Genomic DNA, 57,671 nt, shown 5'->3' with positions numbered 1-57,671 from the left:
CGCGGCCGCTTCTCGACACCAAGGCGCGCCACATGACCGATGCCTTCACCTTCAACGTGACGACGGCGCACGCACTGACCACCGCGGCGGTACCGCATCTGCTGGCCACGGCCGAGGGCCCGGGGAACAGCGCCGGATCGATCATCAACGTCACCTCGGCGGTCGGGCGTGTTCCCGGTCGCGCATATGCGGCGTACGGCACCGCCAAGGCGGCGCTTGCCCACTACACGCGCCTGGCCGCGATGGACCTCAATCCCCGCATCCGCGTCAATGCCATTGCGCCCGGGGCGATCCTGACCTCCGCGCTGGAGATCGTCGCCGGTGACGACGGGATGCGCACCGCGGTCGAGTCCGCGACGCCGCTGCACCGACTGGGCGACCCGGAGGACATCGCCGCGGCCGCGGTGTACCTCGCCTCACCGGCGGGCTCATACGTGACCGGCAAGATCCTCGAGATCGACGGCGGCATCATCACGCCGAACCTGGACCTGCCGATACCGGATCTGTAGTCGGCTACGCGCGGGTCAGGGGCGCTGATTGCGCGCCGCCTTCTCCACGATGACGGCGATCCGGCGGGTCTTGGTGTCGGGTTTGCGGGCCATCGCGATCTGGGTCAGGGCGAACTTGCGCGCGCTCGGCGGGAAGGCGTCCCAGTGGGCCCGGGCGTCGGGCACGGCGTCGAGTGCCGCGGTGAGTTCCGGATGCTCGATGCCGGCCTCCGCGTCGTCGAGCAACGACCACAGGCCACGCGCCTTGGCATCGTCGATGACGGCCTGTCCCGGCGGTCGTATCCGGCCGGCGTCGAGCAGTTCGGTCACCCGCCTCTTGTTCGACGCGGCCCATGCGGAGTTGCGTCCGCGCCGGGTGAACCACATGCCGCGGCGGTGATCGTCGATCGTGCGGGTGTGGCCGTCGATCCATCCCCAGCACAACGCCTCGCGGACCGATTCGTCGTAATCGAGTGGTTCGCGGCCGGAGTCCTTGCGCCAGAACACCAACCAGACACCGGCCGACGAGGAGTGGTTCGCCGACAGCCAGGTGCCCCACTCCTCGATGGATGCGACGAGCAGGGTGGGGGCGTCGGGATCGGCCACGTGCTCACGCTAACGCCGAATCGACGGCGTCGGTACCCTGGTCGGGTGGACCAATTCCTCCACTACGCGACGGACTACTGGTGGCTGATCTTCCCGGTCGGCGGCGTCGTCGGGGGCTGGGCCGGTCACATCGCGCGGTACAACGAGAAGCGCCGCAAGGACAAGATCGAACTCGCCCGGATCAAGGCCACCGCGACGACCGAACAGATGCGGATCACCCAGGCCGACAAGGCCCAGGTGATCAAGGTGACCCGCCGCCACGACGAGATCAACGAGAAGTGGTTCCAGTACGAACTCGACCTGGCCACCCTCATCGAATACCCGATGCTCATCGACATGCGGGAACCGCTGACCCTGGCGTTCCATCAGGCCAAGGTGCGCGCCGACGACCTGCGTCCGGCGCCGGGGGAGACCCTCGATCCGCAGACCTTCGCCGACTACCGCGACGCCGTGCAGGTGTACGCGGCGTCCTTCGACGCCGCCGAACGCGAGGCTCGTCGTCGTAAGCAGTCCGACTTCTCACCCATCGAGCGCGAAACCCTCGACCGCGCCCGCAAACTCATCGCCGTGGCCGCCGACGCCGCAGCCACCCCGGCCGAACGTCAGGCCGCCTACCGCAAGGCCCGCACCGAACTCGACGGCCTCATCGGCGTTCCGCAACCGGCGGCCGAGCAACTCGAGCGGGGCATCGCCGGGGAATTGGAGCGCGGCCGCGAGTCGTGAGGTGGGAGTTGCGCGCGGGACTCCCACCTGCACGGAATGCATTGTGTGTTTCTGGGAGTTCAGCATGCATGTGGATTCGGATGGCACCGAAACGCCGCGGCGTGCGTCCAATCCTGCATGACACTCTCACCGGCGCCTTACCGCATCACTTTCCCGACCGACCCGCACGGCATCGTGTATCGAAAGACCGCACGCGAGCACGGAATCACCGACAATCAGCTCGCACGTGCGGTGGACCAGGGCCACCTTCGGCGGATCTGGCCGGGCGCGTTCCTCCCGTCCTCGACGGTCCTCGAGCACGAGGCGCTGCACCGGGTCCGCACCATCGCGGCCATGACGTGCAGCACCACCGATCATGTGGCGAGTCATACGTCGGCGGCGGTGTTGCACGGACTGTCCATGCTGATGCCAGATCTGGGTCGCGTGCATCAGCGCACCGGAACGGCCACCGGCGGCCGGGTCGATTCCTCCCGGCATCTGCACAGCGGGGTGCTCGACGAGTCCGACGTCGTCCTCGTCGACGGATTCCCGACGACGTCACTGGAGCTGACCGCCATCGATCTTGCCTGTGGGGTAGGCGAATTCGCGCGAGCGTTGGCGGTGTTCGACTCGGCCCTGCGGTTGGGTGCCGACGCCGAGGCGATGGCCGAATCGTTGGAGCGACGACGAACCGGGGTGGGTCTCGCGCGCTTTGCGCTCGGGCATGCGAACGGACTGTCGGAGAATCCGGGCGAATCCTGGGGCCGCGGGCAGATGATCGTCGAACACCTGCCGCTTCCGATCCTCCAACGTGTCTACCTCGACGAGCGCGGTGAGTTCGTGGCCCGCTGCGACTACGACTGGGAGGGCAAACTCGTCGGCGAGTTCGACGGGAAGGTCAAGTACCAGAAGCTGCTCAAGCCGGGTGAGGACGTGACCGCCGTGGTCGTCAGGGAAAAGCGCCGGGAGGATGCCGTGCGCCGGTTGGGGCCGATGGTGGAACGCTGGGTGTGGACCGATCTCGTCCGCAACGTCATGATCCCGCGGTTGACGCACAACCTGCAGACCGTCGGCATCCTGAAGAAGTGAGATGCGCGCGCAACTCCCACCTGCACGGAATGCATGGTGTGCACATGGGAGTTGAGCATGCAGGTGCCGGAGCCGGCCGCTACTCCGTGTCCAACGCCCCCGCGAACTGGCTGCGGTAGAGCCGGCAATACGCGCCCTGTGCCGCCAGCAGTTCCTCGTGATTGCCCTGTTCGACGATGTGCCCGTCCTCCATCACGATGATGGTGTCGGCGTCGCGGATCGTCGACAGACGGTGCGCGATCACGAAACTCGTCCGGTCGGCCCGCAGGTTCGCCATCGCCTGCTGGATGAGCAGTTCGGTGCGGGTGTCCACCGAACTGGTGGCTTCGTCGAGGATCAGGATGGTCGGCCGCGCCAGGAAGGCCCGGGCGATCGTGATGAGTTGTCGCTCACCGGCACTCACGCCGCCACCCTCGTCGTCGAGGACGGTGTCGTAGCCGTCGGGCAGGATGCGGACGAAGTGGTCGACGTGACTGGTCATCGCGGCCTCGAGGACCTGCTCGCGGGAGGCGGTCGGGTCGCCGTAGGCGATGTTGTCGTAGATGGTGCCGCCGAACAGCCACGAATCCTGCAGCACCATGCCGGTGCGTTCGCGCAGGTCGTCGCGGGTCATGTCACGGGTCTCGACGCCGTCGAGGCGGATCGTTCCGGAATCGACGTCGTAGAACCGCATGATCAGGTTGACCAGCGTCGTCTTGCCCGCACCGGTCGGCCCGACGATCGCCACCATGTGCCCGGGTCGTGCCACCAGCGACAGATCCTCGATCAGCGGCTTGTCGTCGACGTAGCGGAAGGAGACATCGTCGAACTCGATGCGGCCCTTGTCCTCTGCCGGGCTCACCGGATCGCGAGGATCCGGGGTCTGTTCGTCGGCGTCGAGGATCTCGAAGATCCGCTCGGCCGAGGCCACGCCGCTCTGCATCAGATTGATCATCGACCCGATCTGGGTGAGCGGCTGGGTGAACTGCCGTGAGTACTGGATGAAGGCCTGCACCTCACCGAGGCTCAGATTGCCCGACGCCACCCGCAGCCCACCGACCACCGCGATCGCCACGTAGTTGAGGTTGCCGAGGAACATGATCGTCGGCATCACCATGCCGGAGATGAACTGCGCCCGCCAACTCGACTGGTAGAGCTTCTCATTGCGTTCGTCGAAGACCGCTTCCACCTCGGCCTGGCGGCCGAACACCTTGACCAACTCGGCGCCGGTGAACGCCTCCTCGATCTGCGCGTTCAGCTTCCCGGTGGACGACCACTGAGCGATGAAGTGCGGCTTGGATTGTCGCGCGATGATCGCGGTGGCCGCCACCGCGAGGGGCACGGTGATCACCGCGATCGACGCCATCAGCGGCGAGATCCAGATCATCACCACCAGCAGCGCGATCACCGTCAGAATCGAGTTGAGGAACTGCGAGATGGTCTGCTGCAGACTCTGCGACAGATTGTCCAGGTCGTTGGTGACACGGCTGAGCAGATCGCCGCGCGGGCTGGTGTCGTAGTAACGCAACGGAAGTCGGTGCACCTTGTCCTCGACGTCGGCGCGTAACCGCCGGATCGTGGCCACCACAACGATGTTCAGCAGATACGCCGCGACCCAGGACAGGAACGACGACGCGACATAGCAGACGAGGACGATCAGCAGCGTCTGCCCGACGGCGGTGAAATCGACGCCGACGCCGGGCGTCACATCCATCGACGAGATCATGTCGGCGACGGTGTCCTGCCCCCGCTCGCGCAGCCCGTCGATGGCCTGCGCCTTGGTGATCCCCTCGGGGAGTGCCTTGCCGATGACACCGTCGAAGATCAGGTTGGTGGCGTGACCGAGGATGCGCGGTGCGATGGCGAGCAGGATCACCGACCCGACGATCGCGGTCAGCACCGTCACCATCCGCAACGGGTAGGCCATCAGCAGCCGCACCAGACGCTTCATCGACGGGCCGAACGAATGCGCCTTCTGCAGAACGGGTCCGGCCATCATCGGGCCGCGTCCCGGGCCGGGAGCGGCCGTGGGTCCCGAGCCGGGTCCGGGGCGGGTCATGCCGGTTCTCCGATCGACAGCTGCGAGTTCGCGATCTCCGCGTACGTCTCACACGAGGTCAGCAGTTCGTCGTGACGACCGAGCCCGACGACGTGACCGCGATCCAGGACAACGATCTGATCGGCGTCGACGATCGTCGAGATACGTTGGGCGACAATGATCACCGCAGCATCCGCGGTGGCCGGACGCAGTGCCGCACGCAGTTTCGCGTCGGTGGTGAGGTCGAGTGCGGAGAACGAGTCGTCGAACAGGTACACCGCCGGCCGGCGGATGAGGGCCCGCGCGATCGCCAACCGCTGCCGCTGCCCGCCGGATACGGTGGTGCCGCCCTGCGCGATCGCGGTGTCGAGCCCGTCGGGCATGGCCGCGACGAACTCCTCGGCCTGCGCGATCCGCAACGCCGCCCAGATCTCCTCCTCGGTCGCGTCGGGTTTGCCGTGCCGCACGTTGGAGGCGACCGTCCCGGAGAAGAGGTACGGCCGCTGCGGCACGAAACCGATGACCGACCGCAACTCGTCGGGGTCGAGGTCGCGGACGTCGGTGCCGCCGACGCGGACCGCGCCGTCGGTGACGTCGATGAGCCGGGGCACGAGTGCCATCAGGGTGGTCTTGCCCGAGCCGGTGGACCCGACGATGGCGGTGGTGGTGCCGGCGGACACGGCGAAACCGATGTCGCTCAACACGTTCTCGTCGGCACCCGGGTAGCGGAACTCGGCGCCGACGAACTCCACCGACGACGGCGCCGCCGCGAAACCGGTCGCCTCGGCGGGTGGGCGGACCGATGTCTCGGTGTCGAGGACCTCGCAGATGCGTTCGGCGCAGACGGCCGCGCGCGGCGCCATCATCGCCAGGAACGACGCCATCATCACCGACATCATGATCTGCATGGCGTAGCTCATCATCGCGGTCAGGGCGCCGATCTCGGTGCCGCCGTCGACGACGGCGTGCCCGCCGAACCAGATGATCGCCACGATCGTCACATTGGTGATCACCATGACCACCGGGAACATCAACGCCATCATCCGGCCGACCCGCAGGGTGGCGTCGCTGAGCGAGTCATTGGCCACGCCGAAGCGCTGCGTCTCATACCGTTCCCGGACGAAGGCGCGGACCACGCGGATACCGGTGATCTGTTCCCGCAGTACGCGATTGACGGTGTCCAGACGTTCCTGCATGGCGCGGAACCCGGGGATCATCCGCGCGATGATCAGCGCCATCGTGACACCCAGGATCGGCACCGCGATGAGCAGCACCCACGAGAGGCCCGGCGCCACATAGACACCCATCACGATGCCGCCGATGCACATGATCGGGGCCATCACCAGGATGGCGGTGCTCATCACGATCAGCAGTTGCACCTGCTGGACGTCGTTGGTGGTGCGGGTGATCAGCGACGGTGCGCCGAAGGTGCCGATCTCGCGTGCGGAGAACGTGTTGACGCGGTGCAGCAGGTCGTGGCGGATGTCGCGACCGGCGCCGAGGGCGGCGCGGGCACCGTAGTACTGGGCGATGAGCGTGCAGATGATCTGCGCGAACGCGACGGCCAGCATCACCCCGCCGATGCGCAGGATGTAGTCGGTGTCGCCGCGTGAGACACCGTTGTCGATGATGTCGGCGTTGAGGGTCGGCAGGAACAGCATCGCTGCGGTCGCGATGAGTTGCAGCACGATCACCGCGACGATGTTGACCGGGTACCGCGCCAGGTATGTCCGGATCAGTCGCGTCAGCATGGGCAGGTCACCTCACGACGCTAGCAACAGGCCCACCATCTCGGCGAATGGTTTGCCGGGCACTCGTCAGAGCACTCGTCAGAGGCCGCTCAGAGCAACCCGAGTTCACGCGCCGACTTGGTGAGCTGATCGCGGTGTTCGGGGGCGGCGATGGCGATCAGGGCCGCGGCGCGCTGCCGCAGTGACCGGCCGCGCAACTCCGCGATCCCGTACTCGGTGACCACGTTGTCGATGGTGTTCTTGTGGGTGGTCACCACGCTGCCGGGACTCAACTGCGCCGAGATCCGGCTCTTACCCTTCGACGTGGTGGCCCGGGTGACGAGGAATCCCTGTCCGCCCTCGGAGTACTGCGCGCCGCGGGCGAAGTCCACCTGACCGCCCGACCCCGACCAGTAGCGGCCGCCGATCGTCTCGCTGGCCGCCTGCCCCATCAGATCCACCTCGGTGGTCGCGTTGATGGAGACCACATTGGGTTCGTCGCCGATGAGCCGCGGATCGTTGGTCTGATCCACCGGCAGCAGCGCGATGCCGGGGTTGTGGTCGATCCAGTCGTAGAGCTCCCGGGTGCCGAGACAGAAGGTGGCCACATGCTTGGCCCGGTGGTGTCGCTTGCGGGCTCCGGTGACCGCGCCGGACTGCACCAGACGCATCACGCCGTCGGTCAGCACCTCGGTGTGAATGCCCAGATCGCGGTGGCCCGACAACAGCTCGGCGATCTTCTCGGGCACGTTGCCGATACCGAACTGCATGCACGCGCCGTCCGGGATCCGGTCCACGATGTTCTCGGCGATGGCATGATCGCGCGGGTCGTCGCCGGCCGAATGTGCCTCGAAGAGAGGGCGATCCACCGCCGTCCACCCCACGATCTGGCTGATGTGGATGTGGTTCTCGCCGTAGGTGTGCGGCATCTGCTCGTTGGCCTCGAGGAAGAACGGCATCTCACCGATCAGCGCCGCGCAGTACTCGGCGTTGGTGCCCAACGAGAAGTAGCCGTGCTCGTCGGGCATGCTCGCGCTGGTGATCACCAGCTTGGGGCCGGTGAGCGCGCGCATCAGTGTCGGGGTTTCGGAGAAGTGGCTGGCCACCAGGTCGCAGGTGCCGTTCCAGAACGCCTGCCGGGTGGCCGGCGCCAGAAAGTAGTCGACGTGGCGCAGTCGATCGCCGAACTCGCCGCGGATGTAGGCGCGTTCCTCGATCGCACTCATCCGGTGCACCCGGACCCCGGTGAGTTGCTCGTTCCCCGCCTCGATCGCATCGAGCAGGGCGGTCGGTTCGGCCGCGTAGAGCGGGGCGATGAGGTTGGCGCCCGGCGGGATGTGTTCGAGAACCCGCTCGGGCTCCACCGGCATGGCCACGGCTGAGGTGGGGGACATGCGTCGAGTGTGACTCAGGCGTTCGTGAGTGCGACGGCGGCCTCGCCGGTGTAGGTGAGGTAGGTGAACGACTCCTGGAAGTACAGGTTGACGGTGTCGGCGTCGTGCGAGTCGTATCCGATGGACACGTCCTGGCCGATCGTCAGCTCGAAGTCGCCGCCCCGGGTGGACACCACGAAGGCGCCGGAAATGGCCGGGGCCCAGACGATTTCGCCGTCGATTAGCCGTTTGATGTGCTGGCTGATCGGGTAGCCGTGATTGGAGGTCTCGTTGATCAGGTTGTAGACGTCGGCCGACACCGCGATCGAGTAGGGGCCGTCGATCGACGCGAGCTTCAGTGTGGAGAGTGCCTGGCTGAACGCCTCCGGGTAGTCCCGCACATCCTCGGGCAGTGCGATCGGGGTGGCGGTGGCCGACCGGATGCCGCTGATCCCGGCGGCGTCGTACCCCTCGAAGATGGCGCGGTCCTCGGCGAGGGCGAGCTGCCGGGCCGCCTCGACCACCGGATCCCAATCGGAATCCTCGGCACCGCGGTCGACGTCGTCGATGGCCTCGCGGGTCACCGTGAACGGCGCCTTGAGTTCCACCAGCGGCTGCACGTGGCGCTGGAACGCCAGGATGCCGTCGGCGGGCGAATCGATCTTGGAGCGGTGGCCGCGCGTCACCGACGACGCCTCGAGTCCCAGGGGGCCCTTCACGTCGACGATTCGCCGTCCGGCGATGTTGCGCTTGAACGACCGCGTCGCCTCCTCTTCGATGGCCGCCCACGCCGAATCGGAGATGGGGGCGAGTTCGCGATGCAGGTTGTTCATGGTGACTCTCCTGGTTGTCGGATCGGGATGTGGTGGATGTGCCGGTTCAGCGCAACGTGATTCAGCGCAGGGAGCCGATGCCGAGCGAACCGTCGGCTGGGCGGGAGGCGCTCGGCGGGGTGGGTTCAGGGGTTCCGGCGGTGTCGGCGGGGTGGTCGTCCTCGTCGGCGGTCTCGGCCAGTGGCGCGGCGGGCAGGTCGTCGAGGAAATCGGTTGTCGGAGTGAAGAATTGCGATCCGGTGACCGCGGTGGTGAAGTCCAGCAGGCGGTCGTAGTTGCCCGGCGGATCACCGATGAACATCTTGCGCAGCATCTCCTCGGTCACGTCGGGGCCCGCGGAGTAGGCGATGTAGTAGGTGCCCGCCTCGCCCGCACCCGACACGTCCCCGTACGGCATGTTGTCGCGGACGATGTCGATCTCCTCGCCGTCGGCGTTCTCCACGACGTTGAGCGCGATGTGCGAGTTGCTCGGCTTGACGTCGTCCGACATCTCGATGTTGTCCGACTTGGTGCGGCCGATCGCGTCTTCCTGATCGGCCACCGAAAGCGCATTCCACGCGGCGAAGTCGGTGACATACCGCTGGATGGCCACATAACTGCCGCCGGCGAAACCGGGGTCCTCGTCGCCGACGGTGATCGCGTCGATCGCGGCCTGCCCGACGGGATTCTCTGTGCCGTCGACGAATCCGATGAGATCGCGCAGATCGAAGTACCGGAAGCCGTGCACCTCGTCGACGACTGTCACCGCGTCACCGAGCGCCGTCATCGCCAGCCGGCCCAACTCGTAACACAGGTCCATCTGATCGGCCTTGATGTGCAGCAGCAGGTCCGCGGGTGTCGCCGGTGCGGTGTGCACCTCGCCCTCGTAGACGACGAAGGGGCGCAGTGAGCGTGGCCGCGGGCCGGCGAAGAGTCGGTCCCACGCGTCGGACCCGATCGAGACGATCCCGGCGAGTGCCTGTTCGGGCGCCCGCGACGACACCGAGTTGATCCGCGAGCCGAGTTCGCCGAGGAAATCCCGGACCGTGCTCTCGCCGCCCTCGTTGATCGTCATGACGAGGAACAAGGCTTGTTTGGTCTTGCGGGTCAGGATCGTCTGCGGCACAGGCACGTAATTCAGCCTATCGGAGTGGTACGGGTCGCGTGGTCACTCAGGGCACCCTGTGAAAGTTGAGGCCAGGCAATCCTTTTCGGGGCGTACATCGGTGGTTCATCCCCGGGCCACCGCGCGTCCGGCGGCCCGGCCGGAGAAGATGCAGCCACCGAGGAAGGTTCCCTCCAGTGCGTTGTAGCCGTGCACCCCGCCGCCACCGAAACCGGCGACCTCACCGGCCGCATAGAGGCCCTCGAAGACGGTGCCGTCCGGGCGCATCACCGCCGAATCGAGATTGGTCTCCAGTCCGCCGAGGGTCTTGCGGGTGAGGATGTTCAGGCGCACCGCGATCAGCGGGCCGTGATCCGGGTCGAGCAACTTGTGCGGCTTGGCCACGCGGGCGACCTTGTCACCGAGATATTGACGGGCGTTGGTGATGGCCATCAGCTGTGCGTCCTTGGAGAACTTGTTGTCGACGTCGGCGTCGCGGGCGGAGATGATGCGCTCGATCTTCTGCAGATCGAGATCCGGACCGCGTGTGATCGTGTTCATCTTCGCGACCAGCGCGGCGAGGTTGTCGGCCACCACGAAGTCCTCGCCGTGCTCGACGAACGCCGCCACCGGAGCGGGTGCGCCCCTGGCGAGGCGGCTCTTGGCGGCGAACTTCAGGTCCTTGTTGGTCAGATCCGGATTCTGCTCCGATCCCGAGAGCATGAACTCCTTCTCGATGATCGACTGCGTGAGGATGAACCAGGAGTAGTCGTATCCGGTCGACAGGATGGCCTTCATCGTCGAATTGGTGTCGAAACCGGGGAAGTTGGGCGGCGCCAGGCGATCACCGTTGGCGTCGAGCCACAACGACGAGGGGCCGGGGATGATGCGGATCGCGTGATCGGGCCAGATCGGGTCCCAGTTGATGATGCCCTCGGTGTAATGCCACATGCGATCGCGGTTGACCAGGCTGGCACCGGCCGACTCGCTGATCGCCAGCATCCGGCCGTCGACGTGCGCGGGCACCCCCGAGATCATGAACCGCGGGGCCGGACCGAGCCGCTCGACGGGCCAGTTCTCGCGGATCAGGTCGTGGTTGTGGCCGATGCCGCCGGAGGTGACGATGACGGCGTCGCCGCGCACCTCGAAATCGCCGATCACCTCGCGGCTCGACGCCTTCCCGCGTTCGAGGTCGGTCGGCTCCAGGACGGCCCCGCGCACGCCGACCGCCACGCCGTCGTCGACGACGATCTCGTCGACGCGGTGCCGGAAACGGAATTCGACGAGCCCACGACGTTCGGCCTGGAGCACCGGTTCGGCAAAGATGCGGACGACCTCCGGGCCGGTACCCCAGGTGAGGTGGAAACGCGGTACGGAATTGCCGTGACCGTCGGCAAAGCCACCGCCTCGCTCGGCCCAGCCCACCACCGGTGCCCGCAGTCCGAGGTCGTGTAGGTACTGGCGCTTCTCGGTGGCCGCGAACTCCACGTAGGCGCGCGCCCACTGCCGCGGCCAGTAGTCCTCGTCGTCGCGGTCGAAACCGGCCGATCCCATCCAGTCCTGCAGCGCCAACTCCGCCGAGTCGTGGACACCGAGGCGTCGTTGTTCCGGGGTGTCGACCAGGAACAACCCGCCCAGTGACCAAAACGCCTGGCCACCGAGGTTGTTGCGGTTCTCCTGATCGATGAGGATCACCCGGCGCCCGGCCTGGGTGAGTTCATAGGTGGCGACGAGTCCGGCCAATCCGGCCCCCACGACGACTGCATCGGCCTGCTGCTCGGTCACTGGATCTCCTTTGGAAGGGTCGATCATGACCTTATCGGGGTGCCCGGAACCGGTGTGACCAAGTCGACGCGAAACCGTGATAGCTGCAGGTGACGCCGGTCACCCGGGTGCGGCAGGATCGGAGAAAGCACGCGGAGTTCACTTTCCTGCCTTTGCCGCTGTGTTATCGAGCCGTTACTATCGGCCGCGACGGGGTTCGTCCCGGGCGGCACGCCGCCGTACCCCCGCACCATGCCCATATCAACGCGCCCGCTCGGGTCACGATCGTAAGGAAAATCGAATCTCATGCTGACTCGCGCCCGTAAGCGCCTGGTGGCCGCAATGGTGGCGGTCGCCGCCATCGGCGGTGTCACCACGGTCGCCGCGCCGGCCGCACACGCAGCCAACGGCTGCAGTGTCGAGCGGGTGTACTCCCCGGCCATGCACCGCAGTGTGCCGGTGTGCATCGTCTCTGCCGGCGGTAGCAACAAGCCCACCCTGTACCTGCTCGACGGTCTGCGCGCCCCGAACAACAACAGCGGCTGGCTGATCAACACCAACGTCGCGCGCTGGATGGCCGGCAAGGGCACCAACGTCGCCATCCCGTTCGGCGGCGGCGGCAGCTTCTACACCGACTGGCAGTCCCCGGACCCCAAGCTGGGCGTCAACAAGTGGGAGACCTTCCTCACCCGTGAGCTGCCCGCCTACATGGCCAAGAACCACGGCAGTGACAACCGTCGCAACGGCATCGCCGGTCTGTCGATGTCGGGCACCTCGGCGCTGAACCTCGCGTCGCGGCACCCCGGCTTCTACGACGCGGTCGCGTCCTACTCGGGCTACCCGACCGTCACGATGCCCGGCTTCACCCAGGGCATCCAGGCCTCGGTCGCCGACATGGGCGGCAACCCCAACAACATGTGGGGCGTTTACCCGGCCGGCGAATGGTTCCAGAACGATCCGTTCCTGTCGGCGGGCAACCTGTCCGGCAAGCATGTCTACGTCTCCGCCGGAACCGGCATGGGCAGCAAGTACGACTCGTCCATCACCCCGGGCAGCGCCAACTTCAACCCGGTGCACTTCGCCCAGATGGTGCCGCTCGAGGTCGCCGCGTCGACCAGCAGCCAGATCTACATCGCCCGGCTGCGCACCCTGCCGATCCACCTGACCACCCGGATCACCCCGGACGGCGATCACTGGTGGACCTACTGGGACGACACCTTCAAGCAGTCCTGGGCCACCACGTTCGCTCCCGCGTTCTTCTGATCCGCGGATAGGAACCAGAGAACCCACACAGTTCACGACGAGGGCCGGTGATCATCACGATCACCGGCCCTCGTCGTTGTCTGTGACTGTCGTTGTGTGTGACTGTCGTTGTGTGACTGTCGTGTGGGTTGGTTCCGCTTTCGGCGTGTGCCGGCGGTGGGTACCGGCGTCACCTCGCCAGTGTCTGCGTGCGTTGAGCTCCTCACCGGCTCGATCGGCGGAGGGGGGTCGCCTCGATCGGCGGGTGCCCTATCCTGCCGACCGGTTGCGGGGCGCTACCTCGACTGATCCCCGTCCACCGGCCGGAAGTCCTCGTCACCGTCGATCTTGGGGGCCGGGCCCTCCACGCGCGGAATCCGTTGCGTCGGACTGTCCCACAGGTAGGCATTGGCCTCGTCCTCGTCGGACCATTCGTCCACCGGCTCGGCCGGACTACGGTGCCGCGCCCGCTGTGAGGCGATGACGGCGGTCGGCGCCGCCGCTGCTGCCTCGGCATGCGATCCGCGCGGCCGGTCGACGACCGTGGGTTCCTCGGAGCCGGTGTACTCCGGGGCATCTTCGGTGGTGTCGGGTCGATCGACGATCTCGGTGTCGGAGTCGGTGTTCTCGAGATCATCGTCGAGGTCGTTGTCATCGTCGCCACCATCGCGGCGACGCGCCCGCCGACCACGCAGGAACAGCAACACCGCGGCGAGCAGCAGTACGGCACCGACGACGCCGAGGATCAGCGGCAGCCAGAAACCGCCCAGCCGGATCTCGTCCTTGTAGCCTGCGGCCTTGGTGGCCTGTTCGGAGACCGTCGCGTCGGTGAACTCGAACGTGGTCTTCAGCGCGTCGAGCCGGAACTCGCGGACCGCGGCCGGCGTCGCCTCGTCATCCTGGTAAGGCGAACGGAAGTATTGGTGCTGGTCTTCGCGGCCGTCGACGATCGTGCCGGTCTGCGGCTCCACCCACAGATCCCGGGTCACCGTGGCATACCGGTGCATGGAGACCTGCTGCGTCGGGCGGACCCCGCGTCCGCTGATGCCCCACCATCGGGCGGGCATCGTCAGCATCGTGCCCAGGGCCGCCTCGTTCTGCGGGTTGGGCAGTGAGGACAGATCCTTCTCGGGCACCTGCGTCTGGAAGTGATAGGTCTCGACGCCGTCGATGGTCTCCACCCCGACGAACTTGGCCTCGGTGTCCTGCCTGCTGTTCAGGTCGTAGTACAGGTACGCACGTTTCTTGGTGTTGAACGGGAACTTGTACTGGAAGCCCTGCCGGTTGGTCAGCTGCACCGACACGTCCTTGGGGTCGACGCCTTCCGGTGCCGCCTCGACCTGCACGGAGCTCACGGTTCCGTTGGGTACCGAGGTCTTGCGGTTCACCGAGACCTTGTCGATGCTGGCGGTCAGCAGGCCGTCGTCGCATTCGAGTTCGCCACCGGACGCCGGGGCCGGTGGCACATTCTCGTCGCCGTTCGCGTCACGGGTGCGGTCGATCCGCACGGTCTGGGCGGCCTGAATGGTGGCCTGACGGCGATCCGACGGATCGACAATGACCGACCGGCGTTGCTGGGTGAGATGCGCCTGCAGGGTCCGCGCCCGCGACTCGTTGACCGAACAACGGTCGAAAATCACCGCGGGGAAACGGTCACCGGGGGAGCCGTCCGCGCTCACCGAGGTGGCGTTGGTGGTGATGTCGAGGTCGAGCGGGACAACCTTCAGTTGCGGCACCAACCACAGCGGAACGGCGATCGCCGCCGTGATACAGGCCACGCCGAGGAATGCCAGCACGGCCGGCAACACTCGCTTCATCAATCGACTCCCTGGGTCGGCGCCGTCGAGCGGGATCGGGATTCGCTCGGGTTTCGTGTCACCACCCTAATGGCGCAGGCCGGTGGACCCACCCAGGACGGGTCAGCGAGTGTGCGCGCCCTCGGCGCGCCGGTCCCGTTCGGCCTCTCTCATGATCCCGGCCATGTACCCGTAGATCTCGCGGTCGCTCATCGCCTTCCACCGCGGTGCGAGCAGCTTCATGTACTTCTCCACATACAGCAGTTGCTTGCCGACGAGGACCAGTTCACGTGGTAGCCGCGCGTCGTGGGCCCGGGCGACCGCGGCGAGTTGCCGGCCCAGATCGGTGTAGCTCATCGCCCCCAGATCGGTCCCCGACAGGGGTGCGGCGACCTTCTCGATGTCGACGCCGCCCTGCGCGGTGGACCCGGGATTGCGGACCGCGCCGAGCAGGAAGATCCCACGCCCGGCGGATTCGTAGTCACCGCGGACGATGAGATCGACGACGAGCTGACGCAGGATGCGGCGGGTCCGTGGGGTGAACCGGCCGACGATCCCGAAATCGAGCAGCACCAGATGACCCGCGTCGTCGACGAGCACATTGCCGGCGTGCAGGTCGCCGTGGAACAGCCCGCCGTGGAAGGCCGATTCCAGCAGGGACAGCAGCAGGGTGCGGCACAGCGCGACGCCGTCGTGACCGGCCTCGCGGACTGCTTTCGCGTCGTCGATGCGGATCGCGTAGATGCGCTCCATGGTGAGCACCCGGGCCGTGGTGAACTCGTCGTGGACGTGGGGGACGCGGACCCGATCGCCGAACGGTCCCGGTTTCAGGCACTCGTACCACTCCCGCATGGTGGTGGCCTCGTTGCGGAAGTCCAGCTCGGCGGCGAGCCCGTCGGCGAAGTCCTCGACGACGTGGCGGGCGCTGAGCATGCGCCCGTATTCGGAGAGTTCGGCCAGGCCGGCGAGCCGGTCGAGGATCGCCACGTCGGGGGCGAGTCGGTCGCCGATCCCGGGCCGCTGGATCTTCACCACCACCTCGGTGCCGTCGGCCAGGGTGGCGGTGTGGACCTGCGCGATCGACGCCGACGCGATCGGCACGGGATCGAAGGTGGCGAAGACGTCCTCCGGTGCGCGGCCGAACTCCTCGACGAAGAGGCGGCGGATGTCGTCGGGGTCGGAAGGGGGCACACGGTCCAGGAGTGACTCGAACTCGCCTGCCAGGGTCTCGGTGAAGACGCCGGGGCTCGATGCGATGAGCTGGCCCAGCTTCACATAGGTGGGCCCGAGGTGTTCGAACGTCGTCCGCACCTCGTGTGCGGCGCGGGCGGCGTTGGGTGGCCGCAGGTGCAGTGCATCGACCGCGGTGCCGACGGCGAAGCGGATGACGCCCGCGGTCGCGTGCGCCGCGGTGGAGCCGAACCGGTAGGCCTCGGTCAATGGTGACACCGGTCCAAGGCCGGTGACGTCCGGGCTGTTGATCTGAGAAGTGTTCATATCGGTGGGTGCCGCCGTCGTCATCGGGGATTATCCCGCGTGGGCCGCGGGGCGTGAGCGGTCACCGCGGGCCAGTGTACCGAGAGACCCCGGTCACCTCGGGGACGCGTAGAGTAGTGCGTGGCAGAGGTTTTCGACTGGGAATCGAAAACGCCCCCGGATGGTTGAGTCCGGCAGACGCCCGACGATCGGGCACCCGAGAAAGGCGAGTCCGATGGCCGCTGCACTTGCGCCCGTGCCCGCGCACGCCGACCTGGTGATCGTCGGCGCCGGCATCGCGGGGATCACCGCCGCACTGACCGCGCACGCCGCCGGACTGCGGGTGACGGTGCTGCACAAGGGGCAGGCCTGGAACCCCGATCGCGCCGAACAGGCGACCTCGACCTTCTACGCCCAGGGCGGGATCGCCGTGGTGATGCCCACCAACCCCGACGATTCGGTGGACCTCCACGTTGCCGACACCATCGCCGCGGGGGCGGGCCTGACCGATCCGGCGGCGACCCGGCCCATCGTCGATGCGGGCTGGGCCGCGGTGACCGAACTGATGGCGTGGGGCACCCGATTCGACCGCGACCCGCGTGGCGCCCTGGCCCGCACCCGAGAGGGCGGGCACAGCGTGCGCCGCATCCTGCACGCCGGCGGCGACGCCACCGGGGCCGCGATCCAACGGGCTCTCGGCGCCGCGCTGACCGGCGCGGCACGTGCCGGGACGATCGAGATCGTCGACGATGCCGTCGTCACGCGGGTGCTCACCGACCGCGAGGGACGGGCCACCGGCGTCACCTATCTGCGTCGCGGGGCATCACACGCGGTGGCGGCCCCGACGGTGCTGCTCGCCACCGGCGGTGCCGGCCACCTGTATCCGGCGACGACCAATCCGGCCGGCGCGACCGGCGACGGGATCGCGTTGGCGCTGCGGGCGGGCGCACACGTCGCCGACCTCGAGTTCATCCAGTTTCACCCGACGATGCTCTACACCCCCGGCGAACGTGGCCGTCGAACGCTCATCACCGAGGCCATCCGTGGCGAGGGCGGCCGGCTCGTCGACGTCGACGGCCGGTCGGTCACCGCGGGCGTGCATCCGCAGGGTGACCTCGCGCCGCGTGACGTCGTCGCGAACGCCGCGATCGCCGCGATCGATCGGACCGGACACCCGTGCGTCTACCTCGACATCAGCGGAATCGCCGACGTCGAGCGCCGATTCCCGACGGTGACCGCGGGGGTCGCGGCGGCCGGGTTGTCGGTGCGGTCGGGTCGCATCCCGGTGGTCCCGGGCGCGCATTACCAGTGTGGCGGCGTGGTCACCGACATCCACACCCGCACCGCGGTCCCCGGACTGCTCGCCGCCGGTGAGGTGGCCCGCACCGGGCTGCACGGCGCCAACCGTCTCGCGTCGAACAGCCTGCTCGAGGGCGTCGTGATGGGCATCCGCGCCGCCGGGGTGGCGACGACGGCACGCGGGGAGCGCCGATCGCCGACCGTCGACGCCGCTGCCGCGCCCGACAGCGCCGTCATGAGCGCACCGGTGCTCGATCGCGCCGTGCTGCAGGATGCGATGGGTCGGCATGTGGCGCTCCAACGCGACGCGTCTGGGCTCACCGAGGTCGCCACGCTGCTCGCGGGCGCCCGTCCGGTGCCGCTCGACTCCGTGCGGGCGGCCGAGGACGCCGCGTTGACGATGACCGCGCGGGCCGTGGTCGCCGCTGCCGCCGCCCGCACCGAATCGCGCGGCTGCCACGTGCGGTCGGATCATCCGGAGACCGCGGCCACCGCGCGGTCACGCGTCTTTCGGCTCGTGGGCGATCAGGTGACCGAGCTGAGCCCCGTGGAGATGAGGCCTGGGGAGATGCGCACCGGGGAGGCCGTCCCCCTTTCGGGGTAGCCGCATCGAGGGTCCTTTCGTACACTGACCCGCGGGGTTGTGTGTGACGCTGTCATGGGCGGGAACTCCATCGTTGGACTGCGCGGCACGGCCGGGCGAATGGAGGCTCGATGGACGGCGAAGGTTGCTGGTCGACGGTGGTCAGTTCGACCGCGGAACGGCGCGCGTTGGGACTCCCCGATTCGGCGGGCTGGATGTTGCAGTGCCGCTTGGGGATCGGGCACCGGGGCAACCACGCCACCGATGGTGGTGCGCATCCGCGAGCCGACCGCCGGTACTGGCTGGAGTGGAACGACTTCGATCCGCACGCGCAATCGCTCATCGAACGCAATCCGTGCCCGGTGACCTCCCCGGAGAACGCGCCGTGTCTGTACTTCCACGGCCATCCCGGCCCCCACGGTTTCGTCCGGTCCAACGGGCACGCCCCCACGGCGCTGACGGGGATCGCGGCCGCCGGGGCACAAGGTCCGTTCGGCGGGCATCACCATGCGTCGCCCGGCTTCCCGCCGTCGCCTGCCGAGCCGGTTCACAGCGGTCCGTCCACCGGTGACCTGCCGGTCATGGCCGCCGGGCACAGTGGTGCACACCGGATGCCTGATCACCTGGTGTCCGGCCCGGCCGATGTGTCCGAGCCGATGGTGTCCGGGCCGACGGGTTCGTCGGAGATCGACGGACTGGGTGCCTACCGCGGCGGCCGCCGGTCCACCGACTCCGCCCCACCCGACGGTCTGCCGCCCTATCAGGGACGTCGTCACGGATTCGACGAGGATCCGGTCGTGGTGACGGCCGGTGCGGCATCGCCGATCGGAGCGCCCGACGTCCAGGGCGCGGACATCCCGAGCACCGACATCCCGAGCCCCGACATCCCGAGCACCGACATCCCGAGCACCGGCATCCCGGGCACGGATTCGGCCGGGCCGTCGCTGGACGCCGTCAGTGACGCGTTGAGCGATGTCGCCGCCGCGCTGTCCCGCCTGGCCGACGCGTTGCGTCGGAGCTGACCAACAACCCGGCACCATCCCCGGCTCGACCCCGCCCGATGCGGTGGCGCCCGACACTGTCGCGTCACCTACCCTAGGGGGGTACCGTTCCATGGCCGCCTGAGGTATACCTGTAGGGGGTATAGAACGGAGTTGTCATGGATCACGCCGAACACGGGTACATCGAGCGCAAGGACGATTACCTGCGTCGCCTGCGCCGGATCGAGGGCCAAGCGCGGGGGCTGCAGCGGATGGTCGAGGAAGAGCAGTACTGCATCGACATCCTCACGCAGGTCTCGGCGATGACGAAGGCCCTGCAGGCGGTCAGTCTCGGATTGCTCGAGGAGCACATGAACCACTGTGTGCTGCAGGCCGCCCAAGAGGGCGAGGAGCAGGGCAGGGCCAAGCTCGACGAGGCCGTCCAGGCGATCAGCCGGCTCGTCCGATCCTGACACATCCATCACGTCGACAAAAAAGGAGAGTTCGATGACGAATGAGACTTACACCGTGACCGGTATGACCTGCGGGCACTGCGCGGCATCGGTGCGCGAGGAGATCGAGGAGATCGCCGGTGTCACCGGTGTCGAGGTCGCGGTCGATTCCGGCCGCGTCGAGGTGACCAGCGAGGCGCCGCTCGATCGTGCCGACGTAGAGCGGGCCGTCACCGAGGCCGGCTACCAACTGGTGTGAACGGCTGGGCCGCGAACACGGCCGCGCGCATCACCGCCTTCGCGGTGGCGCTCGCGGTGGTCTTCTCCATCGCCTTCGCGGTGGGACACGCCTGGGCACCCACCGCCGGCGCCGATCACCACACCGACATGCAGCACTGAAGAGAACACGGATCAGCACGGAGGTCACTGATGGCCGCGATCGAACGGGAGCGCGTCGACTTCGACATCTCGGGTATGACGTGTGCGTCGTGTGCCAACCGCATCGAGCGCAAGCTCAACAAGCTCGACGGCGTGCAGGCCAGCGTGAACTTCGCGACCGAACGTGCACACGTCGACCATCCGGCCGAGATCGCGTCCGCCGAGTTGATCGACGTCATCCGGGCGGCGGGTTACGACGCCGCGCCGGTGGTGGATCGCCCGGCCGCGGGTGAGCCGGGAGCGTCGAGGGACTCCCACGACGCCCGTGACGCCGAGTTCGCCGCGCTGCGTTCGCGGGTGATCATCTGTGCGGCGCTGTCGATTCCGGTGGTGGCACTCGCGATGGTGCCGGCCTGGCAGTTCACCTACTGGCAGTGGCTGTCGTTGACGCTGGCCGCGCCGGTCGTCGTCTGGGGTGCGTGGCCCTTTCACCGGGCCGCGTGGCGCAACCTGCGTCACGGCACCACCACGATGGACACGCTGGTGTCGATGGGCACCCTCGCCGCATTTGGATGGTCGCTCTACGCCCTGTTCTTCGGCACCGCGGGCGAGCCGGGGATGACGCACGGCTTCGACCTCATCCCGCAACGCTCCGACGGGGCGTCGAACATCTATCTCGAGGCCGCCGCCGGCGTCACCACTTTCCTGCTCCTCGGGCGATACCTGGAGAACCGCGCCAAGCGCACCGCCGGTGACGCCCTGCGGGCCCTGATGGAGTTGGGGGCGAAGGACGCCGTGGTGCTCCGCGACGGCGTCGAGACGCGGGTTCCGATCGAACAACTCGCCGTCGGCGACGAGTTCGTCGTGCGCCCCGGGGAGAAGATCGCCACCGATGGTGTTGTGGTCGAAGGGGTGTCGGCGGTCGATGCCTCGATGGTGACCGGCGAGTCGGTGCCGGTGGAGGTGGCGCCTGGCGACGAGGTGACCGGCGCCACCCTCAACGCCGGTGGGCGACTGCTGGTGCGTGCCACACGCGTCGGCGCCGACACCGCGCTCGCGCAGATCACCACCATGGTCGCCGACGCACAGGCCGGCAAGGCCGCGGCGCAACGGCTGGCCGATCGTATCTCCGCCTGGTTCGTCCCCGTCGTCATCACCATTGCCGTTGCCGCACTCGGATTCTGGATGGGATCGGCGATCGCCACCGGAACGCCGATCACCTTCGCCGTCACCGCGGCCGTCTCGGTCCTCATCATCGCCTGCCCCTGTGCACTCGGCCTGGCCACGCCGACCGCGCTGATGGTGGGCACCGGCCGCGGCGCTCAACTGGGCATCCTGCTGAAGGGCCCGGAGGTGCTGGAGAACACCCGCCGCGTCGACACCATCGTCCTGGACAAGACCGGCACGGTCACCACCGGGGTGATGCGATTCGACTCGATCGCGGTATCCGACGGCGCCGACGCCGACCACGTCCTGGCGGTCGCCGCGGCCGTGGAGGCCGCATCGGAGCATCCGATCGCCGCGGCCATCGTCGATGCTGCGCAGGGGCTTTCGGTGAACGGCCGACCGGTCGAGAAGGTCGTCGATTTCGCCGCCGTCAAGGGGGCCGGGGTCACCGGCATCGTCGGCGACGAGAAGGTGCGGGTGTGCAGCCCGCGCGAGTTCGGAGCCGGACTGCCGGCGCCGCTGGCCGCGGCCGTCGATTCGGCACACGAGCGGGGCGCGACCGCGGTGATCGTCTCGATCGACGGACGCGGTGAGTCCGGACTCGGCGTGATCGTGGTGGCCGACGAAGTGAAACCGACCTCCGCGCAAGCCATCTCGGAGTTGACGGCGATGGGTCTCACTCCCATCCTGTTGACCGGCGACAATCCGGGGGCGGCCCGACATGCGGCCGAGCAGGTCGGTATCGATGAGGTGCACGCCGAGGTTCGCCCCGAGGAGAAGGTCTCGGTCATCGGAGAGCTTCAGCGGCAAGGACATTCGGTCGCCATGGCCGGTGACGGCATCAACGACGCCGCCGCGCTCGCCCGGGCCGACCTCGGGCTCTCGATGGGCACGGGTACCGACGTGGCGATCGCCGCCGCCGACCTCACCATCGTCGACGGTGATCTGCGCAAGGTCGTCGACGCCATCCGGCTGTCGCGTCGGACCCTGCGCACGATCCACGAAAATCTCTTCTGGGCCTTCGGATACAACGTGGCCGCCATCCCGATCGCCGCGGCCGGGTTGCTGAATCCGATGATCGCCGGCGCGGCGATGGCGTTCTCGTCGGTGTTCGTCGTCGCCAACAGCCTGCGGTTGCGGCGGTTTCGCTCGGCGGTGAGCTGACTCAGCCGCGCGCCGCCGCGTGCCGTCCGGCGCGTCGGCCGAAGTACGACCCCTCGCCGAGCTGCGTACCGCTGGCATAGCCCTTGCTGTCCTGCGCGATGTTCGCCGCACACGCGCCCGCCGCATACAGGCCGGCGATCGGTGCGCCGTCGGCGTCGAGCACCTCACCGTCGACCGACGTCGCCATGCCGCCCATGGTGAACCCGGCGTACATGGCCTTGCCCAGACTCATGTCGAAGACCGCCCACGGTCCCTTGTCCTGTGCGGCAAGGAATTCCGGTGACTTGTGGAAGTCGGGGTCCTCGCCGCGTGCGGCGTGGTTGTTGTAACGCTCGAGGGTGGCGGCGAGCCTCCCGGTCGGGATGCCGAGCGCCGCCTCCATCTCCTCGACGGTCTCGTAGCCGTCGAGCAGTGGTACCAGCGGCATCCGCGGCCGCTTCATGTGTGCCTCGTCGACGATGAGGTAGGCCGTCGAATCCGGTTGTTCCAGAACGAAAGCCGATGTCCGGGAGTGATAGGAGTCCTCGGCGACGAAGCGCTCGCCGTTCTTGTTCACCGCGATACCGGTGAGCAGGATCGACGGCGGGTACACCGGTGCGGTACAGAAGGCCTGATCCATGTGTTTGAGCACCGCACCCGCGGAGACACCCATGCGCAGGCCGAGGCCGTCGTCGTAGGTGTTGCCCAACACGAAGGGCTTCTCGGCCAGCCACGGCACGTTCTCCGCGACCATCTCGGAGTTCATCACGAACCCACCCGCCGCGAGGACGACGTTGCGCGCCCGGATGAACCCTTCTGCACCGTCGAGGCCGCGCCAGCGCACGCCGGCCACCTGCCCGTCGGCGTCGACGACCAACGCCCGAGCCCCGACCTCGTAGCGCACCTCGACGCCGAGTTCGGCGAGACGCTTCACCAGCAACTCCACCACCATCGCCGCGCCGCCGGTGTCACCGGGGACCGGCACCTTGTGCCCGCGCGGAGCGGGCCTGGCGATCGTGTTGAACGGCCACACCTTCTCGTTGCCGGTGTACATCAGCCCCTGGGTCTCGGGCTGGACGACCGCCTTCTCCGGGTAATAGCTGCGTTCGAAGGTGAATCCGAGGTCCTCGAGCCACGTGAAATGGTCGACGCTGTCGACGCAATACGCGTGGATCTTCTCGGGTTCCGGATCCCGGGAGACCGCGGTGATGTAGCGCTCCATCTCCTCGGCCGAGTCCTCATGTCCGGTGGCCTGCTGGACCGCGGTGCCGCCGCCGAGATAGAAGTGCCCACCGGCCAGCGCCGTCGTCCCGCCGGCCTGCGCGGCACGTTCGAGTACGAGGACCCGCGCTCCGTGGGCCGCGGCCTCGGCCGCGGCACATCCGCCGGCGATGCCGAGACCGATCACCACCACGTCGACGTCGTCGCTGAACTCGTCGATCGACCCCACCGCGATTGTCTCGGGGATCGCTGTGTCACCTGCCATGCGCATCAGGTTAACCCACAAACTAGAACACGTTCTAGTGCTTCCATGATTTGCTCTCCGGGCCGGCCCATCGACTGTCCGACCGACCTGACATGCGTCGGGACGCACGCCGCGGCAGGTTTTCGAGGTATCAAGGAGTGTGGCCCGTCCAACCCGCACCGATCTCGATGACGACGCGAATGCGTCGGCACACACCCACCCGGGATTGACTCCGCCGCTGGGTGCGCTCTCCGGCGTCATCGCCGTCGGCGCGGCGCTGGGCGTGGGCGAACTCGTCGCCGCCCTCGTCTCGCCGGACTCCTCCCCGTACTTCGCGGTCGGCTCCTGGGTCGTCGACCACACGCCGCAGGCCGTGCGCGAATGGGCGATCGCCACCTTCGGCACCTCCGACAAACTCGTGTTGTTCGTCGTGATGGGGGCGGTCATCGCGATCATCGCCGCCGGCAGCGGTGCCGCCGAACGTCGACGCCCGCCGATCGGTTCGGTGATCATCATCGTCTTCGCGGTTCTCGGAGCCGTCGCGGCGCTCGGTCGGGCCGGGGCCACCGGGTCGTACATGCTGCCGTCGATCCTGGGTGGCGCAGTCGGCGTGGTGGTGCTCCGCGTGCTGATCGGAATGCTCGACCGTGATTCCGACACAGCGGATTCCGACACAGCGGATTCCGATGCAGCGGAGCCCGATTCCGCTCGGCGCGCGCCGGTGTCACGACGTTTCCTGCTGACCGCCGGGGGCATCGCGGCCGCCGCCGTCGCCGTCGGAGCACTCGGCCGCACCATGCTCGCGGGCGCGTCGCGCACCATCGCCGATCGCAAGGCGATCCTGCTCCCGACACCCGCCGACCCGGCCCCACCGGTACCGCCCGACGCCGACCTCGGGGTGCAGGGGGCCAACCGCTTCGTCACGAACAACGTCGACTTCTACCGCATCGACACCGCGCTGCAGGTGCCCCATCTGACCACGGCGGACTGGCACTTGCGGGTGCACGGGATGGTCGACGAGGAGATCACCCTGTCCTGGGACGAGTTGCTGGCGATGCCGATGACCGAACGGCTGGTCACCCTGACCTGCGTGTCCAACGAGGTGGGCGGCGACCTGATCGGCAATGCGCGGTGGCTCGGCGTCCGGATGACCGACATCCTCGACCGCGTCGGCGTCCAACCGGGCTCGAATATGTTGCTGTCCACCAGTTCCGACGGCTGGACCTGTGGAACCCCGGTGTCGGCGATCACCGACAACCGGGATGCGTTGCTGGCCATCGGCATGAACGGTGAGCCCCTGCCGGTCGAGCACGGTTTCCCGGTGCGACAGGTGATTCCCGGTCTCTACGGCTACGTTTCGGCCACCAAGTGGGTGGTGGACTGGGAGTTCACCACATTCTCGAAGGCGCAGGCGTATTGGACGACGCGCGGATGGTCGGCCACCGGTCCGATCAAGATCGCCTCCCGCATCGACCGCCCGTCCGCGGCGGAGGTGTCGGCCGGTGACGTCGTCATCGCCGGGACGGCGTGGGCGCAGCACGTGGGCATCGCGCAGGTCCAGGTCCGCGTCGACGACGGCCCCTGGCAGGAGGCGACTCTGGCCGCCGACTACAGCGACGACACCTGGCGACTCTGGAAGTACACCTGGTCGGCGACGTCGGGAACCCACCAGATCTCCTGCCGTGCGATCGGCAAGGACGGCAAGGTCCAGACCTCGGAGAACGCCGACCCGATTCCCGACGGCGCCACCGGCCTGGACAGCCGTAGCTACACGGTCACCTGATCGTCGCTTGTTGCTTGCTTGCTTGCTGCGGCGTCGTACACTGTGCCGGTCGGTTTCGGGGCCGTCGGTGTGGTGATCGGCCGGGAGGCGGCCGGTCGGGTTGGCGCAGAGGAGATTTGGTGCGGGGAGATTTGGTGGGGTTCCGACGTATGATGGTCCTGACCGTCGTCGCCGTCACGATGTTCTGGGCACCGGGCGTCGACCCGGGTGTGGCACGGGCGCTCCAGATCGGACCGATCGTCTTTCCCGATGTCAACCCGCCCGCGACCATCGATCAGGCCCGTCCGACGGTGATCGCGACCCCCTCCTGGGCGCCGCCACTGTCGGCCGGCGACGCGGTGGTCCTGATCCCGGGAACCGCCGACTACGACGGAACCGATCAGACCCAACGGACCCTGGGCATCGGACTGTTCGGCGGGGTCGTCGGCACCGGGGACGACGTCCGCGTCGATGAGACCCAGACCCCGGCCATCTCGGTCGTCTCCTATCCGGCGGCCTTCGGGATCGATCCGTGGGGCATCCCGATCTACCTCGCGGGCAGCGACACCTTCACCCACTCGGTGCAGGTCGGCACGGTCAACGGCGTCGCCGCGGCCGAGGCGGTCCACGCGGGTAATCCGGACGCCACCATCGTCATCAACGGTTACTCGCAGAGTGCCCCGATCGCCATGAACGTCGCATATCTGTTGCATCGCAAGAACACCGAGGGTGACGGCGACATCCCCGATGATCAGATCGTCGTCATCGTCGGCGCTGATTCCCGCTTCCCGCACACCGGGGTCGAGAACATCGTGCCCAGCTTCCTGCCCGGGATGTACACCAACGGTGACCGCGATGTGGACGCCACCGGCGACATCAAGGTCTACTCCTACTGCGTGCGTGGCGACGCGACCTGCGGAGTCGGCAACCCATTGGTCAACCCGATCTCTACGTTCTTCTACCTGATTCCGGGGTTCTACGTCCACGCCTTCCTCGAGTACCGCATCAACGAGTACTCGATCGCCCGCGAGTGGGAGGACGGCAACACCCATTACATCGTCTACGACGGCGGCAACCCCTGGGGAATGATGTTGCGGGACCTGGGCATTGCCGTGCCCACCGAATTCGACGATGTTCTCGGCGCGCTCATTCCGGTGCCGATGCCGGGCCAGCAGTCGACCCTCGCGGATCTTCGGCTGCCGTTGCCGGACGACGTCCGGCAACGCCTGTCGGCCTACAACGTCCCGACGCCGCGTGAGCTGCAACAACTCGTCGCCGATCGGCTCGGCATCGACGTTCCCGTCCACGACCCGGACACCTGCGACATCAGCCCGTCGGCCTGCCGGGCGGACTACGCGCCGAATCCGCAAGCAACCGCGGACGCGGTCGGCATCATCGAGAGTGGTCCGCCCACCACATCATCGACCGCCACGGTCGCCACAACCGAAGTGGCGCAGAGCGATTCCGCCGCATCCCGGATCGCCGCCACCGCATCGGATCCGGCCACCGGCGCCATCACCGCACCGACCACCGTCGCCGCACCGACCACCGCTGCCGCGCCGACCACTGCCGCCGCGCCGACCACTGCCGCCGCGCCGACTACTGCCGCCGCACCGACCACCGCCCCGGACGCGGACGACCCGGTTCCGGATTCCGGCACGCAGGTGGCGAGCGCGACCGCGGCCGGTTAGCATCGCACCGCCGGGACACTCCACCCGGAAGGCCCGCGCACCACGTGTCGCGGACGGCATCTCATCGGTAGGGGAGTCCGAGTGCGTCGACTGACCATGACTGCGGTCACCGCCTGCGCGGCCGCCCTGGTTCTGACATCGGCACCCGACACGGGCGCGGCCGCCGCGGCCCCACTCGGAGCCGGGTTGTTTCCGACGTCCTGGTACGAGGCGCCCGTCATCCGGGAGCGGCCGTCCTGGTTGCCCGCCGACCTGAGTCGGGATGCGACGGTCATCCTGGTACCCGGAACCTCCGACTTCACCGAGGTCACCGGCGACGACATCGTCGGCGGGAGCTCCGCGGTCGGTGGCGATCAGTACGAACGCACGGTGAGCATCGGGTTCTACGACCCGAACGATCCGCAGGTCCGCTTCGTCGACTACCCGCAGGCCTTCGGCTTCGTCGTCGGCGATACCACGCTCAACCTGGTCGGCACCGGCACCTACAACGACTCCGTGGATGCGGGCACCGTCGCCGGTCTCGCCGCCGCCGAAGCCGCCTGGGCGGCGCAGGGGAAGACCGGGACGATCATCCTCAACGGTTACTCGCAGAGCGTGCCCGTCGCGATGAACGTCGCCTACCTCCTGCATCAGAAGTCACTCGCCGGCGACCCGGACGCCATCCCCGACGCCGACGTCGTCGTCATCAACGGCGCCGACACCCGATTCCCCAACACCGGCATCGAAAGCGTTTTCCCGAGCATCATCGACGGCGTCTACACCAACGGTCCCCGCGACGAGTCGGCCACCGGGGACATCCGGGTGATCTCCTATTGCGTTCGCGGGGATGCGGTGTGCGGCTTGGGAAATCCGCTCGCGCATCCCTTCGCCACGCTCTTCTACCTGGGGCCGGGCGCCACCATCCACGGCCAGAAGGGCGATCTGGTCAACCAGTACGACGTCATCTCGCAGACCCAGGTCGGTGCCACCACCTATGTCGTCCTCGACGGCGGGAACCCGTGGGGGATCTTCTTGCGCAGCATGGGCATACCGGTGCCGACCGCCTTCGACGACGCCCTCGACGAGCTGGTCCCGGTGCCGATGCCGGGGGAGAGGTCCACCGTCAACGGTGTCGACATCCCCACGCCGCGTGAACTGCAGGTACAGATCGCTGCGAAACTCGGCCTGCCGGTCCCGGTGACCGATCCGGACGCGATGGCCGCCGCAGGGCAGACGTGGAAGGCGCCCCCGCTCACCACCACACCGCGCACCACCACACCGATCACCACCTCGGCGAACACCACCGGCCGGGCCGCAACAACCACCACCACGCCGGTCACAACAACCGACCGTCAGAGTCTGGGTGATGTGCTCTCGGGACTTGCGACCATCGCGGTCGGCTCGACGACGGTGACCGGGTCATCCGCTCCGGCGCCTGCTCCGAGCAGCACCGGTGACGACGCCCCCGCTTCGACATCCGCCACGTCGGCCGTGACCTCCGCCACTCCGGCATCGTGACCTGCGTCATGTGACCAGTACGGCCCGCGTCAAGCAAAAGTGACCAACCCAACGTGGTGATCCTCATCGACTGAGGTCATGTTATGTTCGTCGCACGTTTTTTCCCGATGCGGTGATGTGATCCGTCGCCGCACACGATAAGCATCACCGCGGCACGGCCGATCCGCGAACCGACCGGGCCGAGTCGTCGTCGCCGGTGTGAAACCGACTGATTGGTGCGCCGCCCCGTGCGGCGGCACCGACGAGGCGAAAGACAGCAAAACAATGAGTGTGGGTGTCGTGCGCGAAACGGCCCCGGGAGAGCGTCGGGTGGCGCTTGTCCCGAAGGTGGTCGCGTCACTGGTGGGCAAGAAGGTCCCCGTCATCGTCGAGGAGGGCGCCGGGCTGGGCGCCTTGATTCCCGATGCAGCATACGTCGAAGCCGGCGCGACGATCGGCGATCCGTATTCCGCCGACGTGGTGTTGCGGGTGTCGCCGCCCTCGGATGAGGAGATCGGCAAACTGCGCAGCGGACAGAAGCTGATCGGCTTCCTCGCCCCGCGCAATGCCGACAACAAGATCGGTGCGCTCAAGGACGCCGGGATCGAGGCGTACGCCGTCGAGGCCATCCCGCGTATCTCGCGTGCCCAGGTGATGGACGCGCTGAGCTCGCAGGCCAACGTCTCCGGCTACAAGTCGGTCGTCGTGGCCGCCGACCTGTCGACGCGATTCTTCCCGATGCTGACCACGGCCGCCGGCACGGTGAAGCCGGCGACGGTGCTGGTGCTCGGTGTCGGCGTGGCCGGCCTGCAGGCGCTGGCCACCGCCAAGCGTCTCGGCGGGCGCACCACCGGATACGACGTGCGACCCGAGGTCGCCGAGCAGGTCCGCTCCGTCGGTGCGCAGTGGCTCGACCTCGGCATCGACGCCGCCGGTGAGGGCGGATACGCCCGCGAACTCACCGACGAGGAACGTGCCAAGCAGCAGCAGGCGCTCGAGGACGCGATCAAGGGTTTCGACGTGGTCATCACCACCGCGCTGGTGCCCGGTCGTCCCGCACCGCGTCTGGTGACCGCCGCCGCGGTGGAGGGGATGAAGCCGGGCAGCGTGGTCGTCGACCTCGCCGGCGAGACCGGTGGCAACTGCGAGTTGACCGAGCCGGGTCAGACCGTCGTCAAACACGACGTCACGATCACCTCGCCGCTGAACCTGCCGGCCACCATGCCCGAGCACGCCAGCGAGTTGTATGCCAAGAACCTGTTCGCCCTCATCGATCTGATGCTCGATGAGAACGGCGCGCTCACACCCGATTTCACCGACGAGGTCATCTCCGCGTCGTGTGTCACCAAGGAGGCGGCGGCCTGATGTACACCGAACTTCTGGCGAACATCGCCATTCTGGTCCTGGCCGGCTTCGTCGGCTTCGCGGTCATCTCGAAGGTCCCCAACACCCTGCACACCCCACTCATGTCGGGTACCAACGCGATTCACGGCATCGTCGTGCTCGGCGCGCTGGTGGTGCTGGGCTCGCTGCCCGCCGACGCCAACTGGGGTGTGCGCATCATCGCCTTCGTCGCGTTGGTCTTCGGAACCCTCAACGTGGTCGGCGGCTTCGCCGTGACCGACCGCATGCTGGGAATGTTCAAGGGTAAGAAGGAGTCCGCCAAGTGAGCGCCGCAATTCTCGCCGCCGAGTCCGGACAGGTCTCCGAGGCACTCGGCTACGGCGTCACCGCCCTCTACATCGTCGCCTTCTCGCTGTTCATCTACGGCCTGATGGGACTGACCGGACCCAAGACCGCGGTGCGCGGCAACTGGATCGCCGCGGTCGGCATGGGGATCGCCATCGTCGCGACGCTGATCGGCGTCTACAACAACGCCGGTGACGCGGGCGTCCCGTCGATCAACTGGATTCTCATCGTCGTCGGCCTGGCTGTCGGTGTGGCGCTGGGCATTCCGCCGGCGCTGAAGACCAAGATGACGGCCATGCCGCAGCTGGTCGCACTGTTCAACGGTGTCGGTGGTGGCACCGTCGCGTTGATCGCGTGGGCCGAGTACATCGAGTCCGACGGCTTCACCGCCCTGCACGAGACCCCCGATGTGCATGTCATCGTCGGTTCGCTGTTCGCCGCGATCATCGGTTCGGTGTCGTTCTGGGGTTCGCTCGTCGCCTTCGCGAAGCTGCAGGAACTGCTCAACAAGAATCTCGAGAAGAAACTCGTCGCCGCCGCGAAGGGTTTCCAGTTCGCCAACATCATCCTGGCCATCGCGGCGATCGCGATCGCGATCTACATCGGGGTGTCGGCGGACTCCACCTCGGCGACCCCGTGGTTCTGGATCGTCGCGCTGCTCGTCGTGGCCGGTGTGATGGGGCTGTTCGTGGTGTTCCCGATCGGTGGCGCCGACATGCCGGTGGTCATCTCGCTGCTCAACGCGCTCACCGGATTGTCGGCTGCGGCAGCCGGTCTGGCGCTGAACAACCAGGCGATGATCGTCGCGGGCATGATCGTGGGTGCCTCCGGGTCGATCCTGACCAACCTGATGGCCAAGGCGATGAACAGGTCCATCCCGGCGATCGTGTTCGGCTCGTTCGGTGGCGGCGACGAAGGTGGCGCCGGAGTTGCCGGCGCGGCCGGCGGCACCGTCAAGGCCACCTCGGCCGCCGACGCCGCGATCCAGATGTCCTATGCCAACCAGGTGGTCGTGGTGCCCGGATACGGCCTGGCCGTCGCCCAGGCGCAGCACACGGTCAAGGAGATGGCGTCGCTGCTCGAGGCCAAGGGCGTCGAGGTCAAGTACGCCATCCATCCGGTCGCCGGTCGTATGCCCGGACACATGAATGTGCTTCTCGCCGAAGCGGATGTGCCGTACGACGCGATGAAGGAGATGGACGACATCAACGGCGAGTTCAGCCGCACCGACGTCGCCATCGTCATCGGCGCCAACGACGTCACCAACCCGGCCGCCCGCAACGATCCGGGGTCGCCCATCCACGGCATGCCGATCCTCAACGTCGATCAGGCGCGGTCGGTGATCGTCCTCAAGCGCGGAATGTCCTCCGGCTACGCCGGTATCGAGAATCCGCTGTTCTACCTCGACCAGACGTCGATGCTCTTCGGCGACGCGAAGAAGTCCGTCGAGTCGATCATCGGGGAACTCAAGGCGCTCTGACACGTTCGTCCTGACAGGCGGCAGGGGAAGTGATCTTCCCCTGCCGCCTGTCTGTGTGTGCTGGAGAGCATTGTTATCGAGCCGAAACGTCGCTGAGGTGGTGGGACGCGACGGCCACACCTACTGTTACTGAAGTGACTGGTGTGACTCAGGTGAGACGGCGGTATCGGCGGCTGGCGATCAGTGCCGTCGCCGTCGCATCGCTGGGTGGCGTCGTCGTGGCCACGCAGCCGACCGATGACGGTGGCCTGCGACCGGTCGCGGTCAGCGTCGACCCGTCGTCGCTGTACAACTCCGCGCAACAACGATTCGCCGCGGGAGATGTCGCCGGCGGCCTGACGGAGTTGCGGCAGGTACTCACCCTCTCGCCCGGCGACGGCCAATCCCTGGCGCTGCAGGCCATCTGGGCCGACCAGATCGACGACGCGGACACCGGACGCACCGCCCTGGACCGGCTGACCGTGGTCAACCCGCTGCTGGTGGCGACGGCGCGGCGGGTCATCGCCGGTGTCACCGATGCCGCGGCGATCGTCCCGAGCACCGAACCCACTGCCACGTCCGGGAATCCGGCGATCGTGATCCTCGGTTTCGGGCTCAGTCCGCAAGGGACGATGGCGCCGGAGTTGATCAAACGACTCGCCGCCGGAAAGTTGCAGGCGCAAGCCGATCCGACGGCTCCGATCGTGGTCACCGGCGGCAAGCCGCAGAACGGTGTCACCGAGGCCGCCGCCATGCGTACCTGGTTGGTGGACAACGGGATCGACGCCTCCCGCATCGTGACCGAGGACCGGTCGGTCTCGACGATGTCCAATGCGCAGAACAGTGCCACCATTCTGGCTGCGCGCGGCATCAACTCGGTCGTCCTCGTGACGTCACCGAATCACATCCGTCGTGCCGCAGCGGATTTCGCCGCGGCCGGGCTCGCCGTCGCCGGTGCCGTCACCACCCCGACGGACCTGAAGAAGTATGCGACGCCGCTGAGCAAGGACAAGCAGACCGGTATCCGGGTGGAGGCCACCCGCACCGCCGGGCTGCCGGCATCGCGGCAACCCCTGCTGCCGTCGGATCAACTGCCCGATGTCGGGCCGGGCCTGATCGGCGACATCGGCGGCAAGATCCTTGAACAACTGGGAATCTCGGGTTCGGCCGGGTGAGCTGAGGCCGAGTGAGCTGACTGCGGTGACGCCGGTGTCGTGACGCGGCCCACGTCACCACCGGCCGCGCGGCGATTCTCACCCCGCGGACTTCGGCGCCGAAACCTCGATGTCACGAGAAATCGGTACCTTCGGGCATATGGGATCAACTGGGGGAATCCGACAACAACATTCGCATACGACCATACGAGACGTGGTCCGCTACGACTTACCGGCATCGCTGGTGGTTTTCCTTGTGGCACTGCCACTTTCGATAGGCATCGCCATCGCTTCCGGTGCGCCGGTGATGGGCGGATTGATCGCCGCGGTCATCGGCGGCATCGTCGCGGGACTGATCGGCGGAAGTCCCCTGCAGGTATCGGGTCCGGCGGCCGGACTCACGGTGGTGGTCGCCGAACTCGTCGCCAACTTCGGCTGGAAGGTCACCTGCGCGATCACGGTGTGCGCGGGCATCCTGCAGATCATCTTCGGGCTCAGCAGGATTGCCGGCGCCGCGCTGGCGATCGCGCCGGTCGTCGTGCACGCCATGCTGGCCGGCATCGGCATCACCATTGCGTTGCAACAGATTCACGTACTGTTCGGCGGTTCGTCATCGAGTTCGGCCGTCACCAACCTGACCGAACTACCCGATCGGATCACGCACGCACAGTGGTCGGCGGCCTTCATCGGCTTCCTCGTCATCGCCCTGCTGGTCGGATGGAAGTACCTGCCGGCGCCGATACGGAAGGTGCCCGGGCCGCTCGGCGCGATCGTGATCGCCACCGTCGTCGCCGCTGTCGCAGGCCTGGACATCCAGCGGATCACGTTGGACGGCAACTTCTTCGAATCCATCAGCCTGCCGGAACTGCCCACTGACAACTGGTCGGGGTTCGTGCTCGGAGCACTGACCGTCGCCTTGATCGCCAGCGTCGAATCGTTGCTGTCGGCGGTCGCCGTCGACAAGATGCATGACGGGGTGCGCAGCGACTTCAACCGCGAACTCCTCGGGCAGGGCAGCGCGAACATGCTCTCCGGCGCACTCGGCGGCCTGCCGGTGACCGGGGTGATCGTGCGCAGCACGACCAACGTCAACACCGGTGCCCGAACCCGGTGGTCCGCTGTGCTGCACGGTGTCTGGGTGTTCGTGTTCGCGGTCTTCCTCACCGCATTGGTGGAGCAGATCCCCACCGCAGCGCTCGCCGGCCTGCTCGTCGTCATCGGCATGCAGCTGGTGAAGCTCGCGCACATGAAGACCGCACTGCGCACCGGTGACCTGTGGGTGTACGGCGTCACCGTGGTGTCGGTCGTGTTCCTGAACCTGCTCGAGGGTGTCGCCATCGGGCTCGCACTCGCGGTGGCACTGGTCTTGTGGCGGGTGATCCGTGCCGACATCCACGTCGACGAGATGCCCGACGACACCCATGTCATCCGGATTCGCGGCTCACTGAGTTTCCTGTCGCTGCCGAGGGTCAACAGTGTGCTGCGCCGCATCCCCGACGATGTGCCGGTGACCGTCGAACTCGACACCGACTTCCTCGACCACGCCGCATCGGAGATGCTGGAGGACTGGATTCGGGTGCGTCGCAGTGGGGGTGCGACGGTTCAGATCCTCGAACGCGGACGGGCCCGGCTGGCCGATGCGGCGCAGGCACCACCGAAGCGGCACACCGGTGGCGTGATGGGGCTGACCCCGTGGCGGAGCCGAGCAACGTGGTCCGATTCGCAGGTCGCCGACGTCCCGCCGGCGTTGCGGTCCATCATGGCCGGGGTCACCGAGTATCACCGCGACCACGCCGAGGTGATGCGCGCACACCTGGCCGACGTCGTCGACTACCAACGACCCGATGCCTTCTTCCTGACCTGTGCCGACTCACGGATCATGCCGAACATCATCACCTCGAGTGGCCCCGGCGATCTCTTCACCGTCCGCAACGTCGGCAACCTCGTGCCGTCGTGCGGCTCCGATGAATCCACCGAGGCGGCACTGCAATTCGCGGTCTCCGAGGTCGGTGTGACGTCGGTGGTGGTGTGTGGTCATTCCTCCTGCGGGGCGATGCGAGCCCTCGCGGCGTCGGAGACCGGCAGCAACCCGGACTCCGCGCTGCACCGCTGGTTGGGGCGTGCGTTCCCGAGTCTCGCCGCGCAACGACTCGGGCATCCGGCCGGCCGGGCGGCTGCCGCCCTCGGATTCGACGACGTCGACCAACTCGCGGTGGTCAACGTCGCCAAGCAGGTCGAGACACTGACGAGGCACCCGGTCGTCGGTCGCGCAGCGGCGGAGTCCACCCTGCGAATCGTCGGTCTGTACTACGACATTCGCACCGCACGGGTCTACGAGGTCACCCAGACCGGCATTCACCCCGCCGGAATCGGACACCACGTGAAGCCGATGGCCGACGAAGCCCAACCCGCGTTGGGATAGCCGGCGGATACGGCTCGGCCGGCGGCGGGCAACCCCCGCTGGCCGAGCCACCCCTTCCGTTGGTCGAGCCGCCTCGTGCGAGCTTGCGAGCCCGTGGCGTGTCGAGACCTCGGCAACCCGACGATGAAATCGGGCCACCGACAATCGAACCCACCTCTCGCCGGTCGAGCCCGGTCGAGCCGGTGAGGAGCGCAAGCGACGAGCCGTGTCGAGACCTCGGCAACCCGACAGCGAAACCGGGCCACCACCAACCGAACCCACCTCCCGCCGGTCGAGCCGTGTCGAGACCTCGGCAACCCGACAGCGAAATCGGGCCACCGCCAACTGAACCCACCTCCCGCCGGTCGAGCCGGTGAGGAGCGCAAACGACGAGCCGTGTCGAGACCTCGGCAACTCGACAGCGAAACCATCCCACCGCAAACTGAACCCACCTCCCGCCGGTCGAGCCGGTGAGGAGCGCAAGTGACGAGCCGTGTCGAGACCTCGGCAACCCGACAGCGAAACCATCCCACCGCCAACCGAACCCAAGTCCCGCCGGTCGAGCCGGTCCTCCCTTTCCGTTGGTGGAGCCACCCTCTTTCCGTCGGTCGAGCCGCCTCGTGCGAGCTTGCGAGCCCGTGGCGTGTCCGTCGGGCCGAGCTTGTCGAGGTCGAGACCACCTCTGTGGGCCGAAAGATGGACGCAAGCACCAGCTTCCACTCACCAAAGTGACCTCGATACGACTCGTCGCCAGGGCTCCTCGTCTACTCGGCCAGCGGTGGGCAACCGATTCCGCGCCGATCAGTTCTGTCGGACCCCCTCGCTACACTTGACTCAGTTCAGTTGATCCGACCGAGCAGAGGGGGTGATCATCATGGCCACCAACATAATTGCCGGCAGCAAGGCGCCGGAACTGTCGATGACCGCCGACGACGCCGCCATGATCGATCACCTCCCCACCGAAGCGGCCACCGCACTCGCCCGCTCCCTGCAACGCCAGGAACGACAAGTGATCGCACGGAAAGTGTTGTCCGCGGCGCGGCTCGGTCAGACCGTCTTCCTCGACATGCTGACCTCAGGCCACGAGATCAACTGCCACACCGACGACGGCGCCGACAAAGCCGCCACCAGCAAGATATCGACTGCCCTCGGGGTCTCGGTCGCCAAGGCCAAAGCGTGGATGATGCTGAGTTCGGTGCTGTCGACGCTCCCCGCGGTGACCGCCGCGTTCCTCGACGGTGACCAGTCCCTGGAACGTATCCGTATCATCGCCGACGAGATCGTCGTCCTGTGTGACCAGGATGTGCGCGCGTTCGCAGAACAGCGTGCGCTGGTGATCGCCGAACGTAATCAGGCCGATCCGACCCTGCGGGATCAGGTCGCCGAGATGGTGATCGCGCTGGATCCCGACGGCGCGGCGGACCGTCGAGAAGACGCGGCCGAACGCGACCAGAACGTTCGAGTCCGGCGAGACAATAACGGGCACTGCAACATCTCCGTCTACGCGCCCGGCGAGATGGGCGCGCACTTGGCGGCACGCATCGCGAAGATGATCAACGCCCGCATCTGCACTCGTGACCCGCGTCGCCGCGGTCAGCAGCGGGTCGCGGCATTCGCCGAAATTCAGGGCCTGCCGGGCGCGCATCTGTCGTGTGAGTGCGGACTCGACGACTGCCCGCGCGCGGTTCCGTTGCCGGAGGAACCCGCCGATCTCGATCCTGCCGGCGATCTACCGCATGATGTTGATGCTGATCGTGATGCGCAACTGGACTTCTCCGAGAGCGACACCATTGACAACGCCGATGCAGGCGCCGAGGGCGAGGATGAATCGGCAGACTCGGACGACGACACCGACGCGCAGCTGCTTCTGGATCTGGCCATCGATCCGGTCGGGCAGCGCGAAGCCCGGCTGGCGGGCTTCGGGGTGATCGATGATTCCCATGCCGCTCACCTGATTCGGTTGGGGCTGGTCGAGGTCTTGGAGTTCCCCGGGCTGGAGATCCCGCGCACCGCCGGCATCGTGACCTCGTTGGATCGGGTACCCGCAGCCTGGCGCCGCCCCGACATCCCGTTCCCCGCAACGCCGATTGACCCGAGCGGGCACGGCGGCTACCTCACCCCACCGAAGGGTGCGTTGACGTATCGGATACCGGCGTGGTTGCGGGAGAAGATCATCGAGTTGGATGGCACCTGCCGGTACCCCCATTGCGGTCGGCCGGCCAGTGAATGCCAGATCGATCACGTGGTGAAGTTTGTGCACCGCGATCCGAAGACCGGTGGTTGGACCGTGGAGTTCAACCTGATGCCGTTGTGCATCGCGTGCCATCAGCGAAAACATATGGGGTTGTTGATCCCCACCATGCTCACCGATCGGGCTGTGGTGTGGCGAGACCCGGTCACCGGGGAGACTATCACCACGTATCCGCGGTAAGAGGCCGGCTTCGGCCTGCCTCCGGGTGGTGCTGCGCTGCAACCGCTTTCCAGCTCCATGTTGCGAGGTCTCGAGGCCCGTCGCCCAGGGGCTCCTCGCTCCTCGACCGGCGGATGGGTGGCGTGACCTCGTGTCCGGGGAAACCATCACCACGAATCCGCGGTAAGAGGCTGGCTTCGGCCTGCTGTCGGGTGGTGCTGTGCTGTGATCGGGTTCCAGCGTCGTGTTGCGTGGTCTCGAGGCTCGTCGCCCAGGGGCTCCTCGCTCCTCGACCGGCGGATGGGTGGCGTGACCTCGTGTCCGGGGAAACCATCACCACGAATCCGCGGTAGGCGGCTGGCTTCGGCCTGCTGTCGGGTGGTGCTGTGCTGTGATCGGGTTCCAGCGTCGTGTTGCGTGGTCTCGAGGCTCGTCGCCCAGGGGCTCCTCGCTCCTCGACCGGCGAATGGGCGGCGGCGGCTCGACCGGGGGTGGGCGGCTCGACCGGCGGGATGCGGCGGCTCCGACGGCGCGCCGACAGCTCGGTGGGTTCATTCGGGTGAACGGACGCCGATCGGGCGTCGGTGCGGCCACCCCCTAGGATAGCCCGCATGACCATTCGGGGTGGCTATGACGTGGACCTGCGCTCCCTGATCGATGTGTTGGGGACCAATCTCTACTCGAATCCGGGGGTGTACGTCCGCGAACTGCTGCAGAACGCGATCGATGCGCAGACGGTGGCCGGGACGTCGACCAGCGCCATCGACATCGACGTCGACGGTGACACCTTCACACTGACGGACCGGGGAACCGGGATGTCGCCGGACGTCATCGGTGACCTGCTCGGCACCATCGGTCGCAGCTCCAAACGCGACGAACTCGGCTTCTCCACCGAGGACACCATCGGCCATTTCGGCGTCGGCATGCTCAGTGCGTTCCTCGTCGCCGACGAGGTGACCGTCGATTCGCTGGCGCCCGGTCACCCATCGGTGCGGTGGACGGGCTCGATGACCGGGTCGTTCGAGGTCGATGCCGGACACCGGACCGAACCGGGGACCACGATCACCCTTCGCGTTCGGCGAGGCTCGGAGAAGTGGGTGAGTGCCGATGCCGTGCGGTCCCTCGCCACCGAGTACGCGGGTCTGCACCTCACGCCGATCCGGGTCAACGGTGAGCCACTCACTCTGCCGGCCAACCCCTTTGACCCCGGCACGAACGCCGGTGACCTCGCTGCGCGTCGAATCGCGTTCTGCCAGGAAGAATTCGGGTTCACGCCACTGGAGATGTTCGAGGTGGAGGTCGGGCAGGCCGGGTTACGCGGCGTGGCATTCGTCCGGCCGGGATCATCGGGCGTGTCCCATCGGGCCGGCCATCGATGCTATGTGAAGGGGCTGGCCGTCGGCGACGTGCCCGACCTGCTGCCCGACTGGGCCTACTTCGTCCGACTGGTCGTCGACGGATCCGGGCTCGCATTGACCGCATCCCGTGAAGGCCTGGTCAAGGACGAGCTGTTCAGCGAGGTGCAGGACAGCCTGGCGACCCAGGTCCAGGAGTGGTTGATCGGCCTGGGCACCAACACCTCTGTGCGCGAACGCTTCCTGTCGGTCCACGAGATGGGCATCAAGGCGATCGCCACCGGCACACCGGAACTGCTGCGGTTCGTCGACCACCACTGCCTGTTCGAGACCAACTTCGGCCCGATGGCTCCGTCGGCCTTCCGAGCCAGGTTCACCACGATGCGGTACACGGCGAGCGTCGACGACTTCCGGGTGCTCGGCGACATCCTCGCCCACCGCGGCGTCGGACTCATCAATGCCGGACACGCATTCGAGTCGGGTGTCCTGCGAGAGTTGGTGCGCGCCAACCCGGATCTGTCCTGCGAGGTGATCGGCCAGGAATATCTGCTCGATACGATCGCCACCCCGACACCCGACGTCCGCGACGAGTATGCCCGCCTTCTCGACGCCGCCCGCACCGCCCTCATCCGCTTCGGCTGCCGCGTCGAGCTGGGCTCCTTCGAGCCGGAAACCCTTGCCTCGCTGCTCATCACCGACGACTCGGCGCAACTGGCGAACGATCGCGCGCAGATGCTCGCCGAGGTCGACGGCGAACCCGACGCCTGGCTCTCGGCGTTGTCCTCCCTGGAGGACGACGCGCCCGCCGTCGACACCCGGCCGGCACTGGTGCTCAACACCGGCAACCCACTGATCAAGCGCCTCAACCACATTGCGGACACCACGGTGCAGGGTGCGGTCCTGCGAACCCTGTACGGGCAGGCCGCCATCCGCACCCGACGACCGGTTCGCGGTTCGGTGGCCGCCGAGGTCGACGATGCCCTGACCACCCTCGCCGAACTCGCCACCCGAACGGAGAAGTCATGACCCTCGACGCCGCCGACGATCTGAACCAGTTCCGCAACGACCTCTGGTACGCCCGCTACGGTGACCCCCGGTTCGGATACGAGGACTTCACCCCCTTTCCCTCACTGATCGCCCGCGCCGACGCGATCGGCGATCCGTACTGGAAGTTCTACGCACGCCTGGAGGCGGTTGCCTCGGCGCAGTGGTCGGGCCGGCTGACCGATGTCCTCACCCTGTCCGCCTGGCTACTTCGTGAGATCGACACGAAAGGCCCTGCACTGGAACTGGATTCCGACGACATCGCCACCCTGCACATCCGCCTGACCGGACTCGTCGAGCAGATCGACGAACTGCCGCAGATGAGTGTGGAGCAGATCCATGCGCTCACCGACGACTGGGCTCGGCGCGCCACCGCCGACGGGCACGAGGCGGCGTCGGTGGTGCGTCTGGCGCAGGCGAGAATGGCCATGTACCAAGGAGATCCGGATCGCGCCGTCGAGATGCTGGCCGATGCGCAGTATCTCGCCGCACCGGAGAACACCTGCGAGGCAGGGAGCCGGGCGGAGATCGCCGAACTGTACGCCCGGATGGGTCGTGACGAGATGGCCATCGCCCTCATCGAGGCCGATCTCGTCGACGACGGTGATCGTTGCAACTTCTTTCCCGCCGAGACCTACGCACCGCTCATCCTTCCCTACGCTCGGCAGGGCCGCCGGGACGACGTGATCCGGGCGGCCCGCGCGATCGACGAGGTCTACGGTCGCCTGCCGCATCCACCCGCCACCGTCGCCGACGCGATCGTCGGGTTGCTGCTCGTCGACGAACTCGCCGCGGCACACGAGCTGGCGGTGCGCCGCATCGACGACCTGGTGAATCCGTACAGCCCGATGGAGGAACTGCGCAAGGCGGCAGCGCTCGCGCCCACCTTCGCCTCGGTCGCCGCAGTCGACCCGGATACCACGGTGCCGCAACGACTGTCGCTGTCAGAGCCGCCGCAGATGCGGCCAGTGGCCGAACTCGCCGACGAACTCGCGGGGCGGGCCCGCGCAGTGGCCGCCCGGTTCGACGCCCGCAACCACAGCACCGTCGTCTCCGAGCAGACCGAGGAAGTGCTGGCGATCCGGGCGACGGGACATCCCGCGGCCGATGTCGTCCCGGTCTCCCGGCGCGACGCGCGTGGCCTGTTGTCGGGGATGTTCGCGTTCCGCAACTCCTCCATGCGCCGCGCCGAGGAATGTGCCCGGCGGTTGCGGGACCGTCTCGACGAACTCGATCCCGCCGATGCGGTGCGGGCCGAGAACCACTTTGCCTGGGAGGAGCGCGGGAATCCCGAGACGGCGATCACCGCACTGCGGGCGGCGGCCGATCGTGCTGTCGCGGTGGGCCGACCGCATTGGGCGGTGCAGTCGCGTCTTCTCGCCGATGCGTTGGCCATCGATTCGGGGTCGGCGCCGCGCGACGTCCTCGACGACTTCGGTGGCCCCGATCCGAGTTGGGAACCGCAGCGGCAGGCCAACATCTGGAATGTGGCCGCCATGGTCTACGCGAATCACGGCGATGCCGACCGGGCGATGGACGCCGTCGATCGAGCCCTGAACGCGCTCGGGGACCCGGACGAGGCGAAGGCACTGACCGACGAGGACGACTCGCCGGTGAGCGATGCATGGACGATACGCTCGGGTTTGTTGCGGGCGCGCGCGAATCTGCGCAACGCCGCCGGGCAGGATGCCGGTGCCGACAGCGATGCCGCGGTCGTCGCCGCGCGTCGCGCGCTGGCCACGGCCGTCACGCCGGATCAACGACTCGAAGCCGGCACCGACCTCGTCGAGGTGCTTCGGTCGGCCACGGCCGGACAGGCGCAGACCGACCTCCAGGGTGCGTTGCCGCTGCTCGACGAGGCGTTGGAACACTCGCGCTATGTGCAGCGCGCCGAAGTGCTGATGTACCGGTTTCAGATCCGCACGGCCGTCGGCGATCTCGACGGCGCCATCGACGACGCCGAGCACGCGCGCGCCGTACTCACCGTGGAAGGCCTCGCCCACCCGGCCGACACGGTGGCCGTCGATCTCGCGGGCACCATGCTCGACCGCGGCGACGATCCGCGGTCGGTACTCGACATCGCGCTGCCGGCCACCGAACGGCTGCTCTCACATGATGACCTGGACTCTGCGGACCGCGGGCGTCGTGTCATCGCCACGGCCCAAGCGCGCGCCGGGCTGCACACCGACGCGGTCGCCACGATCTCCGCGGTCATCGATGCGCTGGCCGACGACACCGCCGCCGCGATCCGGGCCTCCATGCTGCGATTCCGTGCCGACGAGAACAACCTCGCCGACCTCGACGACGCGGCGGGAGCCGATTACACCGCCGCGGCAGCGCTTTTCGAGGAGGCCGAGGAACCACTCGACGCCGTCGACGCCCTGCGCGGTGCGGGGGCCGCGGCCTTCTACACCGGTGATCACGCCACCGCCGAAGCGCGATTGGCCCAGGCCGGACACCTGCTGGCCACACTGCCCGAAGACGTCGACACCGTCGCCCTGCGCGTGCGGGTCGACCTGGTGATCGCTGATGTTCGCAAGTTCTCCGACCCCGAGGGTGCGCGCATCCTCCTCGACGGGGCGAAGGACATCGCGCGGGCCAACGACTGGGTTCCGGTCCTGGTCACCGCGGCCCGGATCGGGGCGCGACTCGAACACGAACTGGGCAACACCGCGCAGGCCCTGGCACACCTCGACGATGCCCTCGTGCATGCGCCCGACGATGAGAACCTACTCGGGTTCCGCGAGTACATCGTGGAGTCCCAGAACGGCGAGTAGCGCCGAACGGGTCAGAACATCACCGCACGGAAGTGGGTGATCAGCCGATCGCCGTCGATCATGTGGAACGCGATTCCCGGCGGCTGACCGCGGTTGATGATCTCGGTGCCCTCGAACGGCAGATTCAGCGTGGAGGCCACCCCCGGAGCGATGCACAGTGGGCGCCCGGCGAATTGGGTCACGCAAGCCGAATGGGCGTGACCGCAGACGAATCCGACGATGTTCGGATAGCGGACCACGAGTTCGGCGAGACGTTCCTCGCCGGTCTGACGGATGGTGTCCATGAACGTCATGCCGATCGTCACCGGCGGGTGATGAAACGCCACCAGCACCCGGGTGTCGGCGGGTGCCGCCTCGATCTGGGCCGCCATCCAGACCAGGGTGTCGTCGTCGAGGTAACCGTCATTGCGGCCCGGGATGGAACTGTCGACCGACAACAGCAGCACGTCGTCGATGAGCAGTGACGAGTTGATGGCGGTTGTCGCCCGGTGTCCGACGAGTTCGGCGCTGAAGTTGCCGCGCTCGTCGTGGTTGCCCGCGGTGATGAGCATCGGCAGGGGAGAGTCCAGCACCCGGTAGGCCTCGACGTACTCGCTGGGACTGCCTTCGTCGGCGACGTCGCCGGTCACCAGCAGGGCATCGAGTCCGTCGGTGCGTGCGTTGATGTACCTCAGGGCCGACTCGATACGGGCGCGGTTGAACCGCGTCCCATTGAAGTGAAGGTCGCTGATGTGGGCGACAACGAACACACGAGCTCCTTGGTCCTCGACTCACATGAGGCTAACGGTATGACCTGGTGCGGGCACGCCGAGGGTCGGACGACACCAACGGTGTGATACGGACAACCAGCCAACATTGACAGTGGTGTGGCTCACTGTCAGAGTTGGCCGATGGTCCGACGACGACGCGCGAGCGACACCTTCGCCGGCCGGACCGCGATCGTCACCGGCGGCGGGTCCGGGATCGGCGCGGCCTTCACGACCGCCCTCGCGACCGCCGGCGTCGACGTCGCGTGCACCGACGTCGACCTCGCCGCCGCGCAACGCGTTGCCGAGGCCTGCGCCGCGCTACCCGGCACCGTCGGCGCCGCACACCTCGACGTGACCGACGCGGCGGCGGTCCGCGGGATCGTCGACTCGGTGGTCGAGGGCCACGGTCACCTCGATCTGATGTTCAACAACGCCGGAATCGCCCTCGGTGGCAACACCGAGATGCTGACGCCGCAGCAGTGGGACACCGTCGTCGACGTCAACATCCGCGGGGTCATCCACGGCGTCGCGCCGGCCTATCCGCACATGATCCGGCAGGGATCGGGTCACATCGTCAACACCGCGTCGATGGCCGGGCTGACCGCCGCCGGATTGTTGACCAGCTATGTGATGAGCAAGCATGCGGTGGTGGGGTTGTCGCTGGCGCTGCGCTCGGAGGCGGCCGCACACGGCGTCGGGGTCCTGGCGGTGTGTCCGGCCGCGGTGGAGACACCGATGCTCGACGCCGACGGCGTCGGTGGCTTCGATGGCCGCACGTATTATCTTTCCGGACAAGGGATCTCGACGCCCTATCCGGCAGCGCGGCTCGCCGCGGAGACACTCGATGCCATCGCCCGCAATCGCCCACTGCTGGTGGTGCCCGTCCAGGCGCGGATGGCGTGGCGGTTCTCCCGGCTCGCACCGGGCCTGATGCAGACGATGGCCGCGAGGTTCGTTGCCGGACAACGGAAACGGCAGGGTCTGTAGAGGGTCGGGAAGGTTCGACCACCGCAGTGGCGGGCATGATGGCGACACTTCTGCAGTATTTGTCGCTATCGTGGAAGCATGGCGACACTTGAGCCGGTCACCTACGAGACGCTGCAATGGAATCCTCGGCTCGACGAGGGGTACCGGCGCAGCTCACGCAGGGCCGGCCCCTACTCGGCTGCCGTTGTCCCGGACATCGCCGACCTGGACATCCTCGTGCCCGCCGATGTTCGCGCCGACATGGAGCATGCCGGGCATGAGGTCGCGCGATTCGATGCCGAACTCGGCGGTGAGATCGCGCCATTCGCCGCGGTGTTGTTGCGATCGGAGTCGGCCGCCAGTTCGCGCATCGAGAATCTGACGGCGTCGGCTCGATCGATTGCCGAGGCCGAGTTGCCCGGTGGGCGGGCCAAGGCGAACGCCGAGTCCATCGTGGCGAACACCGCAGCAATGATGGCAGCGGTCGCGTTGTCGGATTCCCTTGATGCCGAAGCGATTCTGTCGATGCACGCCGCGCTGATGCGCAACGAGCCGCGCCATACACCGGGGAGGTGGCGGACCGAGCAGGTCTGGATCGGAGGTGGGAACAGTCCGATGTCGGCGACGTTCGTACCGCCCGACCATTCGCGGGTGCCGGCGGCCATCGACGACCTTCTCGCATTCATCCGGCGCGATGATCCGCCGGTTCTCGCCCACATTGCGGTCGCGCATGCGCACTTCGAGACCATCCATCCCTTCACCGACGGAAACGGCCGGACCGGACGCGCCCTGGTGCAAGCGATGCTGCGTCACAGGGACCTCACTCGTCGGGTCACCGTGCCGGTGTCCGCCGGGCTGCTCGCCGACACCGATGGGTACTTTGCCGCCCTGACCGCATTTCGGCATGGTGACCTCGTGCCGATCGTGCAACGGTTCACCGACGCGAGTGTCCGCGCCGTCGGCAACGGTCGGCAGTTGGTGACGGAGTTACGCGACATCCGCGAGCGCTGGGGTGAGAGCATCACGGCACGCAAGGATGCGGCCGTGTGGCGGGTTGCCGACCTGCTGGTTCGTCGTCCCGTCATCAATGGTGTCGTGCTGCGCGATGAACTCGGTATCTCGACGGACCATCCGCGACGTCACGTGGGACCGCTGCTCGATGCCGGGATCGTCGTCGAGTTCACCGACCGGTCCAGGAATCGCGCGTGGCGCGCGCCGGAGGTCCTCGATGCCCTGGACGCCTTCGCCGAGCGGGCCGGCCGGCGCGGCTGAACCGATCACCCCAGTGTGCGTTCCAGGAGTTTCTCCAGCTCGACGAAGTGATGCTCGGCCGCATCGTGGTTGTACATGGGAGTGTCGGCCATCGTGTATCCGTGCGGCGCACCGGGATACACGGATGTGTGATGGGTGACGCCCACGGACGAGAGTGCATGCTCGAGCTTGGCGATCGCCTCGGGATCCATGGACCGGTCGTGGTCGGCGTGGATCGCGAGGATCTCGGCGGCGACGGTGTCCAGATGCAGATGCGGACTGTCCGGATCGTCGGTGACCAGCCGCCCGGTGTGGAACATGCCGACCGCGGCCACGTCATCGGGCCGGGTCGCCGCGGCCAGCAGGGCCAGGCGCCCGCCCATGCAATAGCCCGTCACCGCAACGGGTCCCGCCGCCACATCCGGAAGTTCTTGCAGCGCACCCAGATACGCCTCGATGTCGCGCGCGGCGAGATCCGGTGTCAGGCCATGCACCCGCGGCATCGCCTCGGCCATGAACGCGGCACGTGCGTCGGCATCCGACAACGGCTCCGACGGGGAGGTCTGCTCGGCGGTGCCGCTGCGGTAGAAGACGTTGGGTACCAACACGACATATCCCCAGGAGGCGATGCGGTCGGCCATCGCCTGGGTCTGCGGGCGCAACCCGATGGCGTCGATGAAGAACAACACGCCCGGCCGGGTGGGCCCGTTCGGCGCGGAATCCGCGTGTGCCACATAGGCTTCGGCGGTGCCGTCGGGCATGGTCAGGGTGATCATCTCGCCGGTGTTCGCGGACATCGTTGTCTCCTTCGAAAGGTGATGTGGCCCGAGGATGTTCACAGGTCACCGGGAAGTTTGTCGCGCCGGATGCCGCGCCAGCTGGGATGGCGGAGGTGGCCGGTGCTGGTCCAGTCCATGAACCGCACCTCGCCGACGATCTTCGGGAGCACCCACACCGCGTTCGCCGCGACCGGACGGTCGATCTTGTCCAGAAATGGTGAGCGGCTGATGGTCAGCGGCTCGAGTTCCTCGGCAAGAGAGGTCAATTGGGCTTCGGTGAACCCGGTGCCGACCCGGCCGACGTACCGGAGGCCGGTCTCCTCGGGCAGGCCGAGCAGCAGCGAACCGATCGTGTGTGAACGGTTGCCGCGTCCCGGTCGCCAACCGCCGATGACGACCTCGATGTCGCTCCAGTTCTTGTGCTTGAGCCACGACGACGATCGCTTGCCCTGCTGATACACCGACGAACGGCGTTTGGCCACAACGCCTTCCATCTGGTGCTCGCGGCTGTACTCGGCGGCCACCGCACCCGGACCCGGCAACAGCGGTGGCACCTCGACGTAGCGCGAATGCCGGAAGGCGGGTGCGAGTTCCTCGAGGAGTTCACGCCGCTGCGACCACGGCTTGCGCAGCAACGACGTCCCGTTCAGATACAGCACGTCGAACAGATACAGCTTGAGGGTGTAGTCCTCATCGGTGGCGTTGCGTCCGGCGAGGAGGGTGAAGTTGGTGCGGCCCGAGGAGTCCAGCGCCACCACCTCGCCGTCGAGTACCGCGTCGATGAGGCCGAGATCATCGGTGATGGAAGCGAGTTCGGGAAAATCCTTGGTCATGTCGAGACCCGAACGGGAGGTCAGGCGGAACTCGCCACCGATCGAGCGGACCAGCAGCCGGTACCCGTCCCACTTGCCCTCGAAGGCCCACTTCTCGTCGTCGAGGCCGTCGATCGGTTCGTCGGTGGCCAGCATCGGTCGCGGATCACGCAGGCTGTCCGGGAGGATCGGGCGCGGTTCGTCGCTCATCAGGTGGGCGAGCCAGTTCTTCTCGCCGGTGCGGATCAGCGCGTAGCGGCCCTGGATGCGATCGCCCTTGAGTCGCACGATGATCTCGTCGGCGCGCCACTTCTCGGTCTCGAAGGTGCCCCGATCCCAGATCTCGACATGCCCGCCGCCGTACTCGCCGGTCGGGATGTCACCGGCGAAATCGGCGTAGTCCAGCGGGTGATCCTCGGTCTGCACGGCGAGCCGATTCTGGTCGGAATCGGTCGGCAGATTCTTCGGCACCGCCCAACTGACCAGCACGCCATCGTGTTCGAGGCGGAAGTCGTAGTGCAGCCGGCGGGCGTGATGCTCCTGGATCACGAAGATCGGTTCCGCCGCGGCGGTGTCGGTCGACTGGGCACGACGCCGGGTGGTGTTCTCGTCACCGAAGGGTTCGGGGGTGGCCGACGAGTCACGCTTGCGCCGGTAATCGCGCAGGTTGATGACCTGGCCGGAACGCGGTGTGCCGCGGCCCGGGTCGCCGCCCGCGTCGGCATCCGCGTCGCCGTCATCGTCGTCATCCGCCTCATCGACGACGGTGGTGTCGGGATCGTCATAGGGGTCGTCGAGTCCGTCGAGGAGGTCGCCGTCCTCCTCGACGCGCTCGAGGACATCGGTGTAGAGCAACTGGGTGATGTCGCGGTCGCCGAGTTCGGCCCAGGTGCGAGGCGTGGCCACCCACGGTTGTTCGCGGCCCCGCAAGGAGTACGGCGACAGTGTGGTCTTGGATGCGCTGTTCTGGCTCCAGTCGATGAAGATCTTGTTGTCGCGCTTGGCCTTCGACATCGACGCGGTGATCGCGTCGGGATGCTCCCATTCCAGCGTCGACGCGACCCGGTGGGCGACCTTGCGCGCCGAATCCGGCGACACCGGCGTGTTGAACCGGCCGTACACGTGAATTCCCTTGCCGCCGCTGGTCACCGGATAGCAGGCGATCCCGACGTCGTCGAGCATCTCACGGACGGCGCCGGCCACCTCGGCGACCTCGCGCAGCGGTACACCGGGTCCGGGGTCGAGATCGAAGACGACCCGATTGGCCTTGCACGCATCCGGGGCGTCGGCGGGTCCGTGCTCGGGAAGCCGCCACTGCGGTGTGTGCAGTTCGAGGGCGGCCATCTGGGCCAGCCACACCAGGGTGGCGGGGGAGTCGGCGATGACGTATTCGATGATCCGGCTGCTGTGTTCGACGCCGTGCCGACTCACCCAGTCGGGCACCCCCTCGGGCACGGTCTTCTCGAAGAAAGGTGTCGAATCCACGCCGTTGGGCCAGCGTTTCCGGGTGATCAGACGTCGTGCGAGATGCGGCAGCATGACGTGCGCGATGCGTGCGTAATAGTCGATGACATCGAACTTGCGGGTCCCGGTCTGCGGGTAGAGGACCTTGGACAGATTGGTCACCGTGATCGTGCGACCGTCCACCTCGAGGCTCTGTCCACCCACCATGAATCAAGCGTGCCACGTCGATCTGTTACGCGCGGCAGGCCGCGGATGCCGTCGGGGGATGGCACAATGGCGACCATGCGCTCGATATGGAAGGGCGATCTGAGCTTTGGCCTGGTGAACGTGCCCGTCAAGGTGTACTCCGCCACGGAGAGTCACGACCGCAAGTCCTATCAGGTCGACTCGTCCGACGGCACCCGCATCCGCTATCGGCGGGTGCGTGAGGGCACCGACACCGAGGTGGAGTTCTCCGACATCGCCAACGCCTACGAGTCGTCGGCGGGGGACACGGTGATTCTCACCAAGGACGACCTGTCGTCGCTGCCGGTGCAGAAGAGCCCGGAGATCTCGATCCTGGAGTTCGTCCCTGTCGATCAGGTCGATCCGATCTACTTCGACAAGCCCTATTACCTCGAGCCGTCCTCGAAATCCCCGAAGGCGTATGTGCTGCTCGCGAAGGCGCTGGCCGAGACCGAGCGCCTGGCGATCGCGTCGTTCACGTTGCGCAACCGGACGCGGATGGCGGCGCTGCGCGTGATCGAGCCCGGTGTGATGACCCTGCAGACGCTGCTGTGGCCCGACGAGGTCCGCACTCCCGACTTCGGTTTCCTCGGCGAGGACATCGAGATCCGGGATCAGGAACTGCAGATGGCGTCGTCGCTGATCGACTCGATGGCCCAGGACTACGACCCGAGCGAGTTCTCCGACACCTACCAGGAGGAGTTGAGCAAGCTCATCGACGCCAAGGCCGGCGGTGAGCAGGCCTTCCCCGAGTCCGACGACGACTCCGAGACCGACGAGGACTCCGAGGTCGCCGACCTTCTCGCGGCGCTGCGGGCGTCGGTGAAGGACCGGTCGGCCGATACCGACGGGGACGAGGCGCCCGCGAAGAAGGCCCCGGCCAAGAAGGCCGCCGCGAAGAAGGCGCCCGCCAAGAAAACCCCGGCGAAGAAGACCGCGGCCAAGAAGGCGCCCGCCAAGAAGGCCTCCCGGCGGGCGAGCTGACCGGCGCGAGGGTGTGCCGCGGTGGTGGTGCCGCGGAGGTTGCGCCGGCCCGGCGCCCGGAAATCGACTGTCCTGATCCGAACGTGTGAGGCAAGCTCGTGAGGTGAGTTCCTCGGTGTCCACCTCGTCGCTGCCCCGGGTGCTGCGCCCGTTCTCCGGTGCCCAGTACCGGCGGCTGGTGTTCGGGTTGATGCTGGCGTTGTTCTCCGACGGCGTGTGGACCGTGACGGTGGTGTGGCAGGTCATCGAGATCGGCGGCGGCCCCGGGCAGGTGTCGTTGGCGTCGGGCCTGGCGGCCACCGGCATGGTGATCTCGACGCTGTTCGGAGGCGTACTCGCCGACCGCGTCTCCCAGCGGTCGATCATCGTCGGCCTCGAGATCGTCAAGATGATCGCGTTCGGCATGGTGGCGATCTGCGCACTCACCGGGGTGCTGACGTTGCCGATCGTGGTGATCGCCGCGATTCTCGGTGGCATCACCACCGGCATGTACTACCCGGCGTACTCGGCGCTGTTGCCGGCGATCGTCGAACCCGCACAGCTGCAGGCGGCCAACGGAATCGAGGGAATCGCGCGGCCGGTGCTGTTTCAGGCGGTGGGCCCGATGGTCGCCGGTGCGGTGATCTCGGTGGCCGCCCCGGCGCAGGCGTCCATCATCGCCGCGATCGCGAGTGTCGGTGCGGCACTGTGCTATCTGCTGATGCGGCCGGTCGCCGTCCGTCGCGACCCGGCCACCCTGCGTGGTCCGGTGGTCCGTTCGGTGCTCACCGACCTGGCCGAGGGATTCGTGTACATGTGGCGCACGCCGTGGCTGTGGGCGACGCTGTTCTTCGCGACCGTGCTGGTGCTGGCCACGATGGGACCGATCGAGGTGCTCATCCCGTTTGCCTTGCGCGAGCGGGTGAATGGTGGGGCCGGCGATCACTCGCTGGTGCTCGCGGCATTCGGTGTCGGGGCCGCTGCGAGTTCGTTCGTGTTCGCGTCGATTCCGATGCCGCGCCGATATCTCACTCTGATGTTCGGCATCTGGAGTCTGTCGTCGGTGCCGCTGGTGCTGATGGGTGTGGCCGAACACACCTGGGTGTTCATCGTCGCCGGATTCCTCACCGGCATCCTGTACGACGGCCCGATGGTGTTGTGGGGCACGCTGTTACAACGTCGGGTGCCGCCGGCGCTGCTGGGCCGGGTGGCCAGCCTCGACTTCTTCGTCTCGGTGGTGCTGATGCCGGTGTCGATGGCGCTGGTCGCTCCGGTCAGTCACGCGATCGGCGTGACCACCACCTTCGTGCTGTGCGGACTCATCCCGGTCCCCGTCGCCGTCGGGTTCTATCTGGCCGCCCGGCTCTGGCGTGACGAGGTGGCTCATCCGCTCACCGACGAGGCGCAGGCGGTTGCGGCGGCGGTGGTGCATGACGAGATGACCGGTGCGGCGTTCGTCGAGCCGAATACCGTCGAGCCCGATGCTGTTGTGTCACAGGAGGATCGGGACGACCCGCCCGCCGCGCCCTGAGTTTCTGCGGCACCCCGGGTCAGTCGTCGGTGAGGTGCTCGGCGGCGGATCGGGTGATCTCCTCGGTCAGTGCCGACAGCAACGGCGAGGCGAGTTTCCAGTACTGCCAGAAGAGCGGGACCTCGACGCGCCGGTCGGTGATGGTCACCAGCCTGCCGTGATCGAGGGCGTCGGCGATCTGGACGCGCGGTGTCAGGCCCCATCCCATCCCGAATTCGATGGCGCGGTGGTACTCGGTGGATGCCGGGATGTAGATCGCGGGCGGATCGCTCGGTATCCGGGTGAGCAGACGCAACGCCTCGCGTTGCAGGTTGTCGCGTCGGTCGTAGTGCACCATCGGGGCCCGCGCCAACGCGGCATCGGTGGGGCCCTGCGGCATCCAGCGGGCGAGGAAATCGGGTGTGGCGACCGGGATGTAGCGCATCGAGCCGAGCGTTTGGGTGTGGCAGCCGCGGATGCGATCGGGGAGTGAGGTGATGGCGCCGAGCACCTCACCGCTGCGCAGGTAGTCGGAGTTGCGGCTCTCGTCGTCGCGGATCACCTCCACCGCACCCGGATTCGAGTGATGAAAACGCGCCAGCGCCGGCAGCAGCCAGGTGGCCAGCGAATCGGCATTGGCCGCGATCGGCAGATGGATCAACTGCGGTGCGGCGGCCGGATCGTCGGGCGGGTGGTCGCCGGAGGTCGAACCGACCAGCTCCAGCTCCGCCTCGGTGCGCAGCAACTCCCACTGTCGGGCCAGCCGGATCACGACCTCGCCGTCGCGGGTGGCCTGCACCGGCTTCGTCCGTCTCAGCAGGACACGTCCGACGCCGTGCTCCATCGCCTTGATGCGCTGACTGACCGCCGACGGTGTGATGTGCAGAGACCGGGCGGCGGCCTCGAAGGTTCCCTCACGCAGCACCGCCGACAGCGTCTCCAGTCCGTCCGGATCCAACTCCACATAAGTGATTCTAATGATTCCTGAAAAAGATTCGCTGTACGTGGGTTCGGTGCGCTCGTAGCGTCGAGGACATGAGCGCATTCTGGATGCCGGCCCTGGCCGGATTACTGACCGGAGCGGGTCTGATCATCGCGATCGGCCCGCAGAACGTCTTCGTGTTGCGGCAGGGGGTGCGCCGGGCCCACGTGGCCCAGGTGGTGGCGGTGTGCGCGGTGTCCGACGTCGTGCTGATCACCGCGGGCGTCGCCGGACTGGGTGCCCTGGTCAGCGCGCATCCGGCGCTGATCACCGTGGCCACACTGCTCGGCGGCGCCTACGTGATCGTGCTCGGACTGATGGCCGCCAAGCGCAGCCTGCGCAGCGGCACCGGGATGGCCACCGATACCGGCGAGGCGGCGACCACGTCGCGCTGGATGGCCATCGGCACCGCCCTGGCGCTCACCTGGCTCAACCCGCACGTCTACCTCGACACCGTGCTGACCATGGGCGCGATCGCCAACGGACATGGAAACGGCAAGTGGGCCTTTGCGATCGGCGCCTGCGTGGCGAGCATCCTGTGGTTCACCATCCTCGGTGGGGGAAGCCGGCGGATGGCTCCCCTGTTCGCGAAACCGCGCGCGTGGCGCATCCTCGACGCCGTCGTCGCCGTCATCATGATCGGTATGGGTGCCGCGTTGATCGCGTCGGTGTGACACGTGGCCTGATGCCCTCATATCTGTCGATCCCGTGGTGTGATCGGTGCACACACCACACCGAGGCAGGAGGTCGACGATGACCGTAGGCGCCGGACGCGAACGTCAGAACGAGATCTACACCGCGGGCATCCACAACCGCCGGCCGGCGGTGCCGACGGACTTCGCCGAACTCGAACGCCGGGCGCGCAAGGTCATGTCGGAACGGGCGTGGGCGTATATCGCGGGCGGTGCCGGCGAGGGTCGGACGATGACCGCCAACCGCAGTGCCCTCGATCGGTGGGCGATCGTGCCGCGGGTGCTGCGTGATGTGTCGCAGCGCAGCCTGGAGGTCGACCTCTTCGGCGCCCGGTTGCCGGCGCCGATCCTGTTCGCGCCGGTGGGTGCGGGTGGGCTCGCGCTGCGGGATGCCGACGTCCACATCGGGCATGCCGCCGCCGAACTCGGTGTGCCCTATATCTTCTCGAACCAGGGCAGCGCCCCGATGGAGACGGTGGCCGCGGAGATGGACCGGGTGCGGCCCGGGGCGCCCCGGTGGTTCCAGTTGTATTGGTCGACCGACGACGACCTCGTCGACTCGCTGCTCGCACGTGCGCAGCGGTGCGGTGCGCAGGCGGTGGCCGTCACTCTCGACACCACGATGCTCGGGTGGCGGCCTCAGGATCTCAATCTCGGTTCGCTGCCCTTCGCCCGGGCCGAGGGGATCGCGCAGTACACCTCCGATCCGCGCTTCGCCGAGATCGTCGCCGACCGCGCGGCCGGGCCGTCGGAGAAACCCGAGATCTCCCTCGGTGCTCTCAAGACCCTGTTCTCCATCGCGCGGAACACGCCGGGATCGTTGCTGCGCAACATCATCGCGCCGGAGCCCCGCGTCGGGGTGCAGACCTTCCTGGACATCTACTCGCGGCCGTCGCTGAGCTGGACCGAGATCGCATCGCTGCGGGAGCGGACGTCGCTGCCGATCGTCCTCAAGGGCGTCCTGCATCCCGACGACGCGCGGATGGCCGTCGACGCCGGCATCGACGGCATCATCGTCTCCAATCACGGAGGTCGTCAGATCGACGGTGAGATCAGTTCCATCGATGCGCTCGCCGACATCGCACCCGCCGTCGACGGGCGGTGCACTGTTCTCGTCGATTCCGGGATCTACACCGGCGCAGACGTTTTCAAGGCACTAGCGCTCGGTGCCGACGCCGTCTGCATCGGACGCCCGCACATGTACGGACTGGCGATCGCCGGTGCCGCCGGAGCGCGGGACGCGGTGGCCAACATCATCGCCGAACTCGACCTCACCCTCGGACTGTCCGGGCACACCAGCGTCGCGGAGCTCGATTCCGGTGTGCTGAAACGACTGTGAGGCCCGCCGGTCGGGTGACCGGGGGGCCTCACAGTGCTGAGGTGGCTTGGGTGATGCTCAGACCAGCGGCCGCTTGGTGCGGATGCGCCATTTGACGTCGGTGAGCAGCAGATTGAACGGGAAGGCGCGCAACCACTTCGGGAAGTGCGCGATCATCGCCCGGGCGATCTTGTTGTGAACGTCGAAGAAACGCTGCTGCCACGGCTTGAACTCGACACCCATCGCCCGGCGGAATCCCTCGTCGAGGAAGCCGATGGCGAAGATCTCCGAATGCCATCCGAACAGCCGCGACATCGTCGAACCGGCGAAGCCCATCCGGGCGATCTGCATCAGGTGTTCGCGGATCACCGGGTCGATCTCGAGCGAGTCGATCATCCCGTTCCAGTAGACGTCGAAGTCCGCACGGGTGGCCGGCCACATCTCGCGGGGCATCTGCAGGGTGGTGCCCATGACGGCACCGGCCTGGTAGGCCTCCTCGGTGATGGCCGCGGGATCGCCGAAGATGCGCTGGACGTCCTCCCACCCCTTGTACAGGCAGGCCGCCACCCACAGCTGCAGATTCGGGTCGAACGCGTTGTATTTGACCGGGCTCTCCGGGGTGGACCGGACCTTGGCGTGCGCCCGGCCGACCGCGCGACGGTAGGCCTTGCGGATCTTCGGGTCGCCACTGGCGGCGACGGCGAGATAGCTCAGCGTGGTCCGGGTGCGCTTGACCGGGTGTTTGAACAGATTTCCGGAATCGACGCGGCTCTCGTAGACGCCGTAACCGACCGCGGGCAGCGCGAGCTGCATGATGACGTTCGCCGGTCCGGCCAGCGTCGCGATGCCCAGCATCTCCATGTTCGAGGCGGGCAGGGCGTCGAGCTCGGCGCGCGACATCCGTGCGACTCGGGGCAGGAATTCGGTGTCGGGCTGTTCGGCCGCCAGGTTGGCGCTCAGCGAATCGTCCGGCGATTCCTGCCGCGCGGCGGCAGAGTTCTGCACTGTCATGTCCCGACCTCCGGTTGTGCGATCGATCCGTCGGCACCCCTCAGGCCGTCGGATTATCTGGAAACGAACGTTTCCTGATGGCCATGATTGAACCTTGCCGATGCCGGAGGTGTCAAGATGGGACGCGTGAATGACCCGTCTGTTGGTGACCGGCCGGCGACCGATCCTCGTGGAACCACCCAGGGCGAGCGGTCCTCGGTCCTGCGGTCCTACGGGGGCGTCGACGGCGACGAGCGGGTCTCTCGTCGGCGGGAGGCCCTGATCGATTCCGCTCTGGGGCTCCTCGACACCGAGGGGGCGGTGACCGTGCGCGGCGTCTGCCGGGCCTCGGGCCTCAATCCGCGGTACTTCTACGAGAGTTTCGAATCCGCCGACGCGCTGGTCGAGGCGACCTTCGACCAGGTGATCGAGGAGATCTCGGATTCGGCGCTGACCGCCTTCGCCGCGGGCATCGGCATCGAGGACAAGGTCTCCGGGGCCGTCGGGGCCATCGTCGACGTGATCGACGACGACCGACGCAAGGGATCGCTGCTGTTCTCGCCGTCGCTGTTGTCGCCGGTGCTCGCGGCCAAACGCAGCGAGTCGAGTTCGCTGTTCGCCATGCTGACCCTGCATGCGGCCAGCGACGCCCTCGACGCCGAGGCGGGGCCGCGGGCCATCGCCGCGGCCCAGTTTCAGGTCGGTGGCCTGGGCCGACTGCTGTCGACGTGGCTCGACGGCGAGATCCCACTGGATCGGGATGAGGTGGTCGAGCTCAGTGTCGGCCTGATGATGTCGCTGGTGCAGGTGGTCACCAGGAGTGTGGCCACTGAGCCCGGTGAGGATATGTTGGACTCATGACTGACGGAGTCGAGGCCGGCGGAGCTGCGCGCACGACGACGTCGTGGCGTGACTTCGGCGAGCCCGAACTGCCGGTTCCGCTGGCCGCGGCGTTGGCGGCATTCGCCGAGCACGGCTATCACGGCACGTCCGTCCGGGAGATCGCCGCGCGCGCCAACCTGTCGGTGCCCGGGCTCTACCATCACTACCCGTCCAAGCAGTCCCTGCTGCAGGGGTTGCTCGAACGCACCATGACCGATCTGCTCGCGCGCTCGGCGCAGGCCATCGTCGAGGCCGGTGACGAACCCGTCGATCAGTTCGACGCGGTGGTCGAATCGCTGTTGCGGTTCCACATGTATCGCCGGGAGCAGGCGTTTGTCGGTTCCACCGAGATCCGCAGCCTCGACGATTCCTACAAGTCGACCTACATCGGGCACCGGGATCGTCAGCAGCGGATGGTCGACGAGATCGTCTTTGCCGGGGTGGCCGCCGGCGACTTCGCGACCGAGTACCCCAAGGACGCCAGTCGCGCGGTGGCGACCATGTGCGTCGGGGTGTCCACCTGGTTCAAACTCGACGGGGAACTCGACGCCGACGAGCTGATCAAGCGCAATCTGAAGATCGCGCGCGACATCGTCGGTTACGGTCGGGGCTGACGCTCTCGTCGACGGTCGTCGACGAGGTACTTGACCGCCGTGGGCCGGGATGGCAGTGTGTCTGCTCGACGGAGCGAACGCTCGGTCGGCGAGCGCGAGTCCAGCGCGGTGGTCGGCCGGGCTCCAGTGAGGAGACCCCATGCCCATCGACCTGAGCTACGGCCCCGACGTCGTCGACCTCGTCGAGAAGACGTCGCAGTTCATCCGCGAGGAGGTGCTGCCGATCGAGGAGAAGTTCGGCGGCGACATCGAGGCGGCCGGTGGTGACGACGTACGCCGGGAGATGAACGCCAAGGCCAAGGAGGCCGGCGTCTTCGCACCGCACGCGCCGGTGGAGTTCGGTGGACTCGGACTCGACATGTCCGACCGCGCACCGGTCTTCGAGTCCGCCGGTTACTCGACCTTCGGCCCGGTGGCCCTGCACATCGGCGCGCCGGACGAGGGCAATGTGCACATGCTCGCCCACATCGCGAGCGAGGAGCAGCGGCATCGGTATCTCGCGCCGCTCGCCACCGGTGACGTGCGGTCGGCGTTCGCGATGACAGAGCCGTCACCCGGTGCCGGCAGTGATCCCAATGCCCTGCGGACC

45 protein-coding genes (2 of these 45 cut by a window edge) are annotated in these 57,671 nt (G+C 67.5%); 30 read left to right on the top strand and 15 right to left on the bottom strand.

Annotated elements, in window-relative coordinates; translation table 11 throughout:
• Window positions 1-509 carry the 3' portion of an SDR family oxidoreductase gene (locus tag ABLE92_RS20040; protein WP_348806543.1) on the top strand. It extends 298 nt beyond the left edge of the window, so the window shows 509 of its 807 coding nt (coding positions 299-807); the start codon falls outside the window, past its left edge; its stop codon occupies window positions 507-509.
• Window positions 510-524: 15 nt separating this feature from the next.
• Here the strand turns inward: ABLE92_RS20040 and ABLE92_RS20035 are convergent, their stop codons facing one another.
• Window positions 525-1,094: a YdeI/OmpD-associated family protein gene (locus ABLE92_RS20035; protein ID WP_348806542.1), complete on the bottom strand. Its 570-nt coding sequence runs from the start codon at window positions 1,092-1,094 to the stop codon at window positions 525-527.
• Window positions 1,095-1,139: 45 nt separating this feature from the next.
• Between ABLE92_RS20035 and ABLE92_RS20030 the strand changes: the two genes are divergently transcribed.
• Both ABLE92_RS20030 and ABLE92_RS20025 read left to right on the top strand, forming a co-directional pair.
• Window positions 1,140-1,817, top strand: a complete 678-nt coding sequence (locus ABLE92_RS20030; protein ID WP_348806541.1) for a hypothetical protein — start codon at window positions 1,140-1,142, stop codon at window positions 1,815-1,817.
• A gap of 117 nt (window positions 1,818-1,934) precedes the next feature.
• A complete protein-coding gene (locus ABLE92_RS20025) occupies window positions 1,935-2,885 on the top strand; it encodes a type IV toxin-antitoxin system AbiEi family antitoxin domain-containing protein (protein ID WP_348806540.1) in 951 nt (316 codons plus the stop codon).
• 79 nt (window positions 2,886-2,964) lie between these two features.
• On the opposite strand, the gene ABLE92_RS20020 is transcribed toward ABLE92_RS20025, so the two are convergent.
• The 6 genes from ABLE92_RS20020 to ABLE92_RS19995 all read right to left on the bottom strand — a co-directional run bounded on the left by ABLE92_RS20020 (window position 2,965) and on the right by ABLE92_RS19995 (window position 11,707).
• Window positions 2,965-4,923 (bottom strand): ABC transporter ATP-binding protein, encoded by a 1,959-nt coding sequence (locus ABLE92_RS20020; RefSeq protein ID WP_496560827.1) that lies wholly within the window; start codon window positions 4,921-4,923, stop codon window positions 2,965-2,967.
• A complete protein-coding gene (locus ABLE92_RS20015) occupies window positions 4,920-6,653 on the bottom strand; it encodes an ABC transporter ATP-binding protein (RefSeq protein WP_348806539.1) in 1,734 nt (577 codons plus the stop codon). Before ABLE92_RS20015 ends, ABLE92_RS20020 begins: the two co-directional genes overlap by 4 nt.
• Before the next feature lie 89 nt (window positions 6,654-6,742).
• Complete coding sequence (locus ABLE92_RS20010; protein ID WP_348806538.1) at window positions 6,743-8,026, bottom strand: acetyl-CoA hydrolase/transferase family protein; 1,284 nt, start codon at window positions 8,024-8,026, stop codon at window positions 6,743-6,745.
• A 14-nt stretch (window positions 8,027-8,040) separates the two neighbouring features.
• Window positions 8,041-8,838 carry a family 1 encapsulin nanocompartment shell protein gene (locus tag ABLE92_RS20005; protein WP_348806537.1) on the bottom strand — a complete coding sequence of 266 codons (798 nt, stop codon included), beginning with the start codon at window positions 8,836-8,838 and terminating at the stop codon, window positions 8,041-8,043.
• 61 nt (window positions 8,839-8,899) lie between these two features.
• Window positions 8,900-9,949, bottom strand: coding sequence for a Dyp-type peroxidase (locus ABLE92_RS20000; protein WP_348806536.1), 1,050 nt, complete (start codon window positions 9,947-9,949; stop codon window positions 8,900-8,902).
• A 99-nt stretch (window positions 9,950-10,048) separates the two neighbouring features.
• Window positions 10,049-11,707: an FAD-binding dehydrogenase gene (locus ABLE92_RS19995; protein WP_348806535.1), complete on the bottom strand. Its 1,659-nt coding sequence runs from the start codon at window positions 11,705-11,707 to the stop codon at window positions 10,049-10,051.
• Between the two features lie 285 nt (window positions 11,708-11,992).
• Here ABLE92_RS19995 and ABLE92_RS19990 point away from each other — a divergent pair, with 285 nt between their 5' ends.
• Window positions 11,993-12,949, top strand: coding sequence for an alpha/beta hydrolase (locus ABLE92_RS19990; protein WP_348806534.1), 957 nt, complete (start codon window positions 11,993-11,995; stop codon window positions 12,947-12,949).
• Between the two features lie 275 nt (window positions 12,950-13,224).
• Here the strand turns inward: ABLE92_RS19990 and pgfA are convergent, their stop codons facing one another.
• On the bottom strand, window positions 13,225-14,745 hold the full coding sequence (pgfA, locus tag ABLE92_RS19985) for a cell envelope lipid trafficking protein PgfA (RefSeq protein WP_348806533.1): 1,521 nt from the start codon (window positions 14,743-14,745) through the stop codon (window positions 13,225-13,227).
• Window positions 14,746-14,847: 102 nt separating this feature from the next.
• The gene (locus ABLE92_RS19980; RefSeq protein ID WP_348806532.1) at window positions 14,848-16,245 is read right to left on the bottom strand and encodes an ABC1 kinase family protein; all 1,398 of its coding nucleotides are present in this window, start codon (window positions 16,243-16,245) and stop codon (window positions 14,848-14,850) included.
• Between the two features lie 190 nt (window positions 16,246-16,435).
• Between ABLE92_RS19980 and nadB the strand changes: the two genes are divergently transcribed.
• The 6 genes from nadB (at window position 16,436) to ABLE92_RS19950 (ending at window position 22,223) form a co-directional block, all read left to right on the top strand.
• On the top strand, window positions 16,436-18,103 hold the full coding sequence (gene nadB / locus ABLE92_RS19975; RefSeq protein ID WP_348806531.1) for an L-aspartate oxidase: 1,668 nt from the start codon (window positions 16,436-16,438) through the stop codon (window positions 18,101-18,103).
• A 110-nt stretch (window positions 18,104-18,213) separates the two neighbouring features.
• Window positions 18,214-19,104, top strand: a complete 891-nt coding sequence (locus ABLE92_RS19970) for a hypothetical protein (protein WP_348806530.1) — start codon at window positions 18,214-18,216, stop codon at window positions 19,102-19,104.
• Window positions 19,105-19,241: 137 nt separating this feature from the next.
• The gene (locus tag ABLE92_RS19965; protein ID WP_348806529.1) at window positions 19,242-19,535 is read left to right on the top strand and encodes a metal-sensitive transcriptional regulator; all 294 of its coding nucleotides are present in this window, start codon (window positions 19,242-19,244) and stop codon (window positions 19,533-19,535) included.
• Between the two features lie 34 nt (window positions 19,536-19,569).
• Window positions 19,570-19,773 (top strand): heavy-metal-associated domain-containing protein, encoded by a 204-nt coding sequence (locus tag ABLE92_RS19960; RefSeq protein ID WP_348806528.1) that lies wholly within the window; start codon window positions 19,570-19,572, stop codon window positions 19,771-19,773.
• Entirely contained in the window at window positions 19,770-19,913 is a 144-nt protein-coding gene (locus ABLE92_RS19955) for a hypothetical protein (RefSeq protein WP_348806527.1), read from the top strand. The genes ABLE92_RS19960 and ABLE92_RS19955 overlap by 4 nt, the downstream gene beginning before the upstream one ends.
• 30 nt (window positions 19,914-19,943) lie before the next feature.
• Window positions 19,944-22,223, top strand: coding sequence for a heavy metal translocating P-type ATPase (locus tag ABLE92_RS19950; RefSeq protein ID WP_348806526.1), 2,280 nt, complete (start codon window positions 19,944-19,946; stop codon window positions 22,221-22,223).
• A gap of 1 nt (window position 22,224) precedes the next feature.
• On the opposite strand, the gene ABLE92_RS19945 is transcribed toward ABLE92_RS19950, so the two are convergent.
• A complete protein-coding gene (locus ABLE92_RS19945) occupies window positions 22,225-23,688 on the bottom strand; it encodes an FAD-binding protein (RefSeq protein WP_348806525.1) in 1,464 nt (487 codons plus the stop codon).
• Between the two features lie 205 nt (window positions 23,689-23,893).
• Between ABLE92_RS19945 and ABLE92_RS19940 the strand changes: the two genes are divergently transcribed.
• From ABLE92_RS19940 to ABLE92_RS19890, 11 genes are all read left to right on the top strand, one after another.
• Window positions 23,894-25,450, top strand: coding sequence for a molybdopterin-dependent oxidoreductase (locus ABLE92_RS19940; protein WP_348806552.1), 1,557 nt, complete (start codon window positions 23,894-23,896; stop codon window positions 25,448-25,450).
• 149 nt (window positions 25,451-25,599) lie between these two features.
• Window positions 25,600-27,120 carry a cutinase family protein gene (locus ABLE92_RS19935; RefSeq protein WP_348806524.1) on the top strand — a complete coding sequence of 507 codons (1,521 nt, stop codon included), beginning with the start codon at window positions 25,600-25,602 and terminating at the stop codon, window positions 27,118-27,120.
• A 96-nt stretch (window positions 27,121-27,216) separates the two neighbouring features.
• Window positions 27,217-28,617 carry an alpha/beta hydrolase family protein gene (locus ABLE92_RS19930; RefSeq protein ID WP_348806523.1) on the top strand — a complete coding sequence of 467 codons (1,401 nt, stop codon included), beginning with the start codon at window positions 27,217-27,219 and terminating at the stop codon, window positions 28,615-28,617.
• A gap of 264 nt (window positions 28,618-28,881) precedes the next feature.
• On the top strand, window positions 28,882-29,961 hold the full coding sequence (locus ABLE92_RS19925) for an NAD(P) transhydrogenase subunit alpha (protein ID WP_348806522.1): 1,080 nt from the start codon (window positions 28,882-28,884) through the stop codon (window positions 29,959-29,961).
• On the top strand, window positions 29,961-30,266 hold the full coding sequence (locus tag ABLE92_RS19920; protein WP_348806521.1) for an NAD(P) transhydrogenase subunit alpha part 2: 306 nt from the start codon (window positions 29,961-29,963) through the stop codon (window positions 30,264-30,266). Before ABLE92_RS19925 ends, ABLE92_RS19920 begins: the two co-directional genes overlap by 1 nt.
• A complete protein-coding gene (locus ABLE92_RS19915) occupies window positions 30,263-31,765 on the top strand; it encodes an NAD(P)(+) transhydrogenase (Re/Si-specific) subunit beta (protein ID WP_348806520.1) in 1,503 nt (500 codons plus the stop codon). Before ABLE92_RS19920 ends, ABLE92_RS19915 begins: the two co-directional genes overlap by 4 nt.
• 143 nt (window positions 31,766-31,908) lie before the next feature.
• Window positions 31,909-32,919 carry a YdcF family protein gene (locus ABLE92_RS19910; RefSeq protein WP_348806551.1) on the top strand — a complete coding sequence of 337 codons (1,011 nt, stop codon included), beginning with the start codon at window positions 31,909-31,911 and terminating at the stop codon, window positions 32,917-32,919.
• Between the two features lie 139 nt (window positions 32,920-33,058).
• Entirely contained in the window at window positions 33,059-35,320 is a 2,262-nt protein-coding gene (locus ABLE92_RS19905; RefSeq protein ID WP_348806519.1) for a SulP family inorganic anion transporter, read from the top strand.
• Window positions 35,321-36,173: 853 nt separating this feature from the next.
• Window positions 36,174-37,730: an HNH endonuclease signature motif containing protein gene (locus tag ABLE92_RS19900; RefSeq protein ID WP_348806518.1), complete on the top strand. Its 1,557-nt coding sequence runs from the start codon at window positions 36,174-36,176 to the stop codon at window positions 37,728-37,730.
• Between the two features lie 590 nt (window positions 37,731-38,320).
• Window positions 38,321-40,090 (top strand): HSP90 family protein, encoded by a 1,770-nt coding sequence (locus ABLE92_RS19895; RefSeq protein ID WP_348806517.1) that lies wholly within the window; start codon window positions 38,321-38,323, stop codon window positions 40,088-40,090.
• Window positions 40,087-42,885, top strand: a complete 2,799-nt coding sequence (locus ABLE92_RS19890; RefSeq protein WP_348806516.1) for a hypothetical protein — start codon at window positions 40,087-40,089, stop codon at window positions 42,883-42,885. Before ABLE92_RS19895 ends, ABLE92_RS19890 begins: the two co-directional genes overlap by 4 nt.
• Window positions 42,886-42,896: 11 nt before the next feature.
• Here the strand turns inward: ABLE92_RS19890 and ABLE92_RS19885 are convergent, their stop codons facing one another.
• Window positions 42,897-43,634 (bottom strand): metallophosphoesterase family protein, encoded by a 738-nt coding sequence (locus ABLE92_RS19885; RefSeq protein WP_348806515.1) that lies wholly within the window; start codon window positions 43,632-43,634, stop codon window positions 42,897-42,899.
• A gap of 141 nt (window positions 43,635-43,775) precedes the next feature.
• Between ABLE92_RS19885 and ABLE92_RS19880 the strand changes: the two genes are divergently transcribed.
• Window positions 43,776-44,621, top strand: a complete 846-nt coding sequence (locus ABLE92_RS19880; RefSeq protein WP_348806514.1) for an SDR family NAD(P)-dependent oxidoreductase — start codon at window positions 43,776-43,778, stop codon at window positions 44,619-44,621.
• A 78-nt stretch (window positions 44,622-44,699) separates the two neighbouring features.
• Window positions 44,700-45,872: a Fic family protein gene (locus ABLE92_RS19875; RefSeq protein WP_348806513.1), complete on the top strand. Its 1,173-nt coding sequence runs from the start codon at window positions 44,700-44,702 to the stop codon at window positions 45,870-45,872.
• A gap of 5 nt (window positions 45,873-45,877) precedes the next feature.
• On the opposite strand, the gene ABLE92_RS19870 is transcribed toward ABLE92_RS19875, so the two are convergent.
• Entirely contained in the window at window positions 45,878-46,648 is a 771-nt protein-coding gene (locus ABLE92_RS19870; protein WP_348806512.1) for a dienelactone hydrolase family protein, read from the bottom strand.
• A gap of 38 nt (window positions 46,649-46,686) precedes the next feature.
• Window positions 46,687-49,113, bottom strand: a complete 2,427-nt coding sequence (locus ABLE92_RS19865) for an ATP-dependent DNA ligase (RefSeq protein WP_348806511.1) — start codon at window positions 49,111-49,113, stop codon at window positions 46,687-46,689.
• A 75-nt stretch (window positions 49,114-49,188) separates the two neighbouring features.
• On the opposite strand from ABLE92_RS19865, the gene ku reads away from it, so the two are divergent.
• Together ku and ABLE92_RS19855 are read left to right on the top strand one after the other, a co-directional pair.
• Window positions 49,189-50,115 (top strand): non-homologous end joining protein Ku, encoded by a 927-nt coding sequence (gene ku / locus ABLE92_RS19860; RefSeq protein ID WP_452210221.1) that lies wholly within the window; start codon window positions 49,189-49,191, stop codon window positions 50,113-50,115.
• Between the two features lie 103 nt (window positions 50,116-50,218).
• Window positions 50,219-51,625, top strand: coding sequence for an MFS transporter (locus tag ABLE92_RS19855; protein ID WP_348806509.1), 1,407 nt, complete (start codon window positions 50,219-50,221; stop codon window positions 51,623-51,625).
• A 19-nt stretch (window positions 51,626-51,644) separates the two neighbouring features.
• Here the strand turns inward: ABLE92_RS19855 and ABLE92_RS19850 are convergent, their stop codons facing one another.
• The gene (locus ABLE92_RS19850) at window positions 51,645-52,568 is read right to left on the bottom strand and encodes a LysR family transcriptional regulator ArgP (protein ID WP_348806508.1); all 924 of its coding nucleotides are present in this window, start codon (window positions 52,566-52,568) and stop codon (window positions 51,645-51,647) included.
• 71 nt (window positions 52,569-52,639) lie between these two features.
• Between ABLE92_RS19850 and ABLE92_RS19845 the strand changes: the two genes are divergently transcribed.
• On the top strand, window positions 52,640-53,260 hold the full coding sequence (locus tag ABLE92_RS19845) for a LysE/ArgO family amino acid transporter (protein WP_348806507.1): 621 nt from the start codon (window positions 52,640-52,642) through the stop codon (window positions 53,258-53,260).
• Between the two features lie 79 nt (window positions 53,261-53,339).
• A complete protein-coding gene (locus ABLE92_RS19840) occupies window positions 53,340-54,617 on the top strand; it encodes an alpha-hydroxy-acid oxidizing protein (protein ID WP_348806506.1) in 1,278 nt (425 codons plus the stop codon).
• A gap of 57 nt (window positions 54,618-54,674) precedes the next feature.
• Here the strand turns inward: ABLE92_RS19840 and ABLE92_RS19835 are convergent, their stop codons facing one another.
• Window positions 54,675-55,607, bottom strand: a complete 933-nt coding sequence (locus ABLE92_RS19835; protein ID WP_348806505.1) for an oxygenase MpaB family protein — start codon at window positions 55,605-55,607, stop codon at window positions 54,675-54,677.
• Between the two features lie 117 nt (window positions 55,608-55,724).
• On the opposite strand from ABLE92_RS19835, the gene ABLE92_RS19830 reads away from it, so the two are divergent.
• From ABLE92_RS19830 to ABLE92_RS19820, 3 genes are all read left to right on the top strand, one after another.
• Complete coding sequence (locus ABLE92_RS19830; protein WP_348806504.1) at window positions 55,725-56,447, top strand: TetR/AcrR family transcriptional regulator; 723 nt, start codon at window positions 55,725-55,727, stop codon at window positions 56,445-56,447.
• Entirely contained in the window at window positions 56,444-57,082 is a 639-nt protein-coding gene (locus ABLE92_RS19825; RefSeq protein ID WP_348806503.1) for a TetR/AcrR family transcriptional regulator, read from the top strand. Before ABLE92_RS19830 ends, ABLE92_RS19825 begins: the two co-directional genes overlap by 4 nt.
• Before the next feature lie 139 nt (window positions 57,083-57,221).
• On the top strand, window positions 57,222-57,671 hold the 5' end (the start) of the coding sequence (locus ABLE92_RS19820) for an acyl-CoA dehydrogenase family protein (protein ID WP_348806502.1). Its footprint extends 768 nt past the window's final position; only the first 450 of its 1,218 coding nucleotides appear in the window; it begins with the start codon at window positions 57,222-57,224; the stop codon falls past the right edge of the window.

This window comes from Gordonia oleivorans, assembly GCF_040044975.1.
GTDB classification, from domain to species: Bacteria; Actinomycetota; Actinomycetes; order Mycobacteriales; family Mycobacteriaceae; genus Gordonia; species Gordonia oleivorans.
The sequence above is the reverse complement of the archived record's forward strand: the minus strand, read 5'-3'. Positions and strand labels throughout refer to the sequence as shown.

What these genes read in the sequence shown, in the direction of transcription:
- ABLE92_RS20025 (WP_348806540.1), top strand. Translation starts at nt 1,935, where the DNA reads ATGACACTCTCACCGGCGCCTTACCGCATCACTTTCCCGACCGACCCG.
- ABLE92_RS20020 (WP_496560827.1), bottom strand. Translation starts at nt 4,923, where the DNA reads ATGACCCGCCCCGGACCCGGCTCGGGACCCACGGCCGCTCCCGGCCCG.
- ABLE92_RS20015 (WP_348806539.1), bottom strand. Translation starts at nt 6,653, where the DNA reads ATGCTGACGCGACTGATCCGGACATACCTGGCGCGGTACCCGGTCAAC.
- ABLE92_RS20010 (WP_348806538.1), bottom strand. Translation starts at nt 8,026, where the DNA reads ATGTCCCCCACCTCAGCCGTGGCCATGCCGGTGGAGCCCGAGCGGGTT.
- ABLE92_RS20005 (WP_348806537.1), bottom strand. Translation starts at nt 8,838, where the DNA reads ATGAACAACCTGCATCGCGAACTCGCCCCCATCTCCGATTCGGCGTGG.
- ABLE92_RS19990 (WP_348806534.1), top strand. Translation starts at nt 11,993, where the DNA reads ATGCTGACTCGCGCCCGTAAGCGCCTGGTGGCCGCAATGGTGGCGGTC.
- pgfA (WP_348806533.1), bottom strand. Translation starts at nt 14,745, where the DNA reads ATGAAGCGAGTGTTGCCGGCCGTGCTGGCATTCCTCGGCGTGGCCTGT.
- ABLE92_RS19980 (WP_348806532.1), bottom strand. Translation starts at nt 16,245, where the DNA reads ATGACGACGGCGGCACCCACCGATATGAACACTTCTCAGATCAACAGC.
- nadB (WP_348806531.1), top strand. Translation starts at nt 16,436, where the DNA reads ATGGCCGCTGCACTTGCGCCCGTGCCCGCGCACGCCGACCTGGTGATC.
- ABLE92_RS19970 (WP_348806530.1), top strand. Translation starts at nt 18,214, where the DNA reads ATGGACGGCGAAGGTTGCTGGTCGACGGTGGTCAGTTCGACCGCGGAA.
- ABLE92_RS19965 (WP_348806529.1), top strand. Translation starts at nt 19,242, where the DNA reads ATGGATCACGCCGAACACGGGTACATCGAGCGCAAGGACGATTACCTG.
- ABLE92_RS19960 (WP_348806528.1), top strand. Translation starts at nt 19,570, where the DNA reads ATGACGAATGAGACTTACACCGTGACCGGTATGACCTGCGGGCACTGC.
- ABLE92_RS19950 (WP_348806526.1), top strand. Translation starts at nt 19,944, where the DNA reads ATGGCCGCGATCGAACGGGAGCGCGTCGACTTCGACATCTCGGGTATG.
- ABLE92_RS19945 (WP_348806525.1), bottom strand. Translation starts at nt 23,688, where the DNA reads ATGGCAGGTGACACAGCGATCCCCGAGACAATCGCGGTGGGGTCGATC.
- ABLE92_RS19935 (WP_348806524.1), top strand. Translation starts at nt 25,600, where the DNA reads ATGATGGTCCTGACCGTCGTCGCCGTCACGATGTTCTGGGCACCGGGC.
- ABLE92_RS19930 (WP_348806523.1), top strand. Translation starts at nt 27,217, where the DNA reads ATGACTGCGGTCACCGCCTGCGCGGCCGCCCTGGTTCTGACATCGGCA.
- ABLE92_RS19925 (WP_348806522.1), top strand. Translation starts at nt 28,882, where the DNA reads ATGAGTGTGGGTGTCGTGCGCGAAACGGCCCCGGGAGAGCGTCGGGTG.
- ABLE92_RS19920 (WP_348806521.1), top strand. Translation starts at nt 29,961, where the DNA reads ATGTACACCGAACTTCTGGCGAACATCGCCATTCTGGTCCTGGCCGGC.
- ABLE92_RS19905 (WP_348806519.1), top strand. Translation starts at nt 33,059, where the DNA reads ATGGGATCAACTGGGGGAATCCGACAACAACATTCGCATACGACCATA.
- ABLE92_RS19900 (WP_348806518.1), top strand. Translation starts at nt 36,174, where the DNA reads ATGGCCACCAACATAATTGCCGGCAGCAAGGCGCCGGAACTGTCGATG.
- ABLE92_RS19895 (WP_348806517.1), top strand. Translation starts at nt 38,321, where the DNA reads ATGACCATTCGGGGTGGCTATGACGTGGACCTGCGCTCCCTGATCGAT.
- ABLE92_RS19890 (WP_348806516.1), top strand. Translation starts at nt 40,087, where the DNA reads ATGACCCTCGACGCCGCCGACGATCTGAACCAGTTCCGCAACGACCTC.
- ABLE92_RS19880 (WP_348806514.1), top strand. Translation starts at nt 43,776, where the DNA reads ATGGTCCGACGACGACGCGCGAGCGACACCTTCGCCGGCCGGACCGCG.
- ABLE92_RS19875 (WP_348806513.1), top strand. Translation starts at nt 44,700, where the DNA reads ATGGCGACACTTGAGCCGGTCACCTACGAGACGCTGCAATGGAATCCT.
- ABLE92_RS19870 (WP_348806512.1), bottom strand. Translation starts at nt 46,648, where the DNA reads ATGTCCGCGAACACCGGCGAGATGATCACCCTGACCATGCCCGACGGC.
- ABLE92_RS19865 (WP_348806511.1), bottom strand. Translation starts at nt 49,113, where the DNA reads ATGGTGGGTGGACAGAGCCTCGAGGTGGACGGTCGCACGATCACGGTG.
- ku (WP_452210221.1), top strand. Translation starts at nt 49,189, where the DNA reads ATGCGCTCGATATGGAAGGGCGATCTGAGCTTTGGCCTGGTGAACGTG.
- ABLE92_RS19845 (WP_348806507.1), top strand. Translation starts at nt 52,640, where the DNA reads ATGAGCGCATTCTGGATGCCGGCCCTGGCCGGATTACTGACCGGAGCG.
- ABLE92_RS19840 (WP_348806506.1), top strand. Translation starts at nt 53,340, where the DNA reads ATGACCGTAGGCGCCGGACGCGAACGTCAGAACGAGATCTACACCGCG.
- ABLE92_RS19835 (WP_348806505.1), bottom strand. Translation starts at nt 55,607, where the DNA reads ATGACAGTGCAGAACTCTGCCGCCGCGCGGCAGGAATCGCCGGACGAT.
- ABLE92_RS19830 (WP_348806504.1), top strand. Translation starts at nt 55,725, where the DNA reads ATGGGACGCGTGAATGACCCGTCTGTTGGTGACCGGCCGGCGACCGAT.
- ABLE92_RS19825 (WP_348806503.1), top strand. Translation starts at nt 56,444, where the DNA reads ATGACTGACGGAGTCGAGGCCGGCGGAGCTGCGCGCACGACGACGTCG.